The organism is Oceanihabitans sp. IOP_32, assembly GCF_009498295.1.
GTDB classification, from domain to species: Bacteria; Bacteroidota; Bacteroidia; order Flavobacteriales; family Flavobacteriaceae; genus Wocania; species Wocania indica.
Map to the genome: position 1 here is coordinate 2,338,430 of NZ_CP040813.1, position 57,671 is coordinate 2,396,100.

44 protein-coding genes, 1 tRNA gene, 2 pseudogenes and 1 riboswitch (2 of these 48 running past the window's edge) are annotated in these 57,671 nt (G+C 35.9%); of the genes and pseudogenes, 30 read left to right on the forward strand and 17 right to left on the reverse strand.

Annotated features, from left to right (window positions below; translation table 11 throughout):
* Nucleotides 1-108: the end of a UDP-glucose 4-epimerase GalE gene (galE, locus tag FEZ18_RS09725; protein WP_153268123.1), read on the forward strand. It extends 915 nt beyond the left edge of the window; 108 of the gene's 1,023 nt are visible here — the last part of the coding sequence; the start codon falls outside the window, past its left edge; the stop codon is at nucleotides 106-108.
* 271 nt (nucleotides 109-379) lie between these two features.
* Here the strand turns inward: galE and lspA are convergent, their stop codons facing one another.
* The 10 genes from lspA to FEZ18_RS09775 all read right to left on the reverse strand — a co-directional run bounded on the left by lspA (nucleotide 380) and on the right by FEZ18_RS09775 (nucleotide 11,725).
* Entirely contained in the window at nucleotides 380-868 is a 489-nt protein-coding gene (gene lspA / locus FEZ18_RS09730; RefSeq protein WP_153268124.1) for a signal peptidase II, read from the reverse strand.
* Nucleotides 869-1,762, reverse strand: a complete 894-nt coding sequence (fabD, locus tag FEZ18_RS09735) for an ACP S-malonyltransferase (protein WP_153268125.1) — start codon at nucleotides 1,760-1,762, stop codon at nucleotides 869-871.
* Between the two features lie 262 nt (nucleotides 1,763-2,024).
* Nucleotides 2,025-3,581 (reverse strand): NAD(P)/FAD-dependent oxidoreductase, encoded by a 1,557-nt coding sequence (locus tag FEZ18_RS09740; RefSeq protein ID WP_153268126.1) that lies wholly within the window; start codon nucleotides 3,579-3,581, stop codon nucleotides 2,025-2,027.
* 346 nt (nucleotides 3,582-3,927) lie between these two features.
* Nucleotides 3,928-4,866, reverse strand: a complete 939-nt coding sequence (locus FEZ18_RS09745; protein WP_153268127.1) for a TIGR01212 family radical SAM protein — start codon at nucleotides 4,864-4,866, stop codon at nucleotides 3,928-3,930.
* 232 nt (nucleotides 4,867-5,098) lie between these two features.
* Complete coding sequence (locus FEZ18_RS09750; RefSeq protein WP_153268128.1) at nucleotides 5,099-6,040, reverse strand: dihydrofolate reductase; 942 nt, start codon at nucleotides 6,038-6,040, stop codon at nucleotides 5,099-5,101.
* Nucleotides 6,041-6,154: 114 nt separating this feature from the next.
* Nucleotides 6,155-6,979: a thymidylate synthase gene (locus tag FEZ18_RS09755; RefSeq protein WP_153268129.1), complete on the reverse strand. Its 825-nt coding sequence runs from the start codon at nucleotides 6,977-6,979 to the stop codon at nucleotides 6,155-6,157.
* A gap of 262 nt (nucleotides 6,980-7,241) precedes the next feature.
* On the reverse strand, nucleotides 7,242-9,035 hold the full coding sequence (locus FEZ18_RS09760) for a NupC/NupG family nucleoside CNT transporter (protein WP_228122710.1): 1,794 nt from the start codon (nucleotides 9,033-9,035) through the stop codon (nucleotides 7,242-7,244).
* 103 nt (nucleotides 9,036-9,138) lie between these two features.
* Complete coding sequence (locus tag FEZ18_RS09765) at nucleotides 9,139-9,756, reverse strand: bifunctional nuclease family protein (RefSeq protein ID WP_153268130.1); 618 nt, start codon at nucleotides 9,754-9,756, stop codon at nucleotides 9,139-9,141.
* Nucleotides 9,757-9,872: 116 nt separating this feature from the next.
* Nucleotides 9,873-10,832 (reverse strand): electron transfer flavoprotein subunit alpha/FixB family protein, encoded by a 960-nt coding sequence (locus tag FEZ18_RS09770; RefSeq protein WP_153268131.1) that lies wholly within the window; start codon nucleotides 10,830-10,832, stop codon nucleotides 9,873-9,875.
* Between the two features lie 146 nt (nucleotides 10,833-10,978).
* Nucleotides 10,979-11,725 carry an electron transfer flavoprotein subunit beta/FixA family protein gene (locus FEZ18_RS09775; RefSeq protein ID WP_153268132.1) on the reverse strand — a complete coding sequence of 249 codons (747 nt, stop codon included), beginning with the start codon at nucleotides 11,723-11,725 and terminating at the stop codon, nucleotides 10,979-10,981.
* A gap of 157 nt (nucleotides 11,726-11,882) precedes the next feature.
* Here FEZ18_RS09775 and FEZ18_RS09780 point away from each other — a divergent pair, with 157 nt between their 5' ends.
* The 4 genes and pseudogenes from FEZ18_RS09780 (at nucleotide 11,883) to FEZ18_RS09795 (ending at nucleotide 18,748) form a co-directional block, all read left to right on the forward strand.
* The gene (locus FEZ18_RS09780; protein ID WP_153268133.1) at nucleotides 11,883-12,860 is read left to right on the forward strand and encodes a pyruvate dehydrogenase complex E1 component subunit beta; all 978 of its coding nucleotides are present in this window, start codon (nucleotides 11,883-11,885) and stop codon (nucleotides 12,858-12,860) included.
* Nucleotides 12,861-12,920: 60 nt separating this feature from the next.
* A pseudogene (locus FEZ18_RS09785) lies at nucleotides 12,921-15,436 on the forward strand (DUF5686 family protein).
* A gap of 296 nt (nucleotides 15,437-15,732) precedes the next feature.
* Entirely contained in the window at nucleotides 15,733-16,260 is a 528-nt protein-coding gene (locus FEZ18_RS09790; RefSeq protein WP_153268134.1) for an inorganic diphosphatase, read from the forward strand.
* Nucleotides 16,261-16,387: 127 nt separating this feature from the next.
* Nucleotides 16,388-18,748, forward strand: a complete 2,361-nt coding sequence (locus tag FEZ18_RS09795) for a sodium-translocating pyrophosphatase (protein WP_153268135.1) — start codon at nucleotides 16,388-16,390, stop codon at nucleotides 18,746-18,748.
* A gap of 235 nt (nucleotides 18,749-18,983) precedes the next feature.
* Here FEZ18_RS09795 and FEZ18_RS09800 read toward each other — a convergent pair whose 3' ends face one another.
* Nucleotides 18,984-19,598: a deoxynucleoside kinase gene (locus tag FEZ18_RS09800; protein ID WP_153268136.1), complete on the reverse strand. Its 615-nt coding sequence runs from the start codon at nucleotides 19,596-19,598 to the stop codon at nucleotides 18,984-18,986.
* A gap of 436 nt (nucleotides 19,599-20,034) precedes the next feature.
* Between FEZ18_RS09800 and FEZ18_RS09805 the strand changes: the two genes are divergently transcribed.
* A tRNA-Tyr gene (locus FEZ18_RS09805) sits at nucleotides 20,035-20,116 on the forward strand.
* A gap of 146 nt (nucleotides 20,117-20,262) precedes the next feature.
* Here FEZ18_RS09805 and FEZ18_RS09810 read toward each other — a convergent pair.
* Nucleotides 20,263-20,865: an alpha-ketoglutarate-dependent dioxygenase AlkB family protein gene (locus FEZ18_RS09810; RefSeq protein WP_153268137.1), complete on the reverse strand. Its 603-nt coding sequence runs from the start codon at nucleotides 20,863-20,865 to the stop codon at nucleotides 20,263-20,265.
* Nucleotides 20,866-21,049: 184 nt separating this feature from the next.
* Between FEZ18_RS09810 and FEZ18_RS09815 the strand changes: the two genes are divergently transcribed.
* A complete protein-coding gene (locus tag FEZ18_RS09815; RefSeq protein WP_153268016.1) occupies nucleotides 21,050-21,403 on the forward strand; it encodes a transposase in 354 nt (117 codons plus the stop codon).
* A 19-nt stretch (nucleotides 21,404-21,422) separates the two neighbouring features.
* The gene (locus FEZ18_RS09820; protein ID WP_153268138.1) at nucleotides 21,423-22,376 is read left to right on the forward strand and encodes a transposase; all 954 of its coding nucleotides are present in this window, start codon (nucleotides 21,423-21,425) and stop codon (nucleotides 22,374-22,376) included.
* 376 nt (nucleotides 22,377-22,752) lie between these two features.
* On the opposite strand, the gene metK is transcribed toward FEZ18_RS09820, so the two are convergent.
* Complete coding sequence (gene metK, locus FEZ18_RS09825) at nucleotides 22,753-24,006, reverse strand: methionine adenosyltransferase (protein ID WP_153268139.1); 1,254 nt, start codon at nucleotides 24,004-24,006, stop codon at nucleotides 22,753-22,755.
* A gap of 642 nt (nucleotides 24,007-24,648) precedes the next feature.
* On the opposite strand from metK, the gene ilvD reads away from it, so the two are divergent.
* The 17 genes from ilvD to FEZ18_RS09910 all read left to right on the forward strand — a co-directional run bounded on the left by ilvD (nucleotide 24,649) and on the right by FEZ18_RS09910 (nucleotide 47,909).
* Nucleotides 24,649-26,337 carry a dihydroxy-acid dehydratase gene (gene ilvD / locus FEZ18_RS09830; protein ID WP_153268140.1) on the forward strand — a complete coding sequence of 563 codons (1,689 nt, stop codon included), beginning with the start codon at nucleotides 24,649-24,651 and terminating at the stop codon, nucleotides 26,335-26,337.
* A gap of 10 nt (nucleotides 26,338-26,347) precedes the next feature.
* Nucleotides 26,348-28,081: a biosynthetic-type acetolactate synthase large subunit gene (gene ilvB / locus FEZ18_RS09835; RefSeq protein ID WP_153268141.1), complete on the forward strand. Its 1,734-nt coding sequence runs from the start codon at nucleotides 26,348-26,350 to the stop codon at nucleotides 28,079-28,081.
* A gap of 91 nt (nucleotides 28,082-28,172) precedes the next feature.
* Entirely contained in the window at nucleotides 28,173-28,703 is a 531-nt protein-coding gene (ilvN, locus tag FEZ18_RS09840; RefSeq protein ID WP_153268142.1) for an acetolactate synthase small subunit, read from the forward strand.
* Nucleotides 28,704-28,723: 20 nt separating this feature from the next.
* Nucleotides 28,724-30,199: a ketol-acid reductoisomerase gene (gene ilvC / locus FEZ18_RS09845; protein ID WP_153268143.1), complete on the forward strand. Its 1,476-nt coding sequence runs from the start codon at nucleotides 28,724-28,726 to the stop codon at nucleotides 30,197-30,199.
* 76 nt (nucleotides 30,200-30,275) lie between these two features.
* Nucleotides 30,276-31,541 carry a threonine ammonia-lyase IlvA gene (ilvA, locus tag FEZ18_RS09850; RefSeq protein WP_153268144.1) on the forward strand — a complete coding sequence of 422 codons (1,266 nt, stop codon included), beginning with the start codon at nucleotides 30,276-30,278 and terminating at the stop codon, nucleotides 31,539-31,541.
* A 723-nt stretch (nucleotides 31,542-32,264) separates the two neighbouring features.
* Nucleotides 32,265-33,857: an NADP-dependent glyceraldehyde-3-phosphate dehydrogenase gene (locus tag FEZ18_RS09855; protein ID WP_153269101.1), complete on the forward strand. Its 1,593-nt coding sequence runs from the start codon at nucleotides 32,265-32,267 to the stop codon at nucleotides 33,855-33,857.
* Between the two features lie 499 nt (nucleotides 33,858-34,356).
* The gene (locus FEZ18_RS09860) at nucleotides 34,357-34,977 is read left to right on the forward strand and encodes a GNAT family N-acetyltransferase (protein WP_153268145.1); all 621 of its coding nucleotides are present in this window, start codon (nucleotides 34,357-34,359) and stop codon (nucleotides 34,975-34,977) included.
* Nucleotides 34,978-35,032: 55 nt separating this feature from the next.
* The gene (locus tag FEZ18_RS09865) at nucleotides 35,033-36,208 is read left to right on the forward strand and encodes an argininosuccinate synthase (RefSeq protein ID WP_153268146.1); all 1,176 of its coding nucleotides are present in this window, start codon (nucleotides 35,033-35,035) and stop codon (nucleotides 36,206-36,208) included.
* Between the two features lie 2 nt (nucleotides 36,209-36,210).
* Nucleotides 36,211-37,188, forward strand: a complete 978-nt coding sequence (argC, locus tag FEZ18_RS09870; RefSeq protein WP_153268147.1) for an N-acetyl-gamma-glutamyl-phosphate reductase — start codon at nucleotides 36,211-36,213, stop codon at nucleotides 37,186-37,188.
* A 99-nt stretch (nucleotides 37,189-37,287) separates the two neighbouring features.
* Nucleotides 37,288-38,088 (forward strand): pyrroline-5-carboxylate reductase, encoded by an 801-nt coding sequence (gene proC, locus FEZ18_RS09875; RefSeq protein ID WP_153268148.1) that lies wholly within the window; start codon nucleotides 37,288-37,290, stop codon nucleotides 38,086-38,088.
* Nucleotides 38,085-39,209, forward strand: coding sequence for an aspartate aminotransferase family protein (locus FEZ18_RS09880; RefSeq protein WP_153268149.1), 1,125 nt, complete (start codon nucleotides 38,085-38,087; stop codon nucleotides 39,207-39,209). The genes proC and FEZ18_RS09880 overlap by 4 nt, the downstream gene beginning before the upstream one ends.
* 67 nt (nucleotides 39,210-39,276) lie before the next feature.
* On the forward strand, nucleotides 39,277-40,221 hold the full coding sequence (locus FEZ18_RS09885; protein ID WP_153268150.1) for an N-acetylornithine carbamoyltransferase: 945 nt from the start codon (nucleotides 39,277-39,279) through the stop codon (nucleotides 40,219-40,221).
* A gap of 1 nt (nucleotide 40,222) precedes the next feature.
* Nucleotides 40,223-40,999 carry an acetylglutamate kinase gene (gene argB / locus FEZ18_RS09890; RefSeq protein ID WP_153268151.1) on the forward strand — a complete coding sequence of 259 codons (777 nt, stop codon included), beginning with the start codon at nucleotides 40,223-40,225 and terminating at the stop codon, nucleotides 40,997-40,999.
* Nucleotides 40,999-42,069 carry a M20 family metallo-hydrolase gene (locus FEZ18_RS09895; protein ID WP_153268152.1) on the forward strand — a complete coding sequence of 357 codons (1,071 nt, stop codon included), beginning with the start codon at nucleotides 40,999-41,001 and terminating at the stop codon, nucleotides 42,067-42,069. The genes argB and FEZ18_RS09895 overlap by 1 nt, the downstream gene beginning before the upstream one ends.
* 1,359 nt (nucleotides 42,070-43,428) lie before the next feature.
* The gene (gene argH / locus FEZ18_RS09900) at nucleotides 43,429-44,703 is read left to right on the forward strand and encodes an argininosuccinate lyase (RefSeq protein ID WP_153268153.1); all 1,275 of its coding nucleotides are present in this window, start codon (nucleotides 43,429-43,431) and stop codon (nucleotides 44,701-44,703) included.
* A 301-nt stretch (nucleotides 44,704-45,004) separates the two neighbouring features.
* Nucleotides 45,005-46,729, forward strand: coding sequence for a hypothetical protein (locus FEZ18_RS09905; RefSeq protein WP_153268154.1), 1,725 nt, complete (start codon nucleotides 45,005-45,007; stop codon nucleotides 46,727-46,729).
* Nucleotides 46,730-47,069: 340 nt separating this feature from the next.
* Nucleotides 47,070-47,909: a helix-turn-helix domain-containing protein gene (locus FEZ18_RS09910; protein ID WP_153268155.1), complete on the forward strand. Its 840-nt coding sequence runs from the start codon at nucleotides 47,070-47,072 to the stop codon at nucleotides 47,907-47,909.
* A gap of 110 nt (nucleotides 47,910-48,019) precedes the next feature.
* On the opposite strand, the gene FEZ18_RS09915 is transcribed toward FEZ18_RS09910, so the two are convergent.
* The gene (locus FEZ18_RS09915) at nucleotides 48,020-49,195 is read right to left on the reverse strand and encodes a dicarboxylate/amino acid:cation symporter (protein WP_153268156.1); all 1,176 of its coding nucleotides are present in this window, start codon (nucleotides 49,193-49,195) and stop codon (nucleotides 48,020-48,022) included.
* A gap of 180 nt (nucleotides 49,196-49,375) precedes the next feature.
* Nucleotides 49,376-50,176: an HAEPLYID family protein gene (locus FEZ18_RS09920; RefSeq protein ID WP_153268157.1), complete on the reverse strand. Its 801-nt coding sequence runs from the start codon at nucleotides 50,174-50,176 to the stop codon at nucleotides 49,376-49,378.
* Between the two features lie 434 nt (nucleotides 50,177-50,610).
* Between FEZ18_RS09920 and FEZ18_RS09925 the strand changes: the two are divergent.
* A pseudogene (locus FEZ18_RS09925) lies at nucleotides 50,611-50,826 on the forward strand (heme-binding protein); the annotation flags it as partial.
* Between the two features lie 150 nt (nucleotides 50,827-50,976).
* Here FEZ18_RS09925 and leuB read toward each other — a convergent pair.
* Entirely contained in the window at nucleotides 50,977-52,086 is a 1,110-nt protein-coding gene (gene leuB, locus FEZ18_RS09930; protein WP_153268158.1) for a 3-isopropylmalate dehydrogenase, read from the reverse strand.
* Between the two features lie 119 nt (nucleotides 52,087-52,205).
* A complete protein-coding gene (locus tag FEZ18_RS09935; RefSeq protein ID WP_153268159.1) occupies nucleotides 52,206-53,381 on the reverse strand; it encodes a 2-isopropylmalate synthase in 1,176 nt (391 codons plus the stop codon).
* Nucleotides 53,382-53,530: 149 nt separating this feature from the next.
* Here FEZ18_RS09935 and FEZ18_RS09940 point away from each other — a divergent pair, with 149 nt between their 5' ends.
* From FEZ18_RS09940 to thrA, 4 genes are all read left to right on the forward strand, one after another.
* Complete coding sequence (locus tag FEZ18_RS09940) at nucleotides 53,531-55,090, forward strand: hypothetical protein (RefSeq protein WP_153268160.1); 1,560 nt, start codon at nucleotides 53,531-53,533, stop codon at nucleotides 55,088-55,090.
* A gap of 201 nt (nucleotides 55,091-55,291) precedes the next feature.
* Nucleotides 55,292-55,410, forward strand: a riboswitch (SAM riboswitch).
* Between the two features lie 121 nt (nucleotides 55,411-55,531).
* Nucleotides 55,532-56,806 (forward strand): O-acetylhomoserine aminocarboxypropyltransferase/cysteine synthase family protein, encoded by a 1,275-nt coding sequence (locus tag FEZ18_RS09945; protein WP_153268161.1) that lies wholly within the window; start codon nucleotides 55,532-55,534, stop codon nucleotides 56,804-56,806.
* 13 nt (nucleotides 56,807-56,819) lie between these two features.
* On the forward strand, nucleotides 56,820-57,275 hold the full coding sequence (locus tag FEZ18_RS09950) for an OsmC family protein (protein WP_153268162.1): 456 nt from the start codon (nucleotides 56,820-56,822) through the stop codon (nucleotides 57,273-57,275).
* Nucleotides 57,276-57,502: 227 nt separating this feature from the next.
* Nucleotides 57,503-57,671 carry the start of a bifunctional aspartate kinase/homoserine dehydrogenase I gene (gene thrA, locus FEZ18_RS09955; protein WP_153268163.1) on the forward strand. Its footprint extends 3,233 nt past the window's final position, so the window shows 169 of its 3,402 coding nt (coding positions 1-169); it begins with the start codon at nucleotides 57,503-57,505; its stop codon lies beyond the right edge, outside the window.

The window sequence follows — 57,671 nt, forward strand, 5'->3', positions numbered from 1 at the left end:
GCCGATACCACCAAAGCCAATAACGAGTTGGGTTGGAAAACAGAGCTTACTCTTAACGATGCCATGCGTTCTGCTTGGAAATGGGAGCAGGTTGTTAGAGGGAAATAATTGTTGTTAATTAGAAAAATTTAAAAAGGCTACTCGATTAATGGAGTAGCCTTTTTTTATTAGATTCAATTTTGTATCTCCGTTTTTTATCATAATCGTAAAAAATCTGCGATTATCTGTGTAATCTGCGGGAAATAAATAGTAGCGCTTTATAGAATTGTCCCGCAGATAGCGCTGATTTACGCAGAAAAAAAATATGTAAGTGCCACCATATTATATTAATTTATGGATTTATGATACTTTACGGATAATCAATTCAATTTTTATGATTTTATTTCTTTTTCTTCCTAAAACTAGCAATCACCAAAATAATCATACCGGTAGTAACCGATAAATCGGCCATATTAAAAATGCCCGTTCTAAGGACACCACCTAAATCGATATGCCAAAAATCGGTAACCGAACCATACACAAAACGATCGTAAACATTGCCAATGCCACCGCCAATAATACTGGCAAAGGCAAAAAGAGACCACTTATCTAAAGATTTCTCTTTTAAAATATAGCGCAGTACAAAGGCTAAAACTACAATGGGTAATATAAGAAGCAAAAGGATTCTAAGCGTCTCGTTTAAGTCGCTACCCATGCCTAAAAAAGCTCCAGTATTTTCTACATTGTGTAAAGTGAAAAAATCACCAATAATTTTCGACTGACTGCCAGGGGCTACATTAGCTCTAATCCAAATTTTGGATATTTGATCTGCGGCAATAGTTAAAATAATAACAACCAGGATGAAGATGGAGCGTCTAGATAATTTCATTTAATTATTGCTTTCAAAAGTTGCAGAAGCCGTTTCAGAAGCCCTGTTAATTTTCTTTACTAAACCTTGTAATACTTTGCCTGGGCCTACTTCTGTAAATAGAGTAGCACCATCGGCAATCATTTGTTGTACCGATTGTGTCCAGCGCACTGGCGCTGTTAATTGCGATATTAAGTTTGCTTTAATGTCGGCTTCATTAATAACCGCATGGGCTGTTACATTTTGGTAAATAGGACAGCTCGGTTTGTTAAATGTCGTGTTTTCTATAGCTGCAGCTAATTGTTCGCGAGCGGGCTCCATTAAAGGTGAATGAAAAGCACCACCAACAGGTAAAATTAAAGCACGTCTGGCGCCTGCATCTTTTAATTTTTCACAAGCTTGATTAACCGCCTCAATTTCTCCAGAGATTACGAGTTGACCTGGACAGTTGTAATTGGCAGCAACTACGATCCCTGGGGTGCTACTACATATGTTTTCAACAACAGCATCATCTAAACCTAAAACGGCAGCCATGGTACTCGGTTGTAATTCGCATGCTTTTTGCATAGCAAGTGCACGTTGGGATACCAACTTTAAGCCATCTTCAAAATTTAAACTACCGTTGGCAACCAAAGCCGAAAATTCACCTAGCGAATGTCCTGCTACCATATCTGGTTTAAAGCTGTCGCCTAAGGTTTTTGCTAAAATTACAGAATGTAAAAAAATAGCAGGTTGCGTCACTTTAGTTTCTTTAAGGGCTTCGGCAGTACCTTCAAACATAATGTCGGTAATGTTGAAACCTAGAATATGGTTGGCTTTCTCAAATAACTCTTGGGCTAAAGGAGACTGTTCATAAAGGTCCAAACCCATTCCTGAAAATTGCGCACCTTGTCCTGGAAATATATATGCTTTCATATGTTCTTAAAATTTTGATGCTGCAAAAATAGGAATAAATCTTTTAAACAAGATAGCTTACTTCGCTTTTAGAAAAGCATATAAAAATAATGATTTGGGCGTTACCCCGAAAAAGGGGTCGGGCTTTCCGCTATATCTTTTTTTTTACGTTATAGCGAGGACTGAGCGACGAGGCTATCTGTTAAATTTTAGTTCTAATCAAAGTATGTTTTATGTCTTTCAAAAAAAGGATGCCGCATCAATCCCTAACGCAGAATCCAAGTTACAATCCTACAATTGCAGCTTCGGCACAACGTTCGCCATCCATAGCCGCCGAAACGATTCCACCCGCATAACCCGCACCTTCCCCGCAAGGAAATAAACCTTCAATTTCTGGATGTTCTAAATTCTCTTTTCTAGGAATGTTAATAGGGGATGAGGTTCTAGATTCTACCCCAACAATGTTGGCTTCTTCAGTATAATAGCCCTTCATTTTTTGTCCGAAAGCCTCAAAACCCTTTCGCAGTCTACTTCCTATTAATTTTGGTAATAAAGCATGCAGGGGAGCCGATTTTAAACCCGGTTGGTAGGAGCTGTCATTTAAATTTTGAGATAAACGACCTTCAACAAAATCGGTGAGACGTTGCGCTGGTGCCACTTGGCTACGTCCGCCAGCCGTAAAAGCGAGGCGTTCTAAATTCTTTTGATATTCCAGCCCTTTTAAAACCCCAAACTGTTCGTATTTTTTTAAATCCTGATCGACATTAATTTCAACGACAATACCCGAATTCGCATACAGATTGTTTCGTTTTGAAGGCGACATGCCATTAACAACAACCTCGCCATTTGCCGTAGCTGCAGGAACTATAAAACCGCCAGGGCACATACAAAACGAATAAACACCACGGTGGTTTACTTGTTGCACCAAACCGTATGAAGCTGGCGGTAGAAGCTCGTGCCTATCACCAGAACAATGGTATTGAATAGAATCAATAATATGTTGTGGATGCTCTACGCGAACTCCCATGGCAAAAGATTTTGCGGTTATCGCAATATCCTTCTTATGAAGTAAATAATAAATATCTCGTGCAGAATGTCCTGTTGCTAAAATAACACGATTGGCCTGCATTTCTTCACCATTTTGTAGTTGAATGGCTTGTATTTTGTTGTTTTTCGTAGTAAAATTAACCACACGGGTTTCAAAATGAATCTCGCCGCCGTGGTGTAATATGGTTTCACGAATGTTTTGAACTACTTTGGGTAGTTTATTAGTTCCAATATGTGGGTGGGCATCGATTAAAATTTGATCGGTGGCACCATGAAAAACGAGATTTTCAAAAATGCGCCTCACGTCACCGCGTTTTAAACTCCGGGTGTACAATTTACCATCGCTATAGGTGCCAGCACCACCTTCGCCAAAGCAATAATTAGAATCTTCATTAACAATGTGATCTCGATTTATAGCTTTTAAATCCCTACGGCGATCTTGCACATTTTTACCGCGTTCTAAAACAATGGGTTTATAACCGAGTTCTATACAGCGCAAGGCAGCATACATTCCTGCTGGGCCAAAGCCAATAATATGAATGGGTTTGGCTTTCGAGACATCTTTGTAATTAAAGATGTATTCTGATTTTTCTGGTAAAGCTTCCTTAATGTAAACAGCAACTTTATAGTTAAAAAAGATTTTGGGTTTTCTAGCATCAATAGACTTGCGTAATACTTTTATACCGTTAATATCGGTTTTGTCAATATCTAAAAACTGTGCCGCTTTTTTAATCAGTATATCGGCTTGTTCTTCGTCTTTAAGCGATATACGTAGTTGAATGTCTTTTACCATATTGCAAAATTACGGAAAATAGGGGCTAGTGTTGTAAAAGAAATTTAAAAGCTTATATTTTTAGTTTTTATATTTTTATTCACTAGTGTCCGATTAAAAATATTAAAATGCTGTCCATCCTTTTAAAATTAAGAACTTTGCACGTTTTATAAAATGTCACCTTGCTTATTTGAAATAATTATTAAGATTTAAAGGAACTATTTTGTTAATTTAAAGTACTTCTGTTTATCAGTTAGTTAGAATCAAGTCTTGGTTATTATGTCTATTAGCGAAGCGGTCTTATGTCTTTTGTCGGACATTAATGATTTTTATTGATAGCAAATTATTTTAAAATCTTAATCTAAATTCAAAACGACTCGTTATAATACTTCCCTTGCCAAGTATTTTTCTCTGCAAGCTTTTTATCGATTTTTGCTACAATCTCAAAATTTTTAAGGCCCTTCCATTTTGGGGCAATCAATAAGTCTTGAGGTGCTTCGCTTACAAAACGTTCAATAATAATGTCTGGGCGTAATAAGCCCACAAAATCGGTTATGAGATCGATATAACGTTCGGCTGTAAATAAATTAAATTTTTCTGGCTTGGTTTTATACTGGTACGCCATTATCGATTGCTTTACAATTTGTAAATGGTGTAGTTTTAAAGTATGAATAGGCAGTTTAGAAATGGCTTTAGCATGATTTAACAAATCGGCTTCCGATTCTCCCGGCAAGCCTATAATTAAGTGTGCGCCCAAATAAAAACCTTTGTTTTCGCATAGGGCATAGGTGGCTTTGGTATCTTCGAAGGTATGGCATCTGTTAACTGTTTTTAAAGTCTTGTTCAAGGTACTCTCTACACCAAACTCCAGAGCAATAAAATAGGTTTTCGATAGCATTGATAAATAATCGATAATCTCCTCTGAAATACAATCTGGACGGGTGCCAATAACCAAGCCCACCACGTTTGGAACGCTTAGCGCCTCTTTGTACATGGCTTTAAGAGATTCTAAATCGGAGTACGTATTTGTATAGGCTTGAAAATATGCTAAATAGTGTTGTGATTTATATTTTTTAGAAAACCGACTAATGCCTTCTTCTAATTGTTGGGTAATGCTTTTTGTGGGCTCACAATAATCGGGATTAAAGGTGTTATTGTTGCAATAAGTACAACCGCCGTAGCCTTTGGAGCCGTCTCTATTCGGACAAGTAAATCCAATGTCTAATGAGATTTTTTGAACCCGTTCTCCAAAAGTAGATTTAATAAATGATGAGTAATCTAAATAGCGTTTCCCAGTAATTTTCATATCAAGTTGTTGTAGTAGTGTGTTTGTTTTTGTTACAAGAGGCTGTTTTTAATGATTGATTTCTCTTTTAATAGTAAAAAGCTATACAATCACAGAGAAATGGGTAGGTTGTTTTTTAGAAGATTAGGTTTTTAACGACGACACCGTTTATAAATAGACATTCAAAAACATGTTTGAAGCACTAGGAATTACACCCAATTCTTAGTTAAATAAACACATGGTGGTTTGTTGTTTAATTTTTTTTCATGCGTTCGTAAGTTAAAAACGAAAATTCATGTGCATGGTTTTCATCTTTTTTATGAAAAATATTTTCTGTTTCTTTCCAAATACTGCGATCAATCTCAGGGAAAAAGGCATCGGCATCAAAGTTTTCATGTACCCGAGTTAACTCAATTTTATCGGCAAAAGCCATAGCTTGTTTATAAATTTCGCCGCCACCAATAATAAAAGGTTGCGAATCGTTTTTTGCGGCATCGATAGCATCTTCTAAGCTGTGTACTAAAATAACACCACTGGGTACTTTATAGTTTTCTTGTCGTGAAATTACAATATGAGTCCTATTTGGTAATGGTTTTGGAAAACTTTCAAAAGTTTTACGCCCCATAATAATATAATGCCCGTTAGTTAAGCTTTTAAAGCGTTTTAGGTCGTTACTTAAATGCCAAATAAGCTGGTTGTCTTTTCCAATAGCGTTATTTTCGGCCGCAGCGGCTATTATAGTGAGCTCTGTTTTCTTGCTACTAAGGTCTTCAGGCTTAGCTTCGCGTTTTACCTGCTCGTACACTTCACTTTGTGCAAGTTTTTTTTCTTCTTTTATAAAGCCTTTCTTTAGTTTTTCAATACGGTTTTGTTGTTGCGCCACCAGTTTGTCTAATTGATTTTTCTCCCAAGTTTTTCCCATAAATTTATGGGTAACAAAAACATTAAAGGCATGGTATACTAAAATGAAAAACCAAAGTAAGACAACAAAAAGGAACCATTCTTTACCAAACAACCTAAATTCTTTGCCAATGCCTATCACCGTGTTTAAGACTATAAAAAAAAGTGCTCCTATTAAAAATATGACAAAATGTAGGTATAAACGTTTTTTTTGTTTAATACGTCTTTGTGCGTTTTCAATAAGTTCTAATTGATCTGGATCTATGGGTTTTTGTTGTTTTTTATTTCCGAACATATCAATAATATTGCTTGTGTAAAGTTATAACTTTTAAGCTTACAAAGAAAAACATAATTAGGGGTTACTAACAGGTTTCTTAAATGCTGTAATTCATACTATGATGTGTTTCCATTACACCGCTACACTGCCTTTTATATGTGGATGCGGATTGTAATCAACTAAAGTGAAATCGTTGTACGTGAAATCGAAAATATCTTTTATTTCCGGATTTAAAATCATTTTTGGTAATGGTTTTAAATCACGAGACAACTGTAATTCTAACTGCTCTAAGTGGTTGCTGTATATATGAGCATCGCCAAAAGTATGAATAAATTCTCCAGGCTGATAGCCGCAAACTTGAGCCATCATCATGGTGAATAGTGCATAACTAGCGATATTAAAAGGCACCCCCAAAAAGATATCGGCACTACGCTGGTAAAGCTGACAAGATAATTTGCCATCGGCGACATAAAATTGAAAAAAAGCATGGCATGGTGGTAAAGCCGCTTTACCATTGGCTACATTTTCGCTAAAATTTTTTGTGGTGTCTGGTAATACTGAAGGATTCCAGGCAGAAACCAGCATACGTCTACTATCCGGATTAGTCTTTAGAGTGTTAATGGTGTCTTTAATCTGGTCGATGTCATCGTTATTCCAGTTGCGCCATTGGTGGCCATAAACGGGACCGAGGTCGCCATTTTCATCGGCCCAGCTGTTCCAAATTTTAACGCCATTCTGTGTTAAATAGTTAATATTGGTATCGCCTTTTAAAAACCACAACAGCTCGTGTATTATGGATTTTAAATGTAGCTTCTTAGTGGTTACCATAGGGAAACCCTCACTCAAATCAAATCGCATTTGATAACCAAATACGCTTTTTGTTCCTGTTCCCGTTCTATCTGCTTTTTCGTTTCCGTTTTCTAAAACGTGTTTTACTAAATCGTGATATTGTTTCATATTATATTTTGCGAAAGAAGCGATTTTATTAAATTAAACTTACTTTTTAAATGCGACACGAATCGAAGCTAAATACAGTTTTTAAAGTAACCATTTAGCAGAGCCCTGAAAATAAAAAATTTTTCAAAACTAAAGCTTTGTTTCAGAATAAAATAATAAAATGCCAATAATGCATCTCTTTTTCTAACTTAAATTCTGTTTCTGAGGTGTTGTACCAAATTAACCGTACGACATTTCAAAATTAAATTGGTATTAAACTGTTTTATCCAATTATCATTCCCGCAATAGTAGCCGATACTAAAGAGGCAATCGATCCACCAATAAGAGCTTTCATCCCAAATTTAGATAAGGTTTTTCGTTGTCCTGGAGCTAGAGAGCCAATACCTCCAATTTGAATGCCTATAGACGCGAAATTTGCAAACCCACAAAGCATGTAAGTGGCCATAATTATTGATTTTTGGTATGTAAGATGTGTGGCATTTGCCACATTTTTAAGTTCAGATAATTGAATGTAACCTATAAATTCGCTTGCTGCAATTTTAATGCCTAAAAGCTGTCCCATTAAGGCCATATCTTCTTTAGCTACTCCAATAAGCCACATTAAAGGGGCGAAAAGGTAGCCTAAAATAAGCTCGAGAGATAGGTCTTGGTACGAGGTGTTGTTCGCAATCCATTGATTTAAATGGCTTATCTCGCCAACCCAACTTAAAATACCGTTAAACATGGCAATAAAAGCTACAAATACTAAAAGCATGGCACCAACATTTACCGCTAGTTTTAAACCTTCGGTTGTACCGTTTGCAATGGCGTCTAAGAAGTTAGAGCCTATGGTTTCCTGAGACACATTGGCGTTTGTATTTACTTTTTCGGTTTGCGGATATAATATTTTGGATATGACGATTGCACCAGGTGCCGCCATAACCGATGCGGCCAATAAGTGTTTGGCGTAAAATAAACGTAACTCAGGGTCGTCGCCACCTAAAAAACCAATATAGGCTGCTAGTACTGCACCCGCCACCGTGGCCATGCCACCAATCATAACTAATAGAATTTCAGACTTATTCATTTTCTCTAAATAAGCCTTTATGAGTAATGGGGCTTCGGTTTGACCTAAAAAAATATTTCCGGCAACACTTAAACTTTCTGCTCCAGAAATTTTTAGGGCTTTAGAGAGTAACCAAGCCATGGCTTGCACGACTTTTTGAATAATACCTAAATAAAATAAAACGGATGTTAAAGCTGAAAAAAATATTATGGTAGGAAGTACTTGAAAAGCAAAGATAAAACCGTAGGAACTCACATCCATGACGCCACTAAAAAGAAATTCGCTACCAGCTCGCGTAAAATCTAAGATATTAATAAATACTTGTCCAATGGCTTCAAAACCATTTTTTATGAAACTCACTTTTAAGACCCCTATGGCAATTACAAGTTGGAATGCTAAACCAATGCCCACAATCTTCCAATTAATGGCTTTTCTATTATTACTGAATACAAAGGCAATAAAAATTAAAGTAATCATGCCTAAAATACCTCGCCACAAACTGTGTATTGAAAATCCTTGGCTAGGAATAATAGTGTCTACAGGAGCTTCAATCGATAAATAACCTGAATGTGCACTAGAAACGTAGGTTAGTACTTTATTATTTTTTTTTAATTGTAATGTACTGTCGTTTAATTTTAATATTTCGTAATAAACATCGATGGTTTTTGGTACTTTTTGCTTTAAAACGATAAGGTTGTTGTTTTGAAGCCAAACCCCTTTACTAAACGTATTTCGTAATGTTGAGAGGTATTCTCCGTTTCGATTTAAATTAAGAAACTCTTTGCCCCGTTCAAAATCTAATTTAGACTGAATGCTATCGGGATAACTCTCGTAAATAGTGTGTTCGTAAAGTTGCCAGTTGTTTATTTTTTTATCTACAAATAGTTTTTCTATGTCCTGTTTAAAGGTATTAAAAAGACTATCTGTTTTTTTGTCATTTATATTTTGGGCTGTAACTGTTGAAGTCGAGAATAACACAATAGCAGCTAAAGACAAAAAAAAGTGTTTCATGTGTTTGTTTTTATTGTTTTTTCTTTGGTCACATGCGACATCCATATAATCATATCCTTGGTTCTCAAGTTTTAGTTATGGATGTTTCATAAGTAAACTAAAATTAGCGTTTAGAGATTTCGTCACGAATATTTGCCGCAGCTTCATAGTCTTCATTAACAACAGCTTCTTCTAGCAATTTGTGGAGTTCTTCAAGAGATTTGTCTTTATAACTTTCTTTAGAAGTCTCGGTTCCCAATGGGTCGGTTAATACATCATCTTCTAACACACTTTCTAGATCTCCTTCTTCGGCCTCTTTTTTCGGATTCACTTTTAGATAAATACCGGCTTTGTCTAGAATGTTTTTGTAGGTAAAAATAGGTGCGTCAAATCGCAGGGCTAAAGCTATGGCATCGCTCGTTCTCGCATCGATAATTTCTTCAATTTTGTCGCGTTCGCAAATTAAACTCGAGTAGAATACACCATCAACAAGTTTGTGAATAATAACTTGTTTTACAATAATATCAAACCTTTCGGCGAAATTTTTGAATAAATCGTGAGTTAAAGGGCGCGGAGGTCGAATTTCTTTTTCTAAAGCAATTGCAATCGATTGTGCCTCGAAAGCGCCAATAACAATAGGGAGTTTGCGTTCACCGTCTACTTCATTTAAAATAAGTGCGTATGCACCATTTTGAGTTTGACTATAGGAAATACCTTTTATATTTAATCTTACTAGACTCATACTCTATTTAAAAACACAAAGAACTGTTTAAATTAGGACTTAACCAACTGCGAAAGCAGATTTACGATGAAATACTAATTTTAACAGTTTTTGCTTATGCTATTATGACTGAAAAATTATTGTTGTGCTTTAAAAGCTTTTAATTTTTCGATAAGTTGTGGTACAACCTCAAATGCATCACCAACTACACCGTAATCGGCTGCTTTAAAGAAAGGAGCTTCGGCATCTGTGTTAATTACAACTTTTACTTTAGAGGCGTTGATTCCGGCTAAATGTTGGATGGCTCCCGAAATACCAATAGCAATATAAAGATTTGCTGCTACGGGTTTACCAGTTTGTCCAACATGTTCGGCATGTGGTCTCCAGCCTAAATCTGATACGGGTTTAGAGCAGGCTGTTGCCGCACCTAAAACTTCCGCCAATTCTTCAATCATTCCCCAGTTTTCTGGTCCTTTTAAACCACGACCTGCAGAGACTACGGTCTCGGCGTCGGCAATGGTAACTTTATCGGTGGCTTTATCTACCGATTTTACCATAACTCCGGGATCTGGAATTGAAGGTGAAAACGCTTCCGCGGAAGCGTTACCAGCAGATTCTACTATTCCGAAAGCATTATTTGAAACCGCAATGAGCTTCACATCAGAATCGATAGTGGTGCTGCTAAAGGCTTTGTTTGTAAAGGCTGTCCTTTTCACAGTAAATGGCGCTATACTTTCTGGCGCTTCGATAACATTAGAGGCAAAACCTGCGTTTAAGCCCACAGCTAATAGTGGTGCTAAATATTTGCTATCTGCACTAGAGCTAAGAATAACAACTTGAGCATTTTCTTTTTCTGCAGCCTGCTTTAAAACATCTGCATAGCTCTTCGCATTAAAAGCATCTAATTTTGAGTCGCTTACATTTAAAACTTTATCGACACCATATTTTCCTAGCGCAGAAGTGTCATTCACGTTTATAGCGACTGCTGTTACGGTAGTTTCTAATTGGTTTGCAACTGCTCTGGCGTAAGAGGCGACTTCTAGAGCTGCTTTTTTAAAAGCACCTTTTTCCGATTCTGTATATACTAAAACTGACATAAATATGTTTTTTTCCTCAGCTCAATCCCCATCTTACTGAGCGGGGCTTTGAGCTTGTTTGGGTTTTACTTAAATTATTATAATTGGTTTTTTAAACCGTATGCTTCCGCAATTATTACCCACGTTTGCAGGGGTTAGGGAGGCTTTTAAATGACCTTAGCCTCATTGTGAAGCAAGTTAATAAGCTCGTCTAAATTATCTGGGTCTATAAGAGTCACTGCACCTTTTGGTGTCGGTTTTTCAAACTTTATCGCAGTTGTTTTTGCTTTGGCTTCAACAGGTTCAACAACGCTTAAGGGTTTTTTACGTGCCATCATAATTCCTCGCATATTGGGGATACGTAAATCACTTTCTTCTACCAAACCTTTTTGTCCGCCAATAACTAACGGAAAGGATGTTGTTACTGTTTCTTTACCGCCGTCAATCTCTCGAACTGCCGTAACCGTGGTGTTGTCTACTTCAATATTAATACAGGTGTTTACAAAATTGGCACCTGTTAAACTGGCAAGCATACCTGGAACCATACCACCGTTATAGTCGATAGATTCACGACCGGCAATAACCAAATCGTAAGCACCATCTTGAACCACTTTTGCTAACTGCTTAGCCACTTGAAAACCATCTAAGGCCGGTGTGTTTACTCGTATTGCACTATCGGCACCAATAGCCAAGGCTTTGCGAAGAGTAGGTTCGGTTTCTGCACCGCCAACACTTACAACATCTACTGTAGCGCCTTGTTTTTCTTTAAACCACATGGCTCTGGTTAATCCAAACTCATCATTTGGGTTAATTACAAATTGCACACCAGTAGTGTCAAAATTAGAATGGTCATCTGTAAAATTAATTTTTGATGTCGTGTCGGGAACATGACTTATACACACTAAAATTTTCATATATTTAAATGTTTAACTATATTATTCTTTCAGTTTACGAAGTTAATTATTTTATTTTGAATATATGCTATGCATGCATAATAAATTTTAAACCATGCTTTAATTAAAGTGTTCTATATTATTGTTATTTTTGCAACTCGATTTAAAAATTATATCCATGAAAACCATCCAATTTAGAGAGGCCATTTGTGAAGCCATGAGTGAAGAAATGCGTAGAGACGAAAGCATTTATTTAATGGGTGAAGAGGTGGCAGAATACAACGGGGCTTACAAGGCCTCTAAAGGTATGCTTGACGAGTTTGGCCCAAAACGTGTTATCGATACTCCTATTGCGGAGTTGGGTTTTTCTGGAGTCGCCATAGGTTCGACCATGACGGGAAATAGGCCAATTGTAGAATTTATGACCTTTAATTTCTCTTTAGTGGGGATTGATCAAATTATAAATAACGCGGCCAAAATTAGGCAAATGTCTGGTGGTCAATTTAACTGTCCTATTGTTTTTCGTGGCCCAACGGCCTCTGCAGGGCAATTAGGCGCAACGCATTCTCAGGCTTTTGAAAGTTGGTTTGCGAATACCCCAGGTTTAAAAGTGGTGGTACCGTCTAACCCATACGATGCGAAAGGTTTATTAAAAGCGGCCATTCGTGACGACGATCCTGTTATTTTTATGGAAAGTGAGCAAATGTATGGCGATAAAGGGGAGGTGCCAGATGGCGAATATATTTTACCTCTTGGGGTTGCCGATATTAAGCGCGAAGGAACAGATGTTACCATAGTATCTTTCGGGAAAATTATAAAAGAAGCTTATAAAGCCGCCGATGAGTTAGCGAAAGAAGGGATTTCTTGCGAAATTATCGATTTGCGTACCGTACGTCCTATGGACAGAACGGCCATAATAGAGTCGGTTAAAAAAACCAACAGGTTGGTGGTATTGGAAGAAGCCTGGCCTTTTGGAAATGTGGCTACAGAAATCACCTATTTGGTGCAATCTGAAGCTTTCGATTATTTAGATGCCCCTATTGAAAGAATTAATACTGCCGATACGCCAGCACCTTATTCTCCAGTTTTATTAAAAGAATGGTTACCAGATTACACCTCTGTTATCAAGGCTGTTAAGAAGGTGATGTACATATAAATATTTATTTACACGTTATATAAACTTCATTTGCATGATTGTTGATGAAGTTTTTTTATTATGAATATAAAATTAGTCATTGTCCTTTATAGCTTCGGAATTATTTCTGCCCTAGCCCAAACGAAAGTAAGTGGTCATGTATTCGACGAATTTAACGAACCAGTGGCCTTTGCTAATGTTGTATTTAAAAATTCTTCAGAAGGTACGATCACAGACGAGAATGGTAAATTCTATTTAGAGTCTAACGAGACTTGGTCTGTATTAAGTGTTTCTTTTATGGGGTACGAAACCATCGAAATGCCTTTAACCAAAAAAGTAAATTATAATTTAAAATTTATTTTAAAAGAAGAAGCTGCTCAACTTGACGCCGTACTCATTGTTACTGGAAAACAGCCTAAAAAAAATAATCCGGCCATCGATTTACTTCGGAAAATCTGGGCGCATAAACGCAAAAATGGTTTAAATCTTTTTAAGCAATACGAGTACGATAAATACGAGAAAGTACAATTTGATCTCAATACCATCGATAGTGCCTTAATTAAAAGTAAGCTCTTTAGAGGTATGGAATTTGTGTTTAAAGAGGTCGATACCTCACGGGTTACAGGTAAAACTTACTTGCCCATTTTTATTAACGAAGCCGTATCTAAAGTTTATGGTGACAATGTGTTAAAAAAAGAAAAAACAGATTTACAAGGCAACAAGAACTCTGGGTTTAGCAACAATCAAATTATTATAGATTTTATTGGCGATTTATATTCCGACTATAATGTTTACGATAATTACCTCAAATTTTTTGATAAGAGCTTTGTAAGTCCGCTTTCAAGAACCGGAATTAACACCTATAACTACGTATTGTCCGATAGTGCTTTTATAGATAATAAATGGTGTTATAATATTGTGTATTACCCACGACGTAAAAACGAACTGACATTTAAAGGCGATTTTTGGGTGGCCGATACTACTTATGCTATAAAAGAAATTAATTTGCAAGCCTCAAAAAGTGCCAATATAAACTGGGTAAAAGATATATATATCGAACAAGAATTTGAGGTTTTAAACGATTCCATATTTCTTGTAAAACGGGATTATATGATGTCTGATTTTGCCCTGCGTAAAAAAGAAAAATCGCGAGGTGTTTACGGCAGGCGTACAACATTATACAGTAATTATAAGTTTGATATTGAAAAGGATAAAAAATTCTACGACCGCGAAGTTTATAATTACGATAAAGATATTTACAACAGAGACGATGCTTTTTGGGCGGCAAAACGATTGGAAGATTTAAATAAAAATGAGCAGGGTGTTTATAAAATGTTAGACACCTTAAAAACAGTAAAAAAGTTTAAACGCCTCTATAGTTTAGGTAGTATTTTAGCTTCGGGTTACATCGAGTTTAATACCTTGCCTTTAGATTATGGTTCTGTTTTCTCTACGTTTGGTTATAATGAGGTTGAAGGTTTGCGATTAAGAACAGGTCTACGTACTTATTTCGGGCAGAATGATTTATGGCGTTTAGAAGGTTTTCTGGCTTATGGTTTTGAAGACGATAAATTTAAGTACGGGATTTCTGGGAAATGGTTGCTAGACAAAAAAAGCAGATTTATTATATCTGGCGGAAACAGGCGAGATGTCGAGCAAATTGGTGCAAGTTTAACTACGAGCACAGATGTTTTAGGCCGTAGTTTAGCATCGTCATCTATAGTGGGTACAGGAACAAACGATAAATTAACCTCTATTAATTTAACTAGTTTTGCTGCCGAGTTAGAGCCTTGGCGGAATGTTATTTTTAGACTGGGTGCCAACTACCGTACTTTAGAGTCGGCCTCACCAACTTTTAGTTTAGATTATGTAGATTTAGAATCGCCTACAGGTTATTTCTCGGAAATAAACCAATTTGAAACCACGTTTTCTTTTATCTTATTTCCCAAAGCGAAAAATGACGGGTTATGGTGTAGAACGCCGTACAGCAAACGATGATTTTGCGCGATTTTTTGCCCAAGTTAGTCGTGGTGAAGAAAATGTGATCAATAGTGATTTCGATTATACTAAACTTGCAATTTTCATATATAAAACCTTGGCAAATTGGTGGTTTTGGTAGACTTACTACCACTGTAGAGGCCGGTAAAACCTATGGAGAAGTGCCTTTAGGTTTGTTAAGTGCCATTCCGGGAAATCAATCGTACTTTTCAATTTATAATACGTTTTCTCAGTTAGATTATTACGAGTTTGTAAGCGATACCTACGCGTCATTTCATTTAGAGCATAATTTTAACGGCCGCTTATTTTCTAGAATTCCCTTTTTACGTAAATTTAATCTTCGTGAAATTGTTAGTATTCGCGGTGTTTGGGGTGAAATTTCTCAAGCCAATATTGATTTGAACACGACCAGCAACCCTAATAGTATTCCGTTAATGGCACCAAGTAATAAACCGTATTACGAGTATGGTTTTGGTGTGGGAAATATTTTTAAAGTTTTTAGAGTGGACTTTAATTTTAGGGGCAATTATAAAGATAAAGTTTTATACCCAGACGCACGTAAGTTTGGGGTTACTGGGACGTTTGGTTTTTATTTTTAGGGGATTTGTTTTGGTGGTAATTGTTAAAGATCACCATAGATTTGCCTTTATTTTTGGTCTGTCGCAAAGGCAAGATTAGGGATATAAAACTTTATATAATAAATTTTAGAATTATATATTGATTTTACGGGTTGTGTTTCTGTTTTTCAGGTGGTGATTACGGCATTTAAGGGCCTGAAATCTGCTATTAAAATACGAAATATAAAACAGGTAATTTTTAATGTCTAAAAACGACCAAAATTTAGTTGTTAAATATTAAAGGGTTCAGTACATTTGCAGCCCAAAATGGAATAAATATGAGTAAGGAAAAACCAATAACTTTTGATGTATTAATTGAGATACCAAAAGGGAGTAGAAATAAATACGAATACGATTTTAATTTACACAAAATTAGGTTTGATAGAATGTTGTTTTCTTCAATGATGTATCCTGGAGACTACGGCTTTATCCCCGAGACCTTAGCTTTAGATCAAGACCCATTAGATGTGCTAGTATTGGGCTCAGAGCCAACCTATCCTATGGTAGTCATGGAGGTTAGACCTATTGGGGTTTTCCATATGACAGATGAAAAAGGACCAGATGAGAAAATTATATGCGTTCCTGTATCCGATCCGCTTTGGTGCGACAGTAAAGATTTGTCGGACTTAACACCACACAGATTAAAAGAGATTGAGCACTTTTTTCAAGTATATAAGGACTTAGAAGAGAAAAAAGTAGATGTTGGTGGTTTTGGAAATGCAGCCGCAGCAATAGAAATTTATCATAAATGTGTGGAGCGTTATAAAAATAGCGACCATAAAAAAAACGGAGATTTTAAGATTTAAGTCAAGCTTAAAAATCGATATAAAAAAAAAGCCATCTTATGTTTAAGGTGGCTTTTTTTATAACTCATATTTTACTATTTTTAGTTCCGTTAAAAAATTGTTAACTTAAACTAACTTATGTATTAATATGGATTTAATTATAAAATTTTTACCAGTATTTGGTATTGTAGCGCTATTGTTTGTATTTATTAAAAGTGGCTGGGTTTCTAAACAAGAAGTCGGAAATGCAAAGATGGCTCGAATTGCCAAAAATATTGCCGATGGCGCCATGGCATTTTTAAAGGCCGAATATAAAGTTTTAGCCGTTTTTGTTTTAGCTGTCGCCATCTTATTGTATTTTAAAGGCAGTTCAGAGATAGGGTCTAGCGGTATGGTTGCGGTGTCGTTTATTATTGGCGCTATTTGCTCGGCTTTAGCTGGGTTTATTGGTATGCGTGTGGCCACCAAAGCCAACGTAAGAACGACTCAAGCGGCAAGAACATCCTTAGGGCGTGCTTTAGAAGTGGCTTTCGCTGGTGGGGCTGTAATGGGTTTAGGTGTTGTGGGCTTGGGTATTTTGGGCTTAAGCGCCTTATTTATCATCTATCAAAACATTTGGCCTGGAGCAGATAATTTAACCTTGGTTTTAAATGTGCTTTCTGGATTTTCTTTAGGCGCATCTTCTATAGCCTTATTTGCGCGTGTTGGTGGTGGTATTTATACGAAAGCTGCCGATGTTGGAGCCGATTTAGTGGGGAAAGTAGAGGCAGGTATTCCAGAAGATCACCCATTAAACCCAGCAACTATTGCAGATAATGTTGGCGATAATGTTGGCGATGTTGCTGGAATGGGTGCCGATTTATTCGAGTCGTATGTCGGATCCATTATAGGAACTATGGTTTTAGGTGCTTTTATATTTACACCCGATTTTAATGGTTTGGGTGCCGTCTATTTGCCTTTAGTTCTTGGCGCTGTAGGAATTGTAATGTCTATTTTAGGAACCTTTTTTGTAAAAGTAAAAGATGGAGGAAACCCGCAAACGGCATTAAACATTGGAGAGTTTGGCTCTGCTGGCCTAATGGTTATAGCATCTTACTTTATAATCCATGCCTTAATTCCTGAAACCGTAGAAGGCTTGCCTTATGGAGCTATGGGTGTCTTTTGGGCGACCATTGCTGGTCTTGTTGCAGGTTTGGGTGTTGGTAAAATTACCGAGTATTATACAGCTACTGGTAAAAAACCTGTCATGTCTATTGTAAAACAATCTGAAACAGGTGCGGCTACAAATATTATTGCAGGTTTAGGTGTGGGTATGATGTCTACCATGATTCCTATTCTTTTAATTGCTGCTGCGATTATGGTATCTCATCATTATGCTGGGTTATACGGTATTGCTATTGCAGCCGTAGGTATGTTAGCCAATACGGGTATTCAATTAGCGGTCGATGCTTATGGCCCAATATGTGATAACGCTGGAGGTATTGCTGAAATGGCAGAATTACCAAGTGAAGTGCGCGAACGCACCGATAAATTGGATGCCGTTGGTAATACTACGGCAGCGGTTGGAAAAGGTTTTGCTATTGCGTCTGCGGCTTTAACAGCCTTGGCTTTATTTGCGGCATTTATGCAAACCGCAGGAGTTCTTACTATTGATGTCTCGAAGCCAAGAATTATGGCTGGTTTATTAGTAGGAGGTATGCTACCTTTTGTATTCTCATCATTATCTATGAATGCGGTTGGTCGTGCAGCTATGGCCATGATCGAGGAGGTACGTCGTCAATTTAGAGATATACCTGAGCTTAAAGCGGCTTTAGAGGTTATGAGAAAATATGATTCTGATATGTCAAAGGCTTCAGATGCGGACAGAAAAATATTTGATGCTGCCGATGGCGTTGCAGATTATGGGAAATGTATCGATATTTCAACCAAAGCATCGATTAAAGAAATGGTTTTACCTGGTTTATTAGCAATTGTGGTACCAGTAGCCGTTGGTTTTATTGGCGGAGCCGAAATGCTTGGCGGTTTACTTGCGGGTGTTACTACTTGTGGTGTATTAATGGCTATTTTTCAATCGAATGCTGGTGGTGCCTGGGATAATGCAAAAAAAACTATCGAAGAAGAAGGTAGAAAAGGAACCGATGCTCATAAAGCGGCTGTTGTAGGAGATACCGTTGGAGATCCTTTTAAAGACACCTCGGGACCTTCATTAAACATTTTATTAAAATTAATGAGTGTTGTAGCCTTGGTTATTGCGCCTAGTATCGCGATGACTGCCGATGGTGTTGCTGCTTATACAGATGAAAAACAAGGAACTGAACTGGTTACTCAAAATGTTTCAAAAGAAATTAAAGTTGAAATGAATGAGGTTGCAGAGGGCGTTTTTAAAGCTGTTGTAACCACAGTTATCGAAGATAATGGTGAGAAATATACGAACTACGTAACTTTTGAAGGTACTGAGTTAGAAGTTGAAAAAGCGGTTTTAAATTATAAGAACGAAGAACGTAGCTAAATAAAGCTAAATTATAAACTAAACACCCAGACGTAATCGTGTGGGTGTTTTTTTATAGAAAGTGTTTGGTGGTATACATTAAAGCTTAAAACAACGAAATTGCACGGCCGTTAACTCAGTTGTCAAGAACTTTTAAACGATGGTAATTTCGCAAGAGTACCAAATGCTCGATTAAGGGTCTCATAACAACTTAATTTTTAAATGTTTTATTGTTTTTTGTTTTTATGAAGACAGGTTAAAAAAGACCGTGAATTTCGGCTTCAACCTTGTTAATAATACTCCCTAAATCTTCAGGATTAGCCACAAAGTCGAGTTTATCGACATCTATAACCAGTAAATTACCTCTATCGTATGTCGAAATCCAAGCCTCGTAACGTTCGTTTAAACGGCTTAAGTAATCAATACTAATGGAGTTTTCATAATCGCGACCTCGTTTATGAATTTGTTCAACCAAATTAGAAATAGAACTACGTAAATAAATAAGTAAATCTGGCCCTTTAACAAACGATTCCATAAGTTGAAAAAGCGACGAGTAGTTTTCGAAATCACGGTTGGTCATTAAACCCATAGCATGCAAATTGGGTGCAAAAATATGGGCGTCTTCGTAAATGGTTCTATCTTGAATAATATCTTTACCGCTTTCGCGAATTTGAGATACTTGTCGGAATCTACTATTTAAAAAATACACTTGTAAATTAAAACTCCAACGTTCCATTTGGTTGTAAAAATCGTCTAAATACGGATTGTCTACAACGTCTTCAAGTTGGGCCTCCCAATTGTAGTGTTTAGCTAATAATTTTGTTAGCGTTGTTTTTCCAGCGCCAATATTTCCTGCAATTGCAACATGCATAATTTAAATCTTTTAATATTTGGTATTCATCAAGGGGTTTACGATGGTAAATATACAAGCTTCCACTGGTTCGTGAAAACCGACTTATTAACAATTTTATAGTTTACTTTGGCTGTTATAATCGCTCTGGTTTTTTTGGGAGACATATCAAACAAATTATTGGTTTTATATGTTTTAGAAACTGTGATACTCAAAAAATAATCAACTCAGGCATACGGTAATAAAACTTAGTAAAGCTTTGTAAACGTCATGTATTTAAATAGAATCTCTTGGGAGAGACTTTAATGGATTTGATTGTGAGCCACTTATAAAGTCTTGTTTTGAGATTCTGAGTAGGCTTTTTATCTTAGACTAATAGTTTTGAGATTTGAGAGTAAATTAATTACTAATTTATTTTGCATAATACGTAAACTGTGATATATTTGCCATCGGTTTTGGGGAGATACTCAAGCGGCCAACGAGGGCAGACTGTAAATCTGCTGACTATGTCTTCGCAGGTTCGAATCCTGCTCTCCCCACAAAACGTTTACAAAAGCAAGCACATTTCAAGGCTTGCTTTTTTTTTTTGGATATTATTTTCATGATTTGGCTTTCTTAAGGGTTATTTTAATGTCTCCAATTTTTACTTGAAATTAAAAAAGCGTAAAATCTACTACTGGTATTTTTATGCTATAATGGTTCTAAAGGTTAAATTTATTCGAGGACTATTTACTTTTTTAGTTGGAGGTAAGCGGTGTACCCAGTTTTGTTGTGTGCTCCCTTTCATAAGTAATAAGCTGCCGTGTTCTAGGTGTACCGAAATGGTTTGCTTAGTTTCTTTGTGTTTAAATAAAAATTTACGGTCTGCTCCTAAGCTTAGCGAAGCTATGGCACCATCTTTTTTTAATTCCTTTTCAGCATCACTATGCCATCCCATACCTTCCTCACCGTTGTGATATAAATTTAGTAGACAAGAGTTAAATGTTTCACCACTCTTATTTTCTATTATGTTTTTTAATTCTAAAAGTGTTTTATTCCAAGGTAGGGCGTGTTTAGTTGTTTTAGAATAGGTATAGTTAAAAGGTTGGTCGCCATACCAGGCGACTTTGCGTTTGGTAATTATTAATTTTCCAAACATGAATATGTTATCATTCTCCCAGTTTATATTTTGGAGCAATTGATTGAAATAATATTGTGATTTTTCCGTATTCAAAATTTTACCGTAATAATGTGTCACACCATCAAAAGGAAGGATGTTTGGTATAGGATCGTTGTTAAACAAGGTCATAGTTTGAAGTTTGTGCTCTGTTTGGAAGAGTTAATATAAGTATTGCTTTTTTAGATAAAATGGCTTGTAATACCAATTTAGTTTTGAAATGTCGTACTATTAATTTGAATTATTTTAGGATCATTCTCAAAAGTTGTGTGTAAATTGAAATAAGATTGCGATTTTTGTTTTTAAAAATATTATTTTGGACAATTATCTAGAACTACTCAAACTTATTTTACCTGAATTTTTAATCAATCATTTTGATTTGGTAAATAGCACAAAAAATGGTGAAGTAATGCATCTTTACTTCGAAGAACGTAATATCACCCCTAAAGAAGAGTCTAAACGCGAGTTAATTGCTCATGGGTTTCATAAACAAATAACCATTCAAGATTTTCCGCTGAGAGGAAACACGGTCTATCTGCATGTAAAGCGGCGAAGATGGCTAGATAAAACCACTAAGCAAGTCGTACAAAGAGATTGGAATTTAGTAGCACAGGGAACACGAATGACCACCGAGTTCGCTGCTTTTTTAAAAGAAATTAGTCAATACTAGAGCCTCAGACTGTCATACTATTGGACACTTCTATGGAGTAAATGGGAAAAAATTACAACGACAGTATAAAGACTATTTAAGCGATTTTAAAGAGTGGGATCAAAAGAAGCACGCCAAACAATGGCTCATTTTTCCAGAGAATATAGGTGCTTATCTATCTATTGATGAAACAGCACTCTCCAAAGGTGAACTCTACACCATAATTACAAACAAAAAAGCAAAAGGAAAGAAAGGTAGTATAGTCGCCATTTTTGCTGGAACCAAAGTAGATCCCATTATAGAACAACTGCTCAAAATCTCAGCAAAGAAAAGAGCTAAGGTCAAGGAAATAACTCTAGATATGGCAAACTCAATGAAAACTATATGTAAAAAATGCTTCCCAAAAGCCGTACAAGTCACAGATCGTTTTCACGTGCAAAAGCTAGCTTTGGAAGCATTACAAGACATTAGAATTAAGCATAGATGGGAGGCCATAGACCTAGAAAACGAAAAAATCAAGCAAGCTAGAGCAAGCAATAAAAGGTATAATCCTGAAATATTTAAAAATGGTGACACAAGAAAACAACTCTTAGCTAGAAGCAGATATTTACTTTATAAAAATCCTTCTAAATGGACAAAAAATCAATACCAAAGAAGTGCAATACTCTTCAATGAATATCCTGATATCAAGGTTGCATTTAACTTAGTACAGGGACTAAGAAATATTTTCAATACAGCAAAATCAGTAGAAATAGCATACACAAAATTAGCGCATTGGTATAACGATGTGGAGAAAACTGGATTTAGAGCTTTTAATTCAATAGCAAATACAATACATATTAACTATCGATCTATATTAAACTACTTCATAAATAGAAGTACAAACGCATCAGCAGAATCATTTAATACCAAAATCAAAGCGTTTAGAGCGCAGTTTAGAGGTGTGAAAAACGTAGAATTCTTCCTCTATAGATTAATAACAATATTTGCTTAAACACAACTTTTGGACTTGATCCTTATTTTTTGTTCAGATGAGATAGAAATCGCAGATTCACGAACTCGTTATTTTACTATAATATGGGCGTGAGCTAAAATCAAAGCACATAGCCTGTGTTATGGTTTTATGTTATACCGAAATATGGGCAAAAAAGAACTGCGAAGCACATCGTGAACACCTATTTATAACATAGAAAGATGTGAGTAAACGAATTATATGCGGCATGACATGGCTAATTTGGTATAATACAAAGTTTGGTAATTTTTGGTTGTCTTAACCTTTTAGAACCTAAAGTCTATACTATCGAGACTTTTTGCAATAAAAAAGCCTTGTAAAATTAACTACAAGGCTTAAATCTTTAAAAATTTAAATTCTACAAACCAAAAGCTTGTTTTATATCGTCTACACGATTAAGTTTTTCCCAAGTAAATAGCTCTACATCAAGCGTTATGCTTTCGCCATTTGGTTGGGTAAAGGTTTTGGAAACAGTTTCGTTTTCTCGTCCCATATGGCCGTAAGCTGCGGTTTCGCTATACATTGGTGAGCGTAATTTTAGATTTTTTTCAATAGCATATGGTCGTAAATCAAACAGTTCAGAAACCTTTTCTGCAATTTCTCCATCGGTCATATTAAATGGGCATGTGCCGTAAGTGTCTATAAAAACCCCCATAGGTTCAACAACCCCAATAGCATAACTTACTTGAACTAAAACCTCGTCTGCCACGCCTGCAGCAACCAAGTTTTTTGCGATATGTCGAGTGGCATAAGCTGCACTTCTATCTACTTTACTGGGGTCTTTTCCAGAAAAAGCACCACCACCATGGGCCCCTTTACCGCCATAAGTGTCTACAATAATTTTTCTGCCTGTTAAGCCTGTATCGCCGTGCGGACCGCCGATAACAAATTTGCCAGTTGGGTTTATATGGTATGTAATTTTATCATTAAATAACATTTGTATTTCCTTAGGCAATTTGGCAATAACACGTGGTATTAAAATGTTAATAATATCTTTTCTTATGGTGGCGAGCATTTTTTCATCCTCGTCGAACTCGTCATGCTGTGTAGAGATCACAATCGAGTCAATACGTTGCGGGATGTTATCGTCGCTATATTCTATAGTTACCTGACTTTTGGAGTCGGGTCTTAAGTAAGTAATGTCTTTGTTTTCTCTACGTAATTCAGTAAGTTCTTTTAAAATTCTATGCGATAAATCTAAGGCCAAAGGCATGAAATTCTCGGTTTCGCGTGTGGCATAACCAAACATCATACCTTGGTCGCCAGCGCCTTGCTCCTCTTTTGTTGCTCTATCTACACCACGGTTAATATCTGGTGATTGTTCGTGAATAGCAGATAAAACACCGCAAGAATTACCGTCAAACATGTATTCGCCTTTGGTGTATCCAATTTTATTTATGGTTTCTCGTGCAATTTTTTGAACATCTAGATAGGTGGTCGATTTTACTTCGCCTGCTAAAACCACTTGACCTGTGGTTACTAAAGTTTCGCAAGCCACTTTCGCATCGATATCAAACGCTAAAAAGTTATCAATAAGCGCATCGCTAATTTGGTCTGCCACTTTATCAGGGTGTCCTTCAGAAACACTTTCTGAGGTAAATAAATAAGCCATATGTAATATTTTATAAAAAGATTTGACGGATAGCGTCGAAGGGAGTTCTCACTGCCTTTAGCATTTTTACTTGTTTTGTGTAATTATTGGTTTTAAAACCGAAAAAAATCATTCAAAACAAAGAGGTTGCAATCAGTCAAATCCTTCCTCTGTTAATTTAAGTTGCAAAAGTAAAAAAATAAAAGAATATGTATGCTGTTTTTTCTTTTTTTCAAAAAAATAACAACTATTCAAAATTTATTTGCAATCTTTGCTTTCTAAATATGAAAAACCAAATTTTAAATATTATTCCTGTAATTATTATTGTGATTATTTCACAACGATTAGGAATGGTATATTAAAAAATTTAATAAATAACTTTTAAAAGCCTTCCTTAAATCTGGGAGGCTTTTTTGTTTTTATAATTTAAAAGTTTTTGGACATCATATAATAAAAGCTGTAAAAAATTGATTATTAGGTTATTGTGGTGTTTTGAGCCTTGCTGAATTTAACCACAAAACGCGGAGTCATGAAGCTGTAAAAATGTATTAAATTACTTTTGGAGGCATTTTTGGAATTACTGTTGATTTTTTAACTAAATTCTTAAAACACCAATGGTATGTTTATGGATTTAAAACTTATAGAATAGATTTTATAAAAAACATGAAAGAACTGAATAAATATAGTAAGAGATTAACACAAGATGAGTCTCAACCAGCATCACAAGCCATGTTATATGCCGTTGGTTTGTCTGATGAAGATATGAAAAAAGCCCAAGTCGGTATTGCCAGTACGGGGTACGATGGGAACCCGTGTAATATGCATCTAAACAATTTAGGGGCAGAAGTGAAAATAGAGTGTAACATTGCGGGCTTAGTTGGACTGGGTTTTAATACTATAGGTGTTAGTGATGGTATTTCTATGGGGACTTCTGGAATGAACTATTCCTTAGTGTCTCGTGATATTATTGCAGATTCAATAGAAACGGTTATGCAAGCACAAAGTTATGATGCCTTGGTTTCTGTTGTAGGTTGCGATAAAAATATGCCAGGTGCTGTTATTGCTATGTTACGTTTAAATCGTCCATCTATAATGATGTATGGAGGCACCATTGCTTCAGGAAGTTATAAGGGCAAAAAATTAAATATTGTATCTGCTTTTGAAGCTCTAGGACAAAAAGTGGCTGGAGAAATAGATGAAGATGAATATCGAGAAATTATAAAAAGAGCTATTCCAGGAGCGGGCGCTTGTGGCGGTATGTACACGGCCAATACTATGGCTTCTGCTATAGAATGTATGGGCTTCGCCTTACCTTATAACTCGTCTATTCCAGCTGAAAATCCTAATAAATTATCAGAAAGCGAAAGAACAGCCATAGCGATTAAAAATTTATTGGAACTCGATTTAAAACCTTTAGATATCATTTCAAAAAAATCTATTGAAAATGCCATTGCCATTGTAAATGCGCTTGGTGGGTCGACAAACGCTGTTTTACACTTTTTAGCGATTGCGCATGCGGCTGATATAGAATTTACTTTAGCAGACTTTCAACGTGTAAGCGATAGAACGCCTTTAATAGCAGATTTAAAGCCTTCTGGAAAATATCTTATGGAAGATGTCCATGGCGTAGGAGGCACACCAGCCGTTATGAAATACCTTTTAGATAACGGGTATTTACACGGCGATTGTTTAACCGTAACTGGAAAGACATTAGCAGAAAATTTAAAAGATGTTGAGCCTCTTGTTTTCGATAATGATGCTCAAGATGTTATACATCCTAAAGAAAAAGCCCTAAAATCTTCTGGGAATTTACAAATATTATATGGCAATCTCGCCCAAGAAGGTGCCGTGGCTAAAATTAGTGGAAATGAAGGTTTGGTTTTCGAAGGCAAGGCTGTGGTGTACGATGGCGAACAAGCTGCAAATACCGGGATTTCTAATGGCGAAGTGCAAAAAGGCGATGTTGTTGTGATTCGCTATGTAGGACCTAGAGGGGGCCCAGGAATGCCAGAAATGTTAAAACCAACCTCACTTATTATGGGAGCTGGTTTGGGCAAATCTGTGGCACTTATTACCGATGGTCGTTTCTCTGGTGGAACTCACGGTTTTGTTGTAGGGCATATTTCTCCCGAAGCACAAGCAGGAGGTACCATAGGTTTATTAAAAACAGGAGATAAGATTAGAATTAGTGCCGAAGATAATTCAATAAACGCACTTGTTTCTGATGAAGAATTAGCAAAAAGGCGAGCACAATGGACAGCTCCAAAATTGAAGCATAACAAAGGAATATTATACAAATACGCAAAAACTGTCGCATCGGCTTCCAAAGGCTGTGTAACGGATGCGTTTTAATCTAAATGATATGGAAACAGAGACCATGACAAAAGCAAAGTATTTAGAGCAACCTAGTGCACGTATTACAGGATGCGAAGCGATAGTTAGATGTTTAATAGCTGAAGGTGTCGATATTCTTTATGGGTATCCGGGTGGCGCTATCATGCCAGTTTACGATGAGCTATTTAAATACCAAAACGAAATTCATCATGTATTAACACGTCACGAACAAGGTGCAGCACATGCTGCTCAGGGGTTTGCTAGAATTTCTGGTAGGGTTGGAGTGGCCTTGGCAACTTCGGGTCCAGGAGCTACCAACTTAATCACGGGAATTGCCGATGCACAAATAGATTCTACTCCCTTAGTTTGTATTACTGGGCAAGTGGCTTCTCACTTATTGGGCAGTGACGCTTTTCAAGAGACTGATATTGTGGGGATTTCTACACCAGTAACAAAATGGAATTGCCAAATAACCAAAGCTTCAGAAATCCCCGAGGTTTTAGCTAAAGCATTCTATATTGCCAGAAGCGGAAGACCAGGTCCTGTATTAATCGATATTACAAAAGATGCACAGTTCGAGGAATTCGATTTTACGTATAAAAAGTGTACAGGCATTCGTAGTTATAATCCTGTGCCAGAAACAAAGATAGAGTCTGTTAAAGCGGCAGCAGAGCTAATTAACAAAGCAAAAAAACCAATGATTGTTTGGGGGCAAGGTGTTATTTTAGGTCATGCCGAGCAAGAACTTAAAGCTGTTGTAGAGAAAGCTGGTATTCCTGCGGCGTGGACTATTATGGGCGCTTCGGCGCTACCAACATCACATCCCTTAAATGTAGGAATGGTTGGTATGCATGGAAACTATGGGCCTAATAAGTTAACTAACGAGTGCGATTTATTAATTGCCATCGGAATGCGTTTTGATGATCGTGTAACCGGAGACTTAAGTACCTATGCAAAACAGGCAAAAGTGATTCATTTTGAAATCGATCCAGCCGAAGTAAATAAGAATGTACCTGCCGATGTCGCTGTTTTAGGAAACGCGAAAGACAGTTTAGCAAAACTACTTCCGTTTTTAAATGAGAATAAACATGAGGCCTGGCTTAAAGCATTTTCCGATTTATACGCTATCGAATACGAAAAGGTTATCAAAGACGATCTTCATCCAACCAAAGAGGGGTTAACCATGGGAGAAGTTTTAAAAGAAATTAATACCCAGAGTGGTGGTAATGCGGCTATTGTAACAGATGTAGGGCAGCACCAAATGATTTCTTGCCGTTATTCTGAATTTAATAAAAGCAAAAGTAATATTACATCTGGAGGTTTGGGTACTATGGGTTTTGGATTACCAGCGGCCATTGGCGCTAAAATGGGCGCACCAGATCGCGAAGTGGTGGCTATTGTAGGAGATGGTGGTTTTCAAATGAATATTCAAGAATTGGGTACTATTTTTCAGCAAAAAGCGGCAGTTAAAATCGTGGTTTTAAATAATGAGTTTTTAGGAATGGTACGCCAATGGCAACAGTTGTTTTTCGATAAACGTTACGCATCTACCGAAATGACAAATCCTAATTTTATTGCTATTGCCGAAGGTTACGGTATAAAAGCCAGAAAAGTTGTAAAGCGCGACGAATTGGCCGATGCTGTTAAAGAAATGATGGCTTCTAAAGAATCATACTTCTTAGAAGTGCGTGTAGAGAAAGAAGACAATGTGTTTCCAATGGTACCTTCAGGGGCATCGGTTTCAGACATACGTTTAAGCTAGACATTTGGTTTTAATCGGCCTGTTTCATTTTAAAACAAGCACCGGAGACCATATAAAAAAAAGAAAATCATAGTTTGAAAATTCATTAACAATGAACGAAAATATAAAAACATACACGATTTCAATTTATACCGAGAACAACATCGGTTTACTAAATCGTATTTCTGCTATTTTTCAACGCAGACACATTAATATTGAAAGCTTAACCACATCGCAGTCGGAGATAGAAGGTGTAAACCGCTTTGTAATTGTTGTGAAAATCAACGAGCATCAAGCCAAGAAAATAGTTGGGCAATTTGAAAAACAGGTCGAAGTTATTCGCGCTTACTATCATGAGGAATCTGAGACGATTTATCAAGAATCGGGCATGTTTAAAATAAAGTCCGGTTTATTGTTCGAAGAGCCTCAAATTCAAAATATTATCAAAGACAGTAATGCGCGAATAGTTACTGTAAATAAAAAGTTTTTTGTGCTTGAGAAATCGGGTAGGCGCGATGAAATAGAGTTGCTAAGGCGCGAATTAAGTGCTTTTGGAATTATGCAGTTTGTGCGTTCTGGTCGTATTGCAGTAACTAAAGAAGAGATGAAAATAACCGAAATGCTTCAGGCATTTTCTAACTAATAAAAACAATTAAATATAATATGGGAAATTATTTTAACACCCTTTCATTAAGAGATAAATTAAAACAATTAGGAAAATGTAGATTTATGGACGCTTCAGAGTTTGAAGATGGCGTAAATGTTTTAAAAGGAAAAAAAATAGTTGTTATTGGTTGTGGTGCGCAAGGCTTAAATCAAGGTTTAAACATGCGCGATTCAGGATTAGATATTGCTTACGCCCTGCGTGATGCTGCTATTGCAGAAAAACGAGCGTCTTATGTTAATGCTACCGAAAATGGTTTTACTGTAGGAACTTATCAAGAGCTTATCCCAACAGCAGATTTAGTCTTAAATTTAACACCAGATAAACAGCATACTAATGTTGTAAATACCGTGATGCCACTCATGAAAAAAGGGGCCACCTTATCGTATTCTCACGGCTTTAATATTGTTGAAGAAGGTATTCAAATTCGTGAAGATCTCACCGTAATTATGGTAGCGCCTAAGTGCCCAGGTACCGAGGTTAGAGAGGAGTATAAAAGAGGTTTTGGAGTGCCAACGCTTATTGCAGTGCACGAAGAAAACGATCCAGAAGGTAAAGGTTGGGCACAAGCAAAAGCCTATGCCGTAGCCACTGGAGGAGATAAAGCTGGTGTTTTAGAGTCTTCTTTTATTGCTGAGGTAAAAAGTGATTTAATGGGAGAGCAAACCATTCTTTGCGGCTTGTTACAAACAGGTTCCATATTGTGCTTCGATAAAATGACTCAAGAAGGTATAGAACCAGGTTATGCTTCAAAATTAATTCAATACGGATGGGAAACCATTACCGAAGGTCTTAAATATGGTGGGATTACAAACATGATGGATCGTTTGTCTAATCCTGCTAAAATTAAAGCCTTTGAATTATCTGAGGAATTAAAAGATATTATGCGTCCGTTATTCCAAAAACACATGGACGACATTATTGAAGGTCGTTTCTCTAAGGGTATGATGGAAGATTGGGCCAATGACGATAAAGACTTATTAACTTGGAGAGCTGAAACTGCTGAAACAGCGTTTGAAAAAACACCTGCTGGAAATATGGAAATTTCAGAACAGGAGTACTACGATAACGGCGTTTTAATGATGGCTATGGTAAGAGCAGGAGTAGAATTGGCTTTTGAAGCCATGACCGATTCTGGAATTATTGATGCCTCTGCATACTACGAATCATTGCACGAAACCCCGCTAATTGCGAACACGATTGCTAGAAAGAAATTATACGAAATGAATAGTGTGATTTCAGATACCGCCGAGTACGGTTGCTATTTATTTGATCATGCTTGTAAACCTCTATTAGCAGATTTCATGAAAACGGTTGATACGAGCGTTATAGGTAAAACCTATGCGGCCGATAATGGCGAAGGCGTAGATAATGCAAGGTTAATTGAAGTTAATGAAGCCTTAAGAAACCACCCCGTTGAAAAGGTTGGGGCGTTTTTAAGAGCTTCAATGACAGCCATGAAACCAATAGTTTAAAATATAATATGACGCTGCAAGGTTTTAATTACTATTGTTAGATTTAAAACCTTGCAGTTCACTAAAAACACATTGAATGAATAAGGAAAAAACCACTTATTTTCCTAATATTAGTGATATCAAGCTAGCGGCCGATAATATTAAAAAAATATCGACAGTTACACCTTTAAGCCATAGTTTAAGATATTCAGATGCGCATCAAGCCCATATTTATTTTAAGCGCGAAGATTTACAACAAGTACGGTCGTACAAAATTAGAGGTGCCTACAACAAAATAAGTTCTTTATCAAAAGAACAAGCGCAAAAAGGTGTGGTTTGTGCCAGTGCTGGAAATCATGCTCAGGGTGTGGCCTTGTCTTGTAAGTTGTTAAAAATTAAAGGTGTTATTTTTATGCCAGCACCTACACCAAATCAAAAAGTAGAGCAAGTAAAGCTTTTTGGTGGCGACTATGTTACCATTGTTTTGGAAGGCGATACGTTCGACGATGCTTACCATCTCGCAGTAAATGAATGCGAAAAAACACATAAAACATTTATTCATCCTTTTGATGATAAGAAGGTTATAGAAGGACAAGCCACTATTGCCTTAGAAATTTTAGAACAGGCCACCGAACCTATCGATTATGTTTTTGTGGCTATTGGTGGTGGCGGATTAGCGTCTGGTTTATCTACTGTTTTTAAACAGCTTTCCCCAAAAACTAAAATTATTGGTGTTGAGCCAGAAGGCGCACCTTCTATGTCTGTGTCTATTAAAAACAATAAAAATACAACTTTAGAACACATCGAGAAGTTTGTCGATGGTGCTGCAGTGAAACGCGTTGGCGATTTAACATTTGCTATCTGTCAGCAAAATCTAGATGAAACCATAAGCATTCCCGAAGGAAAAGTGTGCCAAACCATTTTAGATCTGTATAATAAAGATGCTATTGTGGTCGAGCCTGCGGGAGCTTTAAGTATTTCGGCATTAGATTTTTATGCTGATGAAATAAAAGGTAAAAACGTGGTTTGTGTTATAAGTGGCAGTAATAACGATATCACGAGAACCTCCGAAATTAAAGAACGGGCCTTGTTATATGCTAATTTAAAGCATTATTTTATTGTTAAATTCCCTCAACGTGCTGGTGCTTTAAAAGAATTTGTGGTGGATATTCTGGGAGAGAACGACGACATTACCTATTTTCAATACGCTAAAAAAACCAATCGCGAAAATGGAGCAGCCGTTGTTGGTATTCGTTTAAAATCTGCGGACGACTTAGAACCCCTAATTACAAAAATGAAAAAGCGTAATTTTTATGGCGATTACTTGAACAATAAGCCAGACTTGTTTCAATTTTTGGTGTAATGGTAAAAAAAACGATAATTTCTTGTCTGGAGGAATAGACTGTTAGAACAACCTAGGGTTTAGTCCTTATCTCAAGCTAAAGCGACATCCACGAATTTTTATTTAAGCTACTGCCTTAAAAGGTCGGTAGCTTTTTTTGTGCAGTAAAATTACGGTGATTAAAATATAACTACGCAGTGTTTTAAAAACCTCAGTCTTTTTCCAACTAACCTAATTATACCAAATTAACCATGTCGTGTCGCCTATAATACGTTTACTCACATCTTTCTATGTTATAAATAGGTGTTCATGATGTGCTTCGCAGTTCTGTTTCGCTCGTATTTCGGTATATCATAAAACCATAACTTTGGCTATGCTTTGATTTTAGCTCACGCCCATATTATAGTAAAATAACGAGTTCGTGAATCTGTGATTTCTATCTCTTCTGAACAAAAAATAGCTCAAATTAACAATACGACATTTCAAAATTAGATTGGTGTTATGTTATAAGCATAGATGTTAAATGTATGTCTTAAACATTGCTTTTTAAATCGTAGAGCAATTCTTAAGTTTAAAATTAACGACATAAAATTAACAATCGAAAACGTTTTAGTATTGAATATCGTAATAACACATTATTAGAAGTTTAGGAATATCATATAAATGAAAATAAATTCTAGTATTTTAAAAATAGTTTTAGTGAAAACTCATACTTTAGAGAGTACAAAACACTATATTTTAGATATGAAAACGACTTTTTTAGAAATTCCAGAACCATACAAGATAACATCTTTAACGCATCAAAAGAGCTATTTAGTCGATGGGGAGTTAAAACCTTGGCACGGTGAGATGGAAGAGATATATTCTACTATTTCTTCTACAGAAAACTATGCGCCTACATTTTTAGGAACCATTCCGAAGTTAGGCGAAAAAGAGGCTTTAGAGGCCTTGAATTCGGCCAGTTCTGCCTATAATAATGGTCAAGGTTTATGGCCAACCATGAAGGTGATAGACAGAATTGCCTGCATGGAGAAGTTTGTTGAACAAATGAAAACTAAGCGCGATGAGGTGGTTAAACTTTTAATGTGGGAAATAGGTAAAAACCTCCCAGATTCCGAGAAGGAATTTGATAGAACGATAGACTATATTTACGACACGATTGAAGCTTATAAGCAAATTGATAGAAACTCGGCAAAATTCGAAAAACACGCTGGGGTTAATGCGCATATTCGTCGAGGTCCCTTGGGTGTAGTTTTGTGTTTAGGACCTTACAACTATCCACTTAACGAAACCTTTACTTTGCTTATTCCAGCCCTCATTATGGGTAATGCTGTTATCTTTAAACCTGCAAAAATTGGCGTTTTATTAATTTCGCCTTTAATGGAGGCTTTTCAAAATAGTTTCCCAAAAGGGGTGGTGAATATTGTATTTGGCCGCGGACGCGTTTTAGCTAATCCTATCATGGCCTCTGGTAAAATAGACGTATTAGCCTTAATAGGGGGTAGTGCCTCTGCCAATGCACTACAGGCCGTGCATCCTAAAGGAAATCGACTGCGAATGGTTTTAGGTTTAGAAGCTAAAAATCCAGCCATTATTTTACCCGATGCCGATTTAGATTTGGCTGTAGAAGAGTGTATTGCAGGAACATTGTCTTTTAACGGGCAACGCTGTACAGCACTTAAAGTATTATACGTTCACGAGTCTATAGTAGACGAGTTTAATAAACGTTTTACCGAAAAAGTAGACGCGCTTAAATTTGGAAATCCTTGGGAAGCGGGTGCTAAATTAACTCCACTTCCGGAGGCTAACAAACCAGCCTATATTCAAGAATTAATTGACGATGCCCTAAACAAAGGCGCAAAAAAATTGAATGAAAAAGGTGGTAAAACAACTCCTAATTATATATTTCCTGCGGTACTTTATCCAGTATCAAAAGATATGAGGGTCTTTCAAGAAGAGCAATTTGGCCCTGTAATTCCTATCGTGCCTTTTAAAGATATAAATACACCTTTAGATGATATGGCGCAGTCTAATTACGGGCAGCAGGTAAGTCTGTTTGGTACAAATATAGAAACGCTTTCTCCTTTAATCGATACCCTGGTTAACTTAGTGTGCCGCGTAAACTTAAATAGCTCTTGCCAACGTGGGCCAGACGTCTATCCTTTTACAGGTAGAAAAGACTCGGCTTATGGTACGCTAAGTGTACACGATGCGCTGCGTTCGTTCTCAATAAGAACCTTTGTAGCCTCAAAAGATAACGCTTATAACAACGAGATCTTAAAAGGCTTATTAGAGAAAAAAGCCTCTAATTTTATAAGTACAGATTATATTTTATAGGTTTCATTTTAAAAACACTTAAAAATCACCCTCTTTTTATTGCATAATTGTAGATGAAAAGAGGGTTTTTTGTAAGATTTTAATAATTATTGAAATTAATTAAGCTTTTTATGAAGTTAAAATCAATTTAATTAATAAATTTACAACCATGAAAACAATTAAAAGTAAAATACGTACGTTTTTTCCCGCCATGCGCTTTCGCATGCGCCGCCGCTAATTCTTCTACTTAGCCTATAAATCGTCACGTTTCATTTTATTTTTTTAATCATGTTTACATCACAGCTTACAAATCAGATCAAAAACCTTACTATGTTCACAAATAGTAGGTATTCTGTACGCTATTTCTTCACTCGTCGCCCGTAAGGGTACGGTATATATTTAGAACTTAGGTGTGTCCGGTTCAGCTTCTCAAAATTAAATAAATTAAAGTTCAATCAACAAAATCTAAACACTACAACGCTTAGATGGTAATAGATTTTTTGAAAATCACACATAACTAATGAAAATCATTATTGCTGATAAATCACACAGTATTTACGCGCAAGTTATATGCGATACTATTGCAGATTCTGCAAACGTTCGTGGTACGGGTATAGCAAAACGTACACCACAATATGTTATGACCAAAATGGAAAACGGTAATGCCGTTATTGCCTTAGACGATAACAAGTTTGCTGGATTTTGTTACATCGAACAGTGGGGCCATGGTAAATATGTGGCCAATTCTGGATTAATCGTTCACCCCGATTATAGGGGGCTAGGCTTAGCTAAAAAAATTAAAGATAAGATTTTTGAGCACTCTAGAACTAAGTTTCCAAATGCTAAAGTATTTAGTATTACTACGGGATTAGCGGTTATGAAATTAAATACCAATTTAGGTTATAAACCCGTCCCTTTTTCAGAACTTACAGACGATAAAGCATTTTGGGACGGTTGTAAAACCTGTAAAAATTACGACGTGCTAACCAGAACTAACGGGAAACTTTGCCTATGTACAGGTATGTTGTACGATCCTGAAAAGGTTAAGGCTAAAGGGGTTAAGCAAGTCAAGGAAAAAACTTTTAATAGATTAAAACGTATTAAAGAAAGTTTATTCTTGAAAAAACAAAAAAATAAATAATTGTATAAGTTAATTTTAAACGGTAGACGAAAGCCGTAAAAACATAAGTATTCAAATGAAAAAATTAGTAATAGCCTATAGTGGCGGTCTAGATACATCGTATTGTGCCGTTAGTTTATCGAAAGAATTTGATGTGCATGCCGTAAGTGTAAACACTGGCGGATTTACAGAACAAGAAATAAAAGACATTGAAAGTAACGCCTACAAAATGGGGGTGACCACCTATAAAAACATCGATGCCGTAAACACCTTTTACCAAAAAGTAGTGAAGTATTTAATTTTTGGGAATGTATTAAAAAATAATACTTATCCCTTATCTGTAAGTGCAGAACGTATTATTCAAGCTATTGAGATTGTAGAATATGCTAAAAGTATCGATGCAGAATATATCGCTCACGGCAGTACGGGTGCTGGAAACGACCAAGTGCGTTTCGATATGATTTTTCAAACCTTAGCACCACATATAAAAATCATAACTCCCATAAGAGATAAAAAACTAACGCGACAAGAAGAAATCGATTACCTTAAGAACAACGGTATCGATATGTCTTGGGAAAAAGCCAAATATTCGGTTAATAAAGGACTTTGGGGTACCAGCGTGGGAGGTGAAGAAACGCTAACATCAGAAAAACCATTACCAGAAGAAGCCTACCCGTCGCAATTAAAACAAACCGACCCGCAAAAAGTGACATTAACCTTTGTAAAGGGCGAGTTGGTGGCCTTAAACGATAAAGAAAACCAACCAGAGATTAACATAGAACTATTAAATGAGTTAGCATCGCCTTACGCTATTGGTAGAGATATTCATGTAGGCGATACTATTGTAGGTATAAAAGGTCGTGTTGGTTTTGAAGCAGCGGCTGCCTTAATTACCATAAAAGCTCACCATTTACTAGAAAAACATACGCTAACCAAATGGCAGTTACAACACAAAGAATATTTGTCTAGCTTTTACGGTATGCATTTGCACGAAGGCCAGTATTTAGATCCCGTAATGCGAGATATTGAAGCCTTTTTGCAGAACAGCCAAAATAATGTAAGTGGCGATGTGGTGGTGACTCTAAAGCCTTATCATTTTTCTTTAGATGGCATAAATTCTAAGCACGATTTAATGCATGCGAAGTTTGGAAGTTACGGTGAAGAAAATAAAGCGTGGACTGCCGATGATGCTAAAGGTTTTATTAAAATTCTTGGCAATCCTAATAAAATATATCAACAAGTAAATCATTAATTATGCTACAAGTAGGAATTATTGGAGGCGCAGGATACACGGCGGGCGAGTTGATAAGGGTGTTAATGCATCACAGCAAAGCCGAAATTAATTTTGTGTTTAGCACCTCGAACGCCGGCAACAGTATTAGCGATATTCACCAAGATTTGGTGGGGATTTTAGATTTGAAATTTACAGATACCATCAACCCCAATATCGATGTGTTATTCTTGTGCTTAGGTCATGGTAATTCTGTAAAATTTTTAGAAAATAACAGGTTTTCAGAGGACACGAAAATTATTGATTTAGGAAACGATTTTAGATTGGAAGCCGATAAAGTTTTCAATGGAAAAACTTTTGTTTACGGTTTGCCAGAATTACAAAAAGAAGCCATTAAAAAAGCCCATTATATTGCAAACCCGGGGTGTTTTGCAACCGCCATCCAATTGGCATTATTACCATTGGCAGAAAACGGATTATTACAAAGCGATGTACACATTAATGCCGTAACGGGAGCGACTGGCGCCGGAACATCCTTATCTAAAACAACTCATTTTGCATGGCGCGACAATAATTTCTCCTATTACAAACCTTTTACGCATCAGCATTTGGCAGAAATTAATCAATCGGTAAAACAATTGCAAAATAATTTTTCGTCAGAGCTTGTATTTATGCCTAATCGAGGTGATTTTTCAAGAGGTATTTTCGCTACGCTTTACACCCAATACAATGGCAGTTTAGAAGAGGCTAAAACACTTTTTAAGAATTTTTATAAAGATGCCAAATATACGATCATATCAGATCGTGATATTCATTTAAAGCAAGTGGTAAACACGAATAATTGTTTAATTCATTTACATAAACACGAAAACAAATTACTCATTACAAGTTGTATTGATAATTTATTAAAAGGGGCCTCAGGTCAAGCGGTTCAAAATATGAATTTAATGTTTGGTTTAGAAGAGACCGAAGGATTGCAGTTAAAAGCAAATTTCTTTTAATAGATATGTTTTTATTTCCGCAAAGACGGAAATCTCATGCCCACAGCATCAAAATTAAAGGATTCCCTCCTTCGAGGGAATAACAAAAAATAAATCTATATGAAAATAGCCATTATAGGAACAGGTAACTTAGGGAAATCTATTGCGAAGGGTTTAATTACCAGCAATGCGATTACAACCCTATATTTAACACGACGGCATTTAGAATCAATTAAAGAGTTTGAGGGTTATAAAAACGTGTATTTAACCAGTGATAATGCTGAAGCTGTGAAGCAATCAGACATTATTATTTTCGCTGTTCAACCCGCACATTTTGAAACAATCTTACACAGTATAAAACCCTTATTAACCGAAAAACACGTGTTAATTTCTACCATTACTGGGTTTTTAACATCAAGAATGGAAAGTGTTGTTGGCGAAGACCAATTTATTATTCGTGCCATGCCCAACACGGCAATCGCTGTGGGGAAATCGATTACCTGTTTGTGCAGCAACGAAAAAGGTGCAGAGCGCATTAAAATTGCCGAAGCTATTTTTAACCGTTTGGGGACTTCCGTTAGTATTCCTGAGAACAAAATGCAAGCGGCAACCGTGGTGTGTGCAAGTGGTATTGCCTTTTGGATGCGATTAATTAGAGCGAGTACTCAGGCAGCCATTCAATTGGGTTTTGAAGCCGATATTGCTCAAGAATTAGCCATGCATACCTGCGAAGGTGCGGCTAGTTTATTAATAGCCACTGGTAATCATCCCGAGCAAGAAATTGATAAAGTAACCACGCCTAAAGGCTGTACTATTGAGGGCTTAAATGAAATGGAACATAAAGGCTTAAGTTCGTCTTTAATTCAAGGTATGATCGCCTCGTTTAATAAAATTAACACTATAAAAACAGAACAATTATGAGTTTATTTGATGTATATCCGTTGTTCGATATTACACCCGTTAAAGCAAAAGATGTTTTTGTTTACGATAAAAACGGTATAGAATATTTAGATCTTTACGGTGGGCATGCTGTAATTTCAATTGGGCATTCGCACCCAGAATATGTGAGTTCGTTAAGCAATCAATTAAACCATATTGGGTTTTATAGCAACTCGATACAAAACCCCTTACAGGTAGAATTGGCTCAAGACATTGAGACGCTTTCTGCTTGTAAAGATTATCAGTTGTTTTTATGTAACTCTGGAGCCGAAGCTAATGAGAATGCTTTAAAATTGGCATCCTTCCAAACAGGAAAGTCTAAAGTTATTGCTTTTAAAAATGGGTTTCACGGACGTACATCGGCAGCCGTAGCCGCGACCGATAATACTAAAATTATAGCTCCAATTAATGCGCAACAAGAAGTGGAACGTTTTGAGTTGGGTGATTTAAAAGGTGTTGAAAACGCCTTAGCAAAAAACGATGTTTGCGCCATAATTATTGAAACCATCCAAGGTATTGGAGGTTTAGATGAGGTTTCTACCGAATTTTTCAAAGGTTTAGAAACCCTTTCTAAAAAGTATAACACCATGCTAATTGCAGACGAAATTCAATGCGGATTTGGAAGAACTGGCGATTTTTTTGCCTTTCAAAAACATGGGATAACACCAGATATTATCTCGATGGCAAAAGGTATGGGTAACGGGTTTCCCATTGGTGGTATTTTAATTCATCCGTCTATAAAAGCCTCTTATGGCTTATTAGGAACTACTTTTGGCGGCAACCATTTAGCCTGCGCCGCATCTTTAGCCGTTTTAAAGGTGTTGCGATGTGAAAATTTAATGGAGAATGCCAAAACAGTTTCCAATTATTTTGCAGAAAAAGCCAAAGCAATACCACAAATAAAAGCGGTAAAAGGCAGAGGGCTCATGTTAGGATTGGAATTTGATTTTCCGATAGCCGATTTGCGAAAGGATTTAATTTATAAACATCATATCTTTACAGGAAGTGCTAAAAACCCTAATTTATTAAGAATTCTTCCGCCATTAACCATTAAAAAAGAACATGTAGATCTGTTTTTTGAAGCTCTTAAAAAAGCATTATAGCTTCAGAAAAACTAAAAATTAGTGATGACAAACTAGAAGGCTTCAGTTTGATCTAAAGGCAAAACCAATGAAAAAGTACACCAACATATCCGACATTAAAAACTTCTCTCAAGCCATTGAAGAGGCTATTCAGCTTAAAAAAAATCCGCTAAAGTTTTCAGCATTAGGAAAACACAAAACATTAGGATTGTTATTCTTTAATTCGAGTTTACGCACACGATTAAGCACGCAAAAAGCAGCTCTAAATTTAGGTATGGATCCTATAGTGATGAATGTTTCTGGTGATGCATGGGGCATTGAGTTTGAAGATGGCCGTGTGATGAATGGCTCTACTGCAGAGCATATTAAAGAAGCCGCAGCTGTGGTATCGCAATACTGCGATATTATTGCAGTTAGGGCGTTTCCAACCTTAACGGATAAAAGTAAAGACGAAAGTGAACACGTACTTAAAGCCTTTACAAAATACGCCACAATTCCTGTTGTAAGTATGGAAAGTGCCACAGCGCATCCGTTACAAGGGTTTACTGATGCTATCACGATAACCGAGCATAAAAAAACAGCCAAACCAAAAGTTGTTTTAACGTGGGCACCGCATGTAAAAGCTTTGCCACATGCCGTAGCCAATAGCTTTATAAATGCCATGCAAAATATGGATGTCGATTTTGTAATTACACACCCTGAACATTACGATTTAAATCCTGAGATTGTTGGGCAAACCCCGGTAATGTATAATCAAGAAGACGCTTTAAAAGATGCCGATTTTGTGTATGCAAAAAATTGGAGCGCTTATCATGACTATGGTAAAATACTAAAAACAGATTTGGATTGGATGGTAACTAAAGAAAAATTAGGCGACGCTAAATTTATGCACTGTTTACCGGTAAGACGAAATGTAGTGGTTGAAGATGCTGTTTTAGATAGTGATAATTCACTGGTAATCGAGCAGGCCAACAATAGAACGTATGCGGCACAATGGGTTTTGAAAAGTATTTTAGAAGGTTTAAAATCGTAACATGCAAACACTAAAAGTTATAAAAATAGGCGGTAATATTATTGATAACGAGCAAGCGTTAGATGCTTTTATTGAAGCGTTCTCTAAAATTGAAGGCCCAAAGATTTTGGTGCATGGAGGCGGCAAATTGGCCACAAAATTAGCCGAGCAAATGGGCGTTACTGTTAAAATGGATGCTGGCAGACGCCTTACCGATGCGGTTACTCTAGATATTATTACCATGGTATATGCGGGTAAAATCAATAAAAACCTAATTGCAAAATTACAAGCCAACAAATGCAACGCGATTGGATTTTCTGGTGCCGATGGAAATACCATTGTATCTAAAAAACGACCAATAAAAGATATTGATTACGGTTTTGCTGGCGATGTAGTAAGGGTAAATACAGATGCATTAGAAGTATTGCTAAACAATAAAATAACGCCTGTTTTTTGTGCGATTACTCACGATGAAAACGGTCAGCTTCTCAACACCAATGCCGATACTATTGCATCGGCATTAGCCATAGGTTTTGCTAAAATTTATCAAACCGAATTGTATTACTGTTTCGAGAAAAACGGCGTGTTGCAAGATGTAAATGATGCGGACTCTGTTATAGAAAATATCAATTCAGACAATTACAAAACACTAATTAGCGATGGCGTAATTGCAGATGGGATGTTGCCAAAGCTTAATAATTGCTTTCACGCTATAGAAAATAACGTGTATAAAGTATGTATTGGAAAACCAGAAATGCTTTTTAATTTAAATAACAAACACACCACAATTCAAGCCTAATGGATGCTATAAAAAAATTAACAAACGACGCTATAAACTTGCTTAAAAGTCTTATTGAAACCCAATCTTTTTCTACAGAAGAAGACCAAACAGCGGCACTTATCGAGAATTGGTTGGCGGCTAAAAATATAGACTATACACGTACTAAAAATAACGTCTGGGCTATTAATAAACATTTTGATAAAAGTAAACCAACACTGCTTTTAAACTCGCATCACGATACGGTAAAACCCAATAACGGTTATACCAAAAACCCGTTTAAAGCCATAGAAGAAAACGGTAAATTATACGGTTTGGGTAGTAATGATGCTGGGGGCTGTTTGGTGTCTTTAATCGCAACTTTCACTTATTTTTATAACCAAGAGCACTTAAAATATAATTTGGTTTTGGTCGCTTCCGCGGAAGAAGAAAACAGTGGTCCAAACGGTCTAAATAGCATGCTATCCATCATTCCGAAAGTAGATGTGGCCATTGTGGGCGAACCCACTTTAATGCATTTAGCTGTTGCCGAAAAAGGTTTGGTGGTTTTTGATGCCGTAATAAAAGGTACGCCAAGTCATGCCGCACACCCCAACGACGATAATGCCATATATAAAGCTATACCCGTTTTAAAATGGTTTAAAGATTTTAGATTTAGAGAAACCTCTGAAGCCTTAGGCGATGTGAAAATGACGGTGACTCAAATTAATGCTGGCGTGCAGCACAATGCCGTTCCTGCCAATGTGAAATTGGTGATTGATGTGCGTGTAAACGATAAATATTCCAATCAAGAGATTGCCGATTTATTAGTGGCAAACGCACCATGCGATAGTATTGTGCCACGAAGTTTGCGTTTAAACTCATCGTCTATTCCCATAGATCACGAGTTGGTGCAAGCGGGCATCGCTTTAGGTAGAACAACTTACGGGTCGCCAACATTATCGGATCAAGCGGTATTAAGCTGTCCGAGTTTGAAATTAGGACCGGGGGATAGCACGCGTTCGCACTCGGCAGATGAATTTATATATTTGAATGAAATTGAAGAAGGTGTGCAAATTTATATTGATTTGTTGAATAAAGTGATTATTTAACGTCATAACGAGGAGAGAAACGACGCGGTTATCTCATGATAGAGGCAGTAATAATTAAAAGATTGCCGCACTTCGTTCGCAATGACGGTATTAATCAAAAGATTGCCGCACTGCGTTCGCAATGACGGTATTAATTAAAAGATTGCTGCACTACGCTCGCAATGACGGTTATAAATAGAGCTGTTAGCTAACGTCATAACGAGGAGAGAAACGACGTGGTTATCTCATGATAGAGGCAGTAATAATTAAAAGATTGCCGCACTTCGTTCGCAATGACGGTATTAATCAAAAGATTGCCGCACTGCGTTCGCAATGACGGTAATGAATAGAGCTGTTAGCTAACGTCATAACGAGGAGAGAAGCGACGTGGTTATCTCATGATATTAGCAGTAATAATTAAAAGATTGCTGCACTACGTTCGCAATGACGGTATTAATTAAAAGATTGCTGCACTACGCTCGCAATGACGGTTATAAATAGAGTTATTAGCTAACGTCATAACGAGGAGAGAAACGACGCGGTTATCTCATGATAGAGGCAGTAATAATTAAAAGATTGCTGCACTGCGTTCGCAATGACGGTATTGATTAAAAGATTGCCGCACTACGTTCGCAATGACGGTTATGAATAGAGCTGTTAGCTAACGTCATAACGAGGAGAGAAGCGACGTGGTTATCTCATGATATTAGCAGTAATAATTAAAAGATTGCTGCACTACGTTCGCAATGACGGTATTAATTAAAAGATTGTCGCACTGCGTTCGCAATGACGGTTATGAATAGAGAGCTGTTAGCTAACGTCATAACGAGGAGAGAAACGACGTGGTTATCTCATGATAGAGGCAGTAATAATTAAAAGATTGCCGCACTTCGTTCGCAATGACGGTATTAATTAAAAGATTGCCGCACTACGTTCGCAATGACGGTTATGAATAGAGCTGTTAGCTAACGTCATAACGAGGAGAGAAACGACGTGGTTATCTTATGATATTAGCAGTAATAATTAAAAGATTGCTGCACTACGTTCGCAATGACGGTATTAATTAAAAGATTGCTGCACTACGTTCGCAATGACGGTTATGAATAGAGCTGTTAGCTAACGTCATAACGAGGAGAGAAACGACGTGGTTATCTCATGATAGAGGCAGTAATAATTAAAAGATTGCCGCACTGCGTTCGCAATGACGGTAATGAATAGAGCTGTTAGCTAACGTCATAACGAGGAGAGAAGCGACGTGGTTATCTCATGATAGTAGCAGTAATTATCAAAAGATTGCTGCACTACGTTCGCAATGACGGTTACAAACAAACGAATCAACAGATTAACAAATCAACACATAAACAAATAAACTTTTACAAAATGAAACTTTGGGATAAAGGATTTACAATAGACAAACAAATTGAACAATTTACGGTTGGTAACGATAGGGAAATCGATATTCACATAGCAAAATACGATGTTATCGCTTCGAAAGCACATGCTAAAATGCTTAAAAAAATTGGGATTATAACCAATAAGGAATTAGAAGACCTGTTAAGCGGCTTAAAAGCGTTAGAAAATCAAATTGAAAACGGCAGCTTTGTTATTGATGCACAATTTGAAGATGTGCATTCTAAAATAGAATTCGAATTGACTAAACAACTTGGCGAAGTGGGTAAAAAAATCCACACGGCACGTTCAAGAAACGATCAGGTTCTAGTGGCACTCCATTTGTATTTTAAAGCTAATTTAATAGATATAAAATCGAAAACCAAAACGTTTTTCGACACCTTATTGCAATTGGCCAACACACATAAAGATAAATTATTACCAGGCTATACGCATTTACAAGTGGCCATGCCATCCTCGTTTGGTTTGTGGTTTTCGGCCTATGCCGAGTTATTAATTGACGATGTTTATTTATTAAACGCTGCCATAAAAACGGTAGATCAAAACCCCTTAGGCTCTGCAGCGGGTTACGGTAGTTCTTTCCCTATAGATAGAGCCTTCACAACCCAAGAAATGGGTTTTGAAACCTTAAAATACAATGTGGTTGCCGCACAAATGAGTCGCGGTAAAAGCGAGCGCACTATTGCCGCTACTTTAGGAAGTTTAGCCAATACCATGTCGCGTTTTGCTATGGATGTCTGTTTGTATATGAGTCAGAATTTCGGATTTATCACCTTTCCAGACGAGCTAACCACAGGTAGTAGTATCATGCCGCATAAAAAAAATCCAGATGTGTTCGAACTCATTCGAGGCAAGTGCAATAAGATACAAGCCCTACAAACCGAAATGGTTTTAATCACCAATAATTTACCAAGTGGTTACCATAGAGATTTTCAGTTATTAAAAGAAAATACTATAGCTGCTTTTGAAGAGTTAAAAGCCATTTTAGATATATTTAATTACGCCATTCAGCAAATTATTGTAAATGAAATTGATTTAAACGACGATAAATACAAATACCTATTTACCGTAGATAATATTAATAATCTTGTGGTTGATGGTATGAGTTTTAGAGAAGCTTACAAAGAAATTGGCGGCCAAGTGCAAGCCGGAACTTATAAACCGGATATGAGCAAGGAGCATTCCCATATTGGGAGTATTCATAATTTGAGTTTGGAAGCTATAAGAGCGAAGTTTCCGGATTAGGGTTTTGCTTAAATTTTGGGCGGGTTGTTTTAACTTCACACTTAAATTATGGAGTTAAAATGAAAGTAGATGGATTTATTAAGAAATCTGACATTTACTAATAGCAATATAGAAGTGAATAACTTAAGTCTTCGAAATAAAAAGAAACATAAAGTTAAAAACAACTCAAATTTTTAAGTCGTTATAATTTTAGGTAACTTTATCATGACTTTTAGCCACTTTTGGAACTTGAGTTTTATTGGTGCTTAAAATTATGTTTTGTTGCAGATTTTAACAAATTCATATTAAAGAATTTAGCGTATTGGAAGACCACAAAAAAATTGTTAATTATAAATTTTATTCTTTTTTCACCAAGTATTCCATTATGGAAAACCATGGGTTTTTCGCTGGTTTTTTTATTCGGATATTCAGAAAATTTATACCACAAATTCCCGAACAACATACTTTTGAGTTTTATTTAAACTCAGAATTAAACCGAGTCCACGTTATTGATGTTGTAGATACCTTAACCCAATCACTCGCCATACCAGAATATAAAATTGGCGTTACAAAAGATTTGGACAATGCTATATCGGGACTGTCTTCTCAAATTATTTCTTATGGTTTTGATTATGAGTTCCAGGCCTTTTTTGATAAGCTTGATATTAATTCTCAATGCTATAAAGAATTATTAAACCAAGCAAATGCGCTCTCTAAAAATGAAACGATTGAAATAAAAAAATTTCAAAATATATTAGATGAAGTCTCCAATACTATAGAAAAATTACGCGATTATAAAAACATTACGGGTACCTCCTTACATTTAACGGTTGTTATTAAAAACCTTCTTAATTACGTAAAGCGGATTAAAATATTACTAGATTTAAAAAACGATATTGGCTCGAAGAAAAAATGGGAGTACCTTATTAACGATTATTTGGCCTATAATAAGTCAAAAAATAGTTTACGCGATTTGTTAGCTTCTAATACCGATCTTTTGGCCTTTGAAATTGTCGAGCATACGGCACAAAAAGGCGAGAAATATGTTGCTGAAAACACGAAAGAGTATTTTTCTTTTTTCAAGAAAGGCTTACTAGGTGGTCTTATCATTTCTATTTTTACGCTCTTTAAAATCATTATTGATTCTAATCTCTCAGAACCATTGCCACTTGCTTTTTTATATAGTATTAACTATGCACTGTGTTTTGTAATTGTCTATTTTCTTGGTGGAACAATTGCAACAAAACAGCCCGCTATGACGGCCTCGACCATTGCAAAACATATTGACAAAGATGGAGATAATAAATTCCATAGTTTAAATAGTATCATTTTATTGCTCAGAAAAATCTCGCGGAGTCAGTTTATTTCCCTTTTGGGTAATTTTGTTATGGCCTTTTCTTTTTCGTGTTTAATCGCATTTTTATTTACATTAATTGCCGATTTAAATCCTGTGAGTACTGAAAAATCGATTAAACTTATTGAACAAGTTTTCCCGTTTTCTGGTGGTGCCATTTATTATGCTGCTATTGCTGGAGTGTTTTTATCTGTATCTGGGTTTATTTCAGGCTATTTCGATAATAAAGTTAAAACATTAAACCTAGCATATCGAATTCAACATAATGAATTTCTAACAGGCTTTTTGTCGGGAGCTAAAATTAGAAAAATCGCAGCTGCTGTAGAGCGTAATCTTGGAGTTTATGCTGGTAATATTAGTCTGGGGTTTTTTCTTGGTTCTGCTTTTTTACTATCTTACGTAACACCTTTTAATATAGACATTAGGCATATTGCTTTTAGTTCGGCAAATGTAGGTTACGGGGTAATTAATAACACTTTTAGTGTATCGACCATTTTAATGGCGGTAGGCAGTGTTTTTATTATTGGTTTAATTAATTTTTTAGTCAGTTTTTCTATGACTTTTTTATTGGTTCTAAAATCAAGAGGTCTTAAAATTAGCAGTCTTGGTCGATTACTTCGATTAAGTTTAAAAGACTTCATGAGCAATCCTTTAGACTATGTGATTATAAGAAGTAAAAGAATAAGTAAATAAAACCAAGAGATCTTGGTTGACATCTAAAAAATAAAGTAAAATAAAATATCCGTTTTTGGCATAAAATTAAAAAACCTACGTTACCTGCCAGCAGGTCTGCGTAATCTTCAGGAAATAAATAGCAGCTCAATTGTGAATTGTCCTGATAATTTCGCTGAATAAAAATTCATATTTGTTTTTCGTAACGGAATAAAAGTGTCCATATGATAGTAACCAATTATTAGATTATGACACTCTACGGAGGAGCATGTGTAAAATAATTAAATAATATCCTGGTACTTGTCATTATATTTATAGCTTAGAGCCTAAACTTTTTTAATTGTAATAAAAAGAAATCTAGATGCCCATAGAAAACATACCAGAAATCTATATTAAGGACAACAATGAAATTCCTGATTTGTTTGCGTACGATTTTAAAATGACCCATGATGTGGTTAAAAGTAAAGTCAATTTAGGTATGAATATGTTTAGTTTTTTACAAGTTGGCAAAAAGCAAGTGCATTTCGCAAACACCTCAATAGCTGTAAACAGTAAACAATCTCTATTATTAAAAAAGGGAAATTGGCTCTGGACAGAGTTATTAGATACCGAAATCATTTATTACTGTAAACTTTTCTTTTTTTCTGAAAAAAAGCTAATCGATTTTTTAAACAAATACACTAATAATGTAAAGCCCTATCAAGAAGAAGTTCCTTATTTCGTAATTGAAAACGATCATTACATTGGAGCTTATATAAGCTCCTTATCGTCTAATACCTTTGTGAACCATAAGTATAGTGATGCTTTATTAGTTTTAAAATTTGAAGAGATTATGCTGTATTTACTCAATAAATACGGTAATCAATTTGAATATTATTTACACTCCTTGATATCTAAACAGGTTTCTCCATTTAAACATATCGTTGAAAGCAACGTATATTCTAATTTAAAGTTAGAAGAAATAGCCTTTTTATGTAATATGAGTCTTTCAACTTTTAAACGTCATTTTGCGTCGGCATACAACGAGCCTCCCGGAAAATGGTTGCAAGACAAGCGTCTTCAAAAAGCCAAGGAGCTGTTGGAAGGAGGTGAATTAAAGGCGTCTGAAATTTATCTAGATATTGGTTATAATAACCTGTCTAATTTTAGTGTCGCTTTTAAGAATAAATTCGGGATTAATCCAAGTGATATTCTCCATTAAAAACAAAGCGTTGTTATACCGCAAAAAACTTGGAATTTTATTATATCTTGTTTTACTAGACATAATTTTTAGTTAAAATAAACGGTAAAAACCTCGGTCTGTTATTACGCTCAAGCCACTATTTTCTCTCGGGTTATTTTATCTACAACTAAAGAAATCGCACCATCACCAGTAACATTACAAGCCGTACCAAAACTATCCATGGCAATGTATAAAGCAATCATTAAGCCTAGCATATCTTCATTAAAACCCAACATCGATTGTAAGATGCCTACAGCAGCCATAATGGCACCTCCTGGTACTCCTGGTGCTGCAATCATAGCGATTCCTAGAACAAATATAAAACCAGCAAAGAGTGTAAAACTATATGGCACGCCCTGTAAAATCATCAAGGCCATAGCACAAGCTGTGATTTTCATAATACTACCAGATAAATGGATGGTAGCGCATAAGGGAATAACAAAGCCGGCAATTTTATCTGAAACACCATTTTTTAAGGTTTGCTCTAAGGTTACTGGGATGGTTGCTGCTGAAGATTGTGTCCCTAATGCCGTAAAATATGCTGGCATCATGGTGGCGAGTAACTTTAGCGGATTTCGTTTTGTAAGCAAACCAGCAATCGTGTACTGAAGCAATAACAATAAAATATGTAAGGCAAAAATTACACCAATTATGCTTAAAAATACAGTAAGTATTGAGAGTACTTTGCCACTAAAAGACATGCTTACAAATATGCCTAAAATAAATAATGGTAATAGGGGTACAATCACGTTTTCTATTAATTGCATGATGATGTTTTGAAAATCTTTAACCACTAATTTTAAACTCGATTTCTCTTGAAAAGAAAGTCCTAAACCTATAATAAAGGCCAGAACCAAAGCCGACATCACATCTATTACCGGTGGAATAGTGATACTGAAGTAGGGGGTTAATTCAATTCCAGAATCGGTAATTTGGTCTGTATTATTAACATGCGATTCTAGAAGCTGCGGAAAAATACTAGAGGCCGTAAAATACGTCATAAACCCCGAAAACAAAGTAGAACCATAGGCGATTAAAGCCGTTATTAATAGAAGTTTTCCAGCGCCTTTTCCTAAATCGGAAATGGCCGGCATGATTAATCCCATAATAATTAACGGGATGGAAAAACTTAGAAACTGACCGAAAAACGCATTAAAAGTGGTAAATATGCGGTTTATAGATTCTGGCAAATACTGTCCGAAAACAATGCCTAATACTATGGCTATAAAGACTTTAAATAATAAGCTTGAGAATAAACGCTTCATAAGATATGCTAATTAATATAAAATATATGTTCTTATAAATTAATTTTTGTGTTCGCTAATATACAGCCAAAGTTAGAAAATAGCGTTCTATGTGGGCTTTATTCTCTTGAAATATATAATTGGTATAATTTCTAAAGTCTAAATGAAGCATCTTTGTATTCTTCTTAGGAAAAATAACGCTTACAATTCGTAAATCACTCTAAAAAAGCTGCTAAATTTTTCTTCATTTTCAGTTAAAGGAAACCCTGTAACAATACCTAAGGCCAGTGTTTCGTTAATCTGTAATTTTGCTTGCGGGCGCATGGTCATTTCAAAGTCATCTTGAACTAATTCTTTATTAAATTCTATCCCTATAAAATGAGAAGAGTTTGGTATTTCGTAATGAAAAGAAGTGTTAAACTGCCAATCGACATCGGTAAAATCGGTGTTTAATTCATGTTTTAAATCGGGGCCGGTAAAAATTAAAGTATGGAAATTATCGCCCCAACGTTTCGCTGCAACAAAAAACGGACTATAAACAATTTCTTTAACAAATGTGCTCGTATCGTAGCTGCTAAAATCTGTAAACTCAAAGATTTGAGCATATCCTAGAGCTAATGTTGTTTTGTGTTTTGGAGAGACATAAAAGGAATATTGTCCAGATAATTTTAAGGCATCCATCTTGTTTTTAGGTGTGGTATTGCTATTGGTATAACCATCGTAAAAAGAAAACCCAGTTTCTATTTCAAGGCCAAGACGATTAATAGGAGCAAATTCATATTCTGCTAACACCTCGTATGCGCTATACGATGTTGTATTTGCGAAATTGGCGCCTAAATTAAGTTCTTTTTCTCCTTTTCTAGCACCAAGATCTCGTACTAAATCTATATAAAGGGGTTCAATATGGTGCACTTTTTCTGGGGTTTCAGGTTCAATGGTTGTTTGTGCGTAGTTTGCAAAACTTAAAAACAATACGCCAATTAGCGTTAATTCTTTTTTCATGATTTCAGATTTTTTATTCAGCAAATAGAGGGAGCAAAATTGAAAAACGTAACTTAGTAGGCCATAAAGCATTGGTTTTTTAACGTAGAAGGCTTTAACTATTTATAGGTATATTACATTTTTTTGAGGAACTGAATGCAAGATTTCCCTTTATTTGATTGAGTTTTTTTGTTAATGGGATGCAAAGTTAATCTAATTTGATTTTGGAATATATTGAAAATCGACTTTTTTGTGAATTAAAAAGGTAATCAGACTGTTTTAGCAAATAATTGCTTTTGTACTTAAATTGTATCTGCATCATCATCATAATAGTAATAATAATAATAGAATAATATTAACATCACTTTAGCAACAGCTGAAAAAAAGCAATCACATTTAATACTAAAATGAATATCGACATTGTAGATTCTAGTGCAAACTAAGTCGCCTTAGTTAGAATGGCTAACACTTGGTTGGGGTTATTCGATATCCCTATTAAAAAAGCAAAAACAGCTCGATATTTTGATATGAATATTGGGGTGGTGGGTGCGCTTTCTCAACCTAGCGGTTGTTTGTGCAATATAGACGTTTCTAATAACGGATTAATCACTTTCCTAGGTGGTGTGCCAATTAAAAATTTATCTGGAGAATTTATTGGAGCATGGGAGTAAGTGAAATTTCAGTCGAAACGGCCTAGCAGTTGCAGAAGCTAGATTAAAAGTAATTTAAAAATATAGATAATAAAAAAAGAGGATAATGCATTTTGCTTGTCCTCTTCTTTTTTGTTTTATAAATTATAGATTTCTGTATACCCTCTTAACTCAAATAATCGTCGACTGCCCTAAATGAATGTTTTGAAAGTTTAAATTGGTTTCTTCTGGGTGGTTTATAAAATCTTCAATAAAATCTCCAACTTTAGCGGTAGTTATATTGTCGTATTTGGTATTTAAATCGGGGGTAGTAATATGTAATTTTAACGATTTATCTACAGCCTCTCTAACTAATGCCGCTTCTTTATCTAGCCCAAAATGATCGAGCAACATGGCGGCCGATAAAATGGCAGCAATAGGGTTAGCCATGCCTTTCGAGAATTTGCCATAAGCACCATGCACAGGTTCAAACATGGCATGCTTTTCGTTTATTGAAGCCGATGCTAATAGGCCAATCGAGCCCACAATTACACTAGCTTCTTCAGATAGGATATCGCCAAACATGTTTTCGGTTAATATCACATCAAATTGCCGTGGGTTAATAATTAGTTCCATAGCAGCATTATCAATGTACATAAAATCTAGCTTTACTTTTGGATATTGAGCTGATATTTCCTGCACAACCTTACGCCATAATCGAGACGTTGCTAAGGCATTGGCTTTGTCTACAAGGGTTAATTTGCCTTTTCTGGACTGCGCTGCTTTAAAAGCTAAGTGGGTAATGCGCTCAATTTCAAGACGGGAATACTCACAAATATCAGACGCCGAATTATTCGTGTATTTCTTTTCTCCAAAATAAATACCACCAGTAAGTTCGCGATAAATTAAAATATTGGTGTCGCGTATTTGTTTAATTTTTAGTGAAGATTTGTTTAGTAAATCCTCATACGCAATAATAGGTCTAATATTGGCATATAAGTTTAAAGATTTTCTCAGCCCCAAAAGCCCATGTTCTGGTCTTATTTTAGCATCAGGATCCATATCGTATTTAGGAGTTCCAATGGCACCAAATAAAATAGCATCTGCTTTTCGGCAAATGCTAATGGTTTTTTCAGGTAAGGCTTCACCTGTTTCTTCAATTGCTGCCGCGCCTACTAGGGCATTATTAAATGTAAAAACATGTCCAAATTCTAAAGCTATAGCCTTAAGAACCTTGACCGCTTCTTGTATAACTTCTGGACCAATACCATCGCCAGGTAAGACAGCAATATTTAGTTTCATGTATTTGATTTGTTTTTAATTTTATTCTTAAAATGCCAAGTTAATGAATTTAAGAATATTCGATTGTGCAAAAATGACAATTATAAAGGGAACTTAGAAACAAATCTTATGGATTTTTCTTATATTGAGTTAATTTGGTTATAAATTCTACTGTGCTCTATAATTTTATGAATATCGGAATCGTCGACTTCTTTTTTCTTATCGGCAAAATCTAGAAAATTTGTGTAAATTTCGTCCAACTGAAGCTTTGTTAATTCGTAGCCTATATTTTTCGCTCTGTATGCCAAAGCTGCTCTTCCACTTCTCGCTGTTAGTACTATAGCCGACTCGGTAACACCAACATCCTTTGGGTCTATTATCTCGTAAGTTTCACGATTTTTAATAACACCATCTTGGTGAATCCCAGAACTATGTGCAAATGCGTTAGCACCCACAATGGCTTTGTTTGGCTGGGTGTATATCCCCATACTATCAGATACTAATTGGCTAATACCATAAAGCATTTCTGTTTTAATATTGGTATCTAAATTTAAGTTAGGATGTTGTTTTAAAATCATAACAACTTCTTCTAAGGCGGTGTTTCCTGCACGTTCCCCAATTCCATTAATAGTACATTCTATTTGGCGCGCACCATTAATTACACCCGCAATAGAATTGGCCGTGGCCAAGCCTAAATCGTTATGGCAATGGCAAGATAAGATGGCCTTGTCAATACCTTTTACATTTTCTTTTAAGTATTTTATTTTCGCGCCATATTCATGAGGCAAACAGTAACCTGTAGTATCTGGAATATTTAAAACCGTAGCTCCAGCTTTTATAACGGCCTCACAGACTCGAGCTAAAAATTCGTTATCTGTTCTACCCGCATCTTCCGCATAAAATTCAACATCTTCAACAAAAGATTTTGCATACCTAACGGCTTTCACAGCACGCTCGATTATATCTTCTTGTGTAGATCTAAATTTGTGTATTATATGAGAATCTGAAGTGCCAATACCCGTGTGTATTCGCGGGAATTTTGCATATTTTAAGGCTTCGGCAGCGACTTTTATATCGTTCTCTACAGATCGTGTTAAACCGCAAACTGTGGCGTTTTTTACAAGTTTAGATATTTCTTCAACCGATTTAAAATCTCCAGGACTCGATACCGGGAACCCAGCTTCAATAATATTTACACCTAAATAATCAAGTTGTTCTGCTATAATTAATTTTTGTTCGGTATTTAGTTTACAGCCAGGTACTTGTTCGCCATCCCGCAGCGTTGTATCAAAAATATGGACGTTATTATCAGACATTTATTATATTAGATTTATTAGTTGCATCACGCAAATTATGCAATGGTTTTGTATATTGAAACGGTAATAGCTGTGGTTTACGATGTTTAACTCGACTATTCGTTTTCTAATGTTCTGAAAACGTGATGGTTGCAGATGTTTTATTAACTATGATGAAAGAGCAAAAAGATAATTTATTTATATTGGTAAAGTCGTTGTCTAAGTCTGAAAAAAGACAATTTAAACTTTATGTGGGCAGATTGGGTGTAAACGAAGATTCGAAGTTTCTGATGCTTTTCAATATTCTTGATAAGCTTTCAGTTTATGATGAATCTGTTATTTTAAAAAAAGGAATTGTAAAAAAACAACAACTTTCTAATTTAAAAGCCCATTTATATAAACAAATTCTTATTAGTTTAAGATTAAATCCTTCGCATAAAAATATTAGGATTCAAATACGCGAGCAGCTTGATTTTGCGACTATCTTGTATCATAAAGGCCTTTATAAGCAAAGCCTAAAAATTTTAGATAAGGCTAAAACCTTGGCCATTACCAACGAAGAAAAAAACATTGCTTACGAGATTGTAGAACTTGAAAAAGTTATAGAGTCTCAATATATTACAAGGAGCTTGAGTACTAGAGCAGACGAGTTAATTGCTCAGGCTAAAGACCTTAGTTTACAAAATGTTTTAGCCAGCAAGTTGTCTAATTTATCATTAGAATTGTACGGTTTGTTTTTAAAAACGGGCTATGTAAAAAACGATACTGAGCACAAACGCGTGACCCAATATTTTTACGATAGACTACCCGAATACGATTTACATAAAATGGGCTTTAGGGAGAAATTGTGGCTTTATAAAGCGCATTTGTGGTATAGTTTCTTAACCCTAGACTTTATAGCATGTTATAAATACGCCTCTAAATGGGTGGCACTTTTTTATGAAAACAAGGATATGATTATCTTAAATCCCGTATTTTTTTTAAAAGGGAATCATTATCTGTTAGAGGCCTTGTTTTACTTAAGGCATTACAAGAAATTTAAAGAAACACTATTTAATTTAGAGGAAATTACCAAAGAAAAATGGTTCCCTTTAGACGATAATAACGAAAGCTTGGCCTTCTTATATATAAATAATAATAAGTTTAATTTACATTTTATTGAGGGTGATTTTAAACAAGGTTTACCATTAATAGATAACGTTTTAAAACAATTAGAGAAGTATAAAAACCGTATAGACGAGCATCATGTCATGGTTTTTTATTACAAGATTGCCAGTATGTATTTTGGTGCAGGCGAAAATGAAAAGTGTATCGTATTCTTAGAAAAAATAATCAACAATAAATCACTTCAAATGCGAGCAGATTTATTGAGTTTTTCAAGAATATTAAATCTAGTAGCGCATTACGAAGCTGGACTTGATTACAACTTAGATGTGTTAATAAAAAGCACCTATAAGTTTTTAATTAAAATGGAAGATTTGTATGACGTACAAAAGGAGTTTATTAAGTTTCTTAGAGGATTAGGCGATATTTATCCACAAGAGGTTAAAGCGGCATTTATAGAGTTGCACAAAAAATTAAAGCAGTTTGAACACGACCCTTACCAAAGTAGGGCATTCCTTTATCTAGATATTATTTCCTGGTTGGAGTCTAAGATTGAAAACAAACCCATAGATGTGATTATTAGAAATAAGTTTGAAAGTCAGGTTTTGAAAACTACTTTTAATTAGAACTCCTTTTTATCTTCTTAGCCATTTTAAATAGTGATAAAAACGAATGGGTATGCTTATCAAAGTATCGTTTCGAATGTGGTTTGCGTTTGTAATTAATTCTTAAGGAAAACCTAATTTTCAAAAAAAGTCAAAAAAAATTAGGATATTAACTTTTTCTAACTGAATATTTGTAAACACAAAGTTCAATAACTTATTGAAATGTTATCAAGAAAGGTGGAGGGATAGACCCTGTGAAGCCTTAGCAACCCTTTATACGTAAAGAAGGTGCTAAATTCTACTTAATACTCATATCATTTGAAGTTTAAGATAGATAACCAACAAAATTACTTTCTGTAATTTTTATATTTCTTTTTAACATTTTTCTATTAAGTATGCCTTTTAAAGGTGCATTTTGACTTTTGGTTTAATTATTTATTAACTCAAAAAAAAATTAGAAAAATGAGTACACACAAATTAGCAACAAACGCATTACATGCTGGCCATGATGTAAGTAAAAACGGAGGAACAAGAGCAGTGCCTATTTATCAAACAACCTCTTATGTTTTTGATAACTCAGAGCATGCCGCAAATCTTTTTTCTTTAAAAGAATTAGGTTTTATTTACACCCGTTTAAACAATCCCACAAATCAAATTTTACAAGAACGTTTGGCCGCTGTCGAGGGCGGTATTGGCGCCGTAGTTTTTGCTTCGGGAACAGCTGCTATTGCCACAGGATTATTAACACTTTTAAAAGCAGGCGACCATATTGTAGCTTCTAGTAGTTTGTATGGCGGTACCTACAATTTACTTAGTGTAACACTTCCAAGATTGGGCATAACAACCACGTTTGTTGATGCTTCTAAACCTGAGAATTTTGCTGATGCGGTAAAAGACAATACCCGTGCTTTCTTTGTAGAGTCTTTAGGAAATCCCAAACTTGACGTTTTAGATTTAGAAGCTATTTCTACTCAGGCCAAAAAAGCCGAAGTTCCTTTTATTGTTGATAATACGGTGGCTACTCCGGCCTTATTAAACCCTATTAAGCACGGTGCCAACATTGTGATTCACTCCCTTACAAAATATATTGGCGGACAAGGCACATCGCTTGGAGGTGCCATTATAGATGCTGGTACATTTAATTGGGCCAATGGTAAATTTCCAGAGTTTACCGAGCCTTCTGCGGGTTATCACGGCTTAAAATATCATGAAACCTTAGGCGCGGCATCTTATACCTTTAAATTAATTTTAGAGGGTTTAAGAGATTTTGGTGGAGCTTTAAGTCCAACAAATGCTTTTAATATTATTCAAGGATTAGAAACTTTGCCAGTGCGTATTCAAAAACACTCTGAAAACGCTTTGGCCTTGGCAAAATGGTTGGAAGAACAAGAGGAAGTGGCTTGGGTAAATTATCCCGGATTAGAAAGTAGTAAATACAAAGCTTTGGCAGATAAGTATTTACCAAAAGGGCAGAGTGGAATCGTAACCTTTGGGCCTAAAAAAGGATTTGAAGCGGCAAAAAAGATAGCAGATAATACGAAGCTTTTTTCATTATTAGCCAATATTGGAGACACCAAGTCTTTAATTATTCATCCAGCAAGTACCACGCACCAACAGCTAGACGAGGCAGAACAGAACAGTGCTGGGGTAAGTCAAGATTTAATTAGACTATCTGTTGGAATTGAAGATTTAGAAGATTTAAAAGCCGATTTAAAAGCAGCCTTTTCACAATTGTAAAAAATTAATAATTATGAGTGATGTCGTATTTAAAGTTGCAGGAGAAAGTGCTTCTCCTGCAAAATTTATAGCAAAAACTAGGGGTTTTGAAATGGTGGTAGATGAACCAGAAAACCTTGGTGGTACTAATGAAGGCGCAAATCCTGTGGAGTATATTTTAGCAGGCTTAGCCGGTTGTATAAATGTTGTAGGGCATATAGTAGCTAAAGAAATGGGGTTTGTAATTCACAATTTAAAAATTGAAGTTGAAGGAAATCTAAATCCAAATAAACTATTTGCACTGTCGAATGAAGACAGAGCTGGTTTTAAACAAATTAGCTTAAGGTTAAGTCCAAAAACAGAGGCTTCTGAAGACATATTGGCTAAGTGGTTAGAACGTGTGAATGAAAGGTGCCCAGTGAAAGATAATTTAATGCACGTTACCCCAGTCCGCATCGAATTAGAGCAACAATACGCGATTAAAACTTAAAAAATCGTTTTAAGTTTATATTTAGTGTCTGGACAAAAACATAGCAAAATTAAATTTGTTTCTTTTTGCGTCCTCCCAGTTTGTTTTTAATCGCTTGATGCTAAGACATCAACTCATAAAAACTAAACTAAAACGACATCAAAAATAATTCAAATTATAAAAACCGTCTGTTTCCGACCAGACACTATTTTAAATAACAAGCAAAGGGTAGGCTAATTCGTGAAAAAATGGAAAACAACTTACAACATATCAAGATAAAGGATTATATCACCGAATCTGGTGTTAAAACTCAGGAGCTCAATTTAAGTTATCAGGTTTTTGGTCAACCATTGGACACAGCACCAATAGTTTTAATTAACCATGCCTTAACTGGCAATAGTGAAGTCGCTGGAAAAA

Excerpts from the sequence above, each read along its gene's own strand:
- FEZ18_RS09765 (WP_153268130.1), bottom strand. The coding sequence starts at position 9,756 with ATGAGTCTAGTAAGATTAAATATAAAAGGTATTTCCTATAGTCAAACT.
- metK (WP_153268139.1), bottom strand. The coding sequence starts at position 24,006 with ATGGCTTATTTATTTACCTCAGAAAGTGTTTCTGAAGGACACCCTGAT.
- FEZ18_RS09880 (WP_153268149.1), top strand. The coding sequence starts at position 38,085 with ATGAGTTTATTTGATGTATATCCGTTGTTCGATATTACACCCGTTAAA.
- FEZ18_RS09935 (WP_153268159.1), bottom strand. The coding sequence starts at position 53,381 with ATGTCTGATAATAACGTCCATATTTTTGATACAACGCTGCGGGATGGC.
- argH (WP_153268153.1), top strand. The coding sequence starts at position 43,429 with ATGAAACTTTGGGATAAAGGATTTACAATAGACAAACAAATTGAACAA.
- FEZ18_RS09740 (WP_153268126.1), bottom strand. The coding sequence starts at position 3,581 with ATGGTAAAAGACATTCAACTACGTATATCGCTTAAAGACGAAGAACAA.
- FEZ18_RS09865 (WP_153268146.1), top strand. The coding sequence starts at position 35,033 with ATGAAAAAATTAGTAATAGCCTATAGTGGCGGTCTAGATACATCGTAT.
- ilvA (WP_153268144.1), top strand. The coding sequence starts at position 30,276 with ATGAATAAGGAAAAAACCACTTATTTTCCTAATATTAGTGATATCAAG.
- FEZ18_RS09780 (WP_153268133.1), top strand. The coding sequence starts at position 11,883 with ATGAAAACCATCCAATTTAGAGAGGCCATTTGTGAAGCCATGAGTGAA.
- FEZ18_RS09810 (WP_153268137.1), bottom strand. The coding sequence starts at position 20,865 with ATGACCTTGTTTAACAACGATCCTATACCAAACATCCTTCCTTTTGAT.
- FEZ18_RS09855 (WP_153269101.1), top strand. The coding sequence starts at position 32,265 with ATGAAAACGACTTTTTTAGAAATTCCAGAACCATACAAGATAACATCT.
- lspA (WP_153268124.1), bottom strand. The coding sequence starts at position 868 with ATGAAATTATCTAGACGCTCCATCTTCATCCTGGTTGTTATTATTTTA.
- proC (WP_153268148.1), top strand. The coding sequence starts at position 37,288 with ATGAAAATAGCCATTATAGGAACAGGTAACTTAGGGAAATCTATTGCG.
- FEZ18_RS09945 (WP_153268161.1), top strand. The coding sequence starts at position 55,532 with ATGAGTACACACAAATTAGCAACAAACGCATTACATGCTGGCCATGAT.
- FEZ18_RS09915 (WP_153268156.1), bottom strand. The coding sequence starts at position 49,195 with ATGAAGCGTTTATTCTCAAGCTTATTATTTAAAGTCTTTATAGCCATA.
- FEZ18_RS09950 (WP_153268162.1), top strand. The coding sequence starts at position 56,820 with ATGAGTGATGTCGTATTTAAAGTTGCAGGAGAAAGTGCTTCTCCTGCA.
- FEZ18_RS09860 (WP_153268145.1), top strand. The coding sequence starts at position 34,357 with ATGAAAATCATTATTGCTGATAAATCACACAGTATTTACGCGCAAGTT.
- fabD (WP_153268125.1), bottom strand. The coding sequence starts at position 1,762 with ATGAAAGCATATATATTTCCAGGACAAGGTGCGCAATTTTCAGGAATG.
- ilvN (WP_153268142.1), top strand. The coding sequence starts at position 28,173 with ATGAACGAAAATATAAAAACATACACGATTTCAATTTATACCGAGAAC.
- FEZ18_RS09910 (WP_153268155.1), top strand. The coding sequence starts at position 47,070 with ATGCCCATAGAAAACATACCAGAAATCTATATTAAGGACAACAATGAA.
- FEZ18_RS09790 (WP_153268134.1), top strand. The coding sequence starts at position 15,733 with ATGAGTAAGGAAAAACCAATAACTTTTGATGTATTAATTGAGATACCA.
- ilvB (WP_153268141.1), top strand. The coding sequence starts at position 26,348 with ATGGAAACAGAGACCATGACAAAAGCAAAGTATTTAGAGCAACCTAGT.
- FEZ18_RS09795 (WP_153268135.1), top strand. The coding sequence starts at position 16,388 with ATGGATTTAATTATAAAATTTTTACCAGTATTTGGTATTGTAGCGCTA.
- FEZ18_RS09760 (WP_228122710.1), bottom strand. The coding sequence starts at position 9,035 with ATGAAACACTTTTTTTTGTCTTTAGCTGCTATTGTGTTATTCTCGACT.
- FEZ18_RS09745 (WP_153268127.1), bottom strand. The coding sequence starts at position 4,866 with ATGAAAATTACTGGGAAACGCTATTTAGATTACTCATCATTTATTAAA.
- FEZ18_RS09940 (WP_153268160.1), top strand. The coding sequence starts at position 53,531 with ATGATGAAAGAGCAAAAAGATAATTTATTTATATTGGTAAAGTCGTTG.
- FEZ18_RS09750 (WP_153268128.1), bottom strand. The coding sequence starts at position 6,040 with ATGTTCGGAAATAAAAAACAACAAAAACCCATAGATCCAGATCAATTA.
- FEZ18_RS09770 (WP_153268131.1), bottom strand. The coding sequence starts at position 10,832 with ATGTCAGTTTTAGTATATACAGAATCGGAAAAAGGTGCTTTTAAAAAA.
- argB (WP_153268151.1), top strand. The coding sequence starts at position 40,223 with ATGCAAACACTAAAAGTTATAAAAATAGGCGGTAATATTATTGATAAC.
- ilvC (WP_153268143.1), top strand. The coding sequence starts at position 28,724 with ATGGGAAATTATTTTAACACCCTTTCATTAAGAGATAAATTAAAACAA.
- FEZ18_RS09775 (WP_153268132.1), bottom strand. The coding sequence starts at position 11,725 with ATGAAAATTTTAGTGTGTATAAGTCATGTTCCCGACACGACATCAAAA.
- FEZ18_RS09885 (WP_153268150.1), top strand. The coding sequence starts at position 39,277 with ATGAAAAAGTACACCAACATATCCGACATTAAAAACTTCTCTCAAGCC.
- FEZ18_RS09895 (WP_153268152.1), top strand. The coding sequence starts at position 40,999 with ATGGATGCTATAAAAAAATTAACAAACGACGCTATAAACTTGCTTAAA.
- FEZ18_RS09755 (WP_153268129.1), bottom strand. The coding sequence starts at position 6,979 with ATGAAACAATATCACGATTTAGTAAAACACGTTTTAGAAAACGGAAAC.
- leuB (WP_153268158.1), bottom strand. The coding sequence starts at position 52,086 with ATGAAACTAAATATTGCTGTCTTACCTGGCGATGGTATTGGTCCAGAA.
- FEZ18_RS09800 (WP_153268136.1), bottom strand. The coding sequence starts at position 19,598 with ATGCATGTTGCAATTGCAGGAAATATTGGCGCTGGAAAAACAACGCTA.
- ilvD (WP_153268140.1), top strand. The coding sequence starts at position 24,649 with ATGAAAGAACTGAATAAATATAGTAAGAGATTAACACAAGATGAGTCT.
- FEZ18_RS09920 (WP_153268157.1), bottom strand. The coding sequence starts at position 50,176 with ATGAAAAAAGAATTAACGCTAATTGGCGTATTGTTTTTAAGTTTTGCA.
- argC (WP_153268147.1), top strand. The coding sequence starts at position 36,211 with ATGCTACAAGTAGGAATTATTGGAGGCGCAGGATACACGGCGGGCGAG.